The organism is Pedosphaera parvula Ellin514, from assembly GCF_000172555.1.
GTDB lineage: Bacteria > Verrucomicrobiota > Verrucomicrobiia > Limisphaerales > Pedosphaeraceae > Pedosphaera.
Genome location: NZ_ABOX02000038.1, coordinates 1 through 56,929, shown reverse-complemented (window position 1 = coordinate 56,929; position 56,929 = coordinate 1). Strand labels below are relative to the sequence as shown.

Genomic DNA, 56,929 nt, shown 5'->3' with positions numbered 1-56,929 from the left:
TGGAGAGGCTTTGGTATAATCAAGTCTGGGTTTCATTTGATATTAGTCAGCTTGTAATTTAATTGTTCGACAGCATAAAAGTAGATTAATGTGGCTTAACTGGAAGAGCCATTTACAAGATATACACTGGACCACTTTAAGCAACGATTCGCATGGCTAAAAATGAATCATCCGTTGGATTATTACTCGCTTCACCGCCCGCAGACCTTGAATTGAATCAATGGCTGCATCGGGAACTGCGCGCTGCCATCCTGGATCGCCGGCTGAAACCTGGCGCGCGACTGCCTTCTACCCGCCAGCTTGCACGGCAGTATCAAATTTCTCGCGGCACTGTAACCACCGCGTTTGAGCAATTGCGCGACGAGGGATATTTGGAGGGACAAATCGGTTCCGGCACCTACGTGGCCAAGGATATTCCGGACGGCCTGCTCCAGGCGCGGGGGATGGCAGGCATTTCCAAACGCACCGCGCATTCCCGCGCCACGTTGTCCAGCCGGGGTGAGCGCATAAGTTCAACGTCACTTGCCATTAAACCCGTCACCCACGCCGGTCGGGCATTTCGCGCCTATCATCCCGCTCTCGATGTTTTTCCGCTTCATCTCTGGAGCCGGATGGTGGCGCGCAGAAGCCGGCAATCCTCCCGCATTCTGCTGGCCGGCGGTGAACCGGCAGGCTATCGGCCTCTTCGTGAGGCACTGGCTGGTTATCTCGGCTCGATGCGGGGCGTAAAATGTTCGCAAGAACAAGTGGTGATTGTTTCCGGGATTCAACAAGCTCTTGATATCGTTGCGCGGCTGGTTCTGGACCCGGGAGATGCAGTCTGGATGGAAAATCCTGGCTACATTGGTGCGAGTGCTGCACTCCGGGCTGCAGGCGGCGAAATGGTACCAATACCGGTAGACAAAAATGGTTTAAACGTAAGAACAGGGGTAAACTCATGCCCCCAGGCACGGCTGGCTTATGTAACACCAGCACATCAATTTCCTCTGGGCGTGGTCCTGTCTCTGGAACGGCGGTTGGCCTTGCTGAATTGGGCCAATGAGGCTCGAGCCTGGATATTCGAAGATGATTACGACAGTGAATACCGGTATTCCGGGCGGCCTTTTCCGGCGCTGCAAGGATTGGACCAGAGTGGTTCAGTGATTTACGCCGGCAGCTTTAACAAAATGCTTTTTCCTTCGCTTAGGCTTGGATACCTGGTTTTGCCTCCCCGTTTGGTGGAACCATTTGTTGCGGCCAGGTCGATTGTGGATCGTTATCCTCCTGTGCTCGATCAGGCGGTCGTTTGTGATTTCATGGTGGAAGGATATTTTGGACAACACATCCGCCGCATGCGCGAAATTTACGCTGAACGTCGACTCGCCCTGATCGATGCAGCAAGGTCTGAACTTCAAGGACTCCTGCGTGTGGATGATCTGCCGGCGGGATTGCATACCAATGGCTGGTTTGAGTGCGGGATTTCGGATCGTCAGGCAACGGCTGCTGCCTCGGCTGCGGAGATCGAAGTAATGTCATTATCAAGCTTCGGAGTCGGCAGGCGCGTTCCCAATGGCCTGATGCTGGGGTTTGCCACGGTAAATCCAGCCGCCACTAAAGCTGCTGTGACACGATTGGCCAAGGTGTTGGAGAACCTTAAAAGGAATTTATAAGGTATCACCTTGAGGTTGATTCACCTGCTACACCCAAACCCGAACCTGACCCGCTCAAGTCTCCAAAGGAGGAGGGAAAATCACCCGGAAACAGTGAAGCGGAAACTGTCAAATCTGCTTTGCCTTTTTGGAAATAGATTTAACGTTTTTTCCTGGGCGCTTTAAAATTCGCAATCGCCTTGTCGCCATTGGCTGCGGAAATCTGCAATTGCTGCTTTCTCTCGTTGAAAGTGACTTGTTTGGTTCGTGGAACGCTATGAGTCAGGTGTACGTTGGGACGCATATCCAGGATGATGAAGGTGGTATCCGGACTGCTGCCCTTTAGGTCGACGGCAATTCCCTGCAAAGGCAAATCCCGGGCTTCCAGGGCTCCTCTTCTCCCTTTCGATACCACTTCCACCCTGGTCATCCAGCCATCGTGATTTTTGCTGAAGGTATCGAAAAAACGACTCCACTGCGCGCGTGGGATTTCCCGGGCTTCCTCAGAGCCTTGTTCGCTTCCACGTTTCGCGGTTGCCGGTGAGCGACGGGAAGCACCACCACGCACAGACGCAATGCCCTGTCGCTTCGAGCGAGGGCTTTTTAGTTCGGTGCCTGTGCTGCGCGAACGAGTCTTGGTTAATCTTTTCATTTAAATTAGTCTCCTAATGCAACCGTCTATTGCCAGCCGGGAAAGGCAATGGGGGATTTCCCTTATCAATGGTTGCGCGCTATTCACCTTCATTGCGAATGAGGCCGCTGGTCTGCCGTTCCACCAGCTTCGCATAATAGCCGCCAAGGCGCATCAATTCAGGATGGGTTCCCAATTCTGCAACCGATCCATTTTTAAGAACGATAATGCGATGGGCATTTACAACCGTTGAAAGGCGATGGGCGATCACAAAGGTGGTGCGGTTTTTCATCAGCTTTTCCAATGCCTCTTGAACCAGGGCTTCGGATTCCGCATCCAGTGAAGCCGTTGCTTCATCCAGTACCAAAATCGGCGGGTTCTTCAGCAGCGCGCGCGCAATGGTGATTCTTTGTCGCTCGCCTACGGAGAATCGACTGCCGCGCTCTCCAGCCATGGTTTCATAGCCTTCCGGCAGGTGTGAGACAAAGTCGTGCGCGTTGGCTGCGCGGGCAGCGGCTTCAATTTCCGCCACTGTAGCCTCCGGCCGGCCATAGGCGATGTTGTTTCGAACCGTGTCGTTAAAAAGGAGTGGATCCTGCAATACCGTGCCAATGTTTCTGCGGAGGGATCGTTGCTTGAGTTGCCGCAAATCTTTGCCGTCCAGGTAAATGCCACCTTCATCGGGATCATAGAATCGCATCAACAAGGCCATTAAAGTGGTCTTGCCGGAGCCACTTGGGCCGACAATTGCGAGCGTTTCTCCTGGATTGACCCGAAGATCAATTCCCCGCAAAAGGGGTGTGTTCGCTTCTTCATAACGAAACGTCAGATCCTTGAATATGACTTCTCCGTCCACCTGTCGGATTTCATGGGCATCCGGGGCATCGCCCAAATGTTCCTGTTCGTCAAGGATGGAGAAGATTTCGTCGATCGACACGTAGGCCTTTTGGATGGTTTGATAAATGTTCGTCAGGCCTTGTACCGGACCGAAGAGCCCGCCCACGTATCCCAAAAAAGCAACCAACGTGCCCAGGCTTAATTTGCCTTGAACGATGAGCACTCCCCCAAAGGCGATGGCAGCAATGCGCGCGGCCGCGACGACCAGATTGGTGGCAGCTCCAACCCCGGAATCGATACCCACGCCCCGGATCACCACCTGGTTGGCTTCCTGAACATTTGATAGAAAGCGTTTCTTTTCGGCATCCTCCATCGAAAAACTGCGCACGGTGATGATTCCCGATAGAACTTCATTGAAACGGGAATAAATTTGCGACCATTTATCCAGGAGCGTTCGTTCCCGTCGATTTTGTTCCGGGCCGGCCAGGGCTGCGATGGCAGCGGGCAGGGGCAGGAAGGCAATCACTAAAATGGTCAGCTTCCAGTTCAGAAAAAACATGATGGTGATGGCAATAATCATGTAGAGTATGGCCGGAAATACATTGAAAAGAATCTGGCTTATGGCGCCGATCAATCCCTGGATGCTGCGATCGAGTTTGGTCATGATGGCGCCCACACCCTCCTGCCGATGAAAGCTGAGAGGCATCCGGTGCAAACGCTCGACAGTGGACTCCAACAAGGTGTAATGAACTCCCAGCCGGGCATGCCACGTCAGCCAATTTGAAATGCCATTCGCCACCTCACGGACGATTCCCAAACCGATTAACAGGGCTATGCCAACCATTAACGTGCGCATGACCCGATGTGTGGCAAGGTCGTCAAACACGTACTTCAAAATGAGCGGCTCGATGGCGTTTATGGCCGCGAGCAGCAAGGTCAGCAGAAAAATGCCAACAATTGTCCTGCGATAAGGAAATGCCAGCTTCAGCGCTCGGCGCATCCGGCCGCGTTTTCTGGGCTGTTTGGGTTTTTGTTCTTCGGTATTCACAAATGAGCAACAATTCGATACTCCGCACTCGATCCATTTTGGAAGCGGTGTGCCTGCTGCGAAGGTAAGGCTGGAACCAGCCTCGGCGATTTGCCGTCGCAGATTCTGTAAACTCTTCCGATAAATATCAAAAAGCAACCGGGTACATTTCTTTTGAATAACCAATTCATTTGAGAACCCCATGATGATGCTCATGTTGATCAGGGAGTAAGCGACTTATATGATGAACGAATCTGTTAAGCGATATTGACGATGGTAAGGTTTCACAAATGGGAAAAGCATGTAATTACCCCACTGGAGCGGGGGCTATGTGTAATTATATTTGAAGCCTTGTGGATGCGAAGATTTATTGAAATCGCAAGCAGAAGACTTTGGTCACAATCGTTGGAACCATGAATCGTGATTTGTCCCGGTTTGTTGGAGTGGAACTCATTAAAGATGCCCGAGAGGGGAAAGCCAGCTCCGCGTTGATTGAATCAACCGGGTGGCTGGCTACGTAAAGATGTTTCAGTGCTGCTACAGTCGGTTGGTATGGACGGTTTAGGATCGGAGATGACAGTATGATTAAGAATACAAAATGCTGTGAGCTCTTACGCAACCGGCAGCGCAAGCGGGGGACAGCGTGGTTCAAAAGCCAGGTTCCTCATCGTTGCACAAAACTGACTTCCGGTTCATCCTTGGTCGATGACAACGCTGTACCTGATTCGTCACGCAGCTAATGACACCATTGGTGTTTCGATTCCGGGACGAACACCAGGCATCGGTTTAAATGCGGAAGGGCGCAGGCAGGCGGAATCTTTGGCCACACACCTGGCTAAAGAACCGATTCAACTGATCATCAGCAGTCCGCTGGAGCGATCTGTTGAGACCGCGATGCCCCTGGCCCGAAAGCTGAATCTCGACGTGGAAATTTCCGACGCGCTTTTGGAAGTGGATTTTGGCGATTGGAGCCGGCAAACATTGGAGCAATTGAATACCGTGCCAAAATGGGGACTTTGGAATTCCTTTCGCAGCGGACAACGCGTTCCCAACGGGGAAATGATGATTGAAGTGCAGGCCAGAATGGTGGGAGCAGTTCAACTACTGCACGCCGAATATCCAAACGGCACGATCGCCCTGTTCGGCCATGGCGATCCAATTCGCTCCGTCCTGGCCTATTACTTAGGAGTTCCGCTGGATCTGTTTCAAAGGATTGAATTGAGTCCGGCTGCTGTGAGTATCCTCACGCTGGATGATACGGCTCCAAAGATTCTCTGCATGAACCGGTAGTTTGGTTTCGATCTGTCCCTCTTCTCTTTGCCCGCTAAAAAAATTCGGAGCGGAATGATTGGACTTCCGATCCTGCAGCCGACAACCCGCCAGCACTCAGCTCAACTTGTCCGCACCGAACCATGAGCGCGCGGACTTCATCCAGATACAGGGTGTGGGCGAAGGAAACTTGCTTCTCCAGGTGCCCTGTAAAGTCACCGTAACCGGTTTCAAATTGAGGATCGCCATAATCTTACCTATGCAATGAATGCATTCCCTCTTTTCCAGTCTAAATAATATGCTGCTCGGCGACAGAATCCGGTTTTGGGAGGTTTATGACAACTAGGAGTAAACCCCATTTTTCGCAATGGTATGAAACGATAACATAAAAGTTCACTAACTATATGCTTGGAACAAATGTGGGAATTCGAGGAAAGGGTAAAACTCAGTTGGCCTTCATGACACCCGTACAACCGGATGCAAAATTATCCGCCATCATTGGCAGCAAGCCCCTGCCGCGCAGTGAGCTTACCAAACGGCTCTGGAGTTATATCCGAAAACATGGGCTGCAGGATCCGAAGAAGAAAACCCTCATCAATGCGGACGAGAACTTGAAACCAGTGTTCAACGGGAAGCAGCAGGTGACGATGCTGGAAATGTCAAAACTGGTTTTCAGTCACATCGTGCAGGAGTAAAAAAACACTTAAGCCGGGACCTGCGCGCCGATCATTTGCATGACGGTGGGGGCGAGGTCACGCAAAACTTCCACATCATTACTGACGCGCGCCTGCAACAGGCGGCCGAGGACAAAGCAGAAAATGGCCTGAGATTTGGCTGGAAAATCCTGGGATTCGATCAGACCGGCCTTGTGCGCATCCACCAGAGTGCTCTCGATATATTTGCACATTCGATCAAACATCTCCTTGGATTTGACGCGGATTTTTTCGTCCTGAGTGCTTAACTCCGAGCCCGCACAGGCAAACGGACACCCAAGCACACGCCCGGTCTTTTCCAGTTTCTCCTTCTGGCCTGCGTAAACACGTTTGCAATAATTCTCCAGCCGTTCCAGCGGGGGCGTCTGAGGGGAGAACAACGAATCATACCTGGGCCGGCTTTGCTGCCAATGCTCTTCATAGGCAGCCACAGCCAGATCTGATTTGGAGGGAAAGAAATGATAAAAGCTGCCTTTTTTCACCTGAGCGCGATCGCAGATATCATCCACGCTCACTGCTCCGTAGCTCTGTTGCCAAATTAAATCAAAGGCTACATCAAGCAGCTTGCCTTTCGCATCGCTAGTTCGTCCCATAAATCATAAAGGTGGATTCTTGATTACGCTAACACCCGAGCCTAGAGCGTCAAGTGTTAGATGAGGTTACAGATATTTACTCAGCTTTTCGGTAAGGCTGGTTTTGGAAGACGCACCGATCGAAGTATCCACGAGCTTTCCATTTTTGAATATGAGCAGGGTGGGAATGCTTCGGATGCTGAACTGAGAACAGAGTCCGGGATTTTCGTCCACGTTGACTTTGGCAATCTTGGCCTTGCCGGCGAAATCAACCGCCAGGCTTTCAACCAGCGGACTGATCATGCGGCATGGCCCGCACCAGCTTGCCCAGAAATCGACCAGCACGGGAACATTGGATTCGAGGACCTCTTGAGTAAACGAGCCATCAGTTACATCCACGTATTTTTTGTCAGCGACAGTAGTATTATTCATGTGTTTAGCTTTCTTCCCGGCAGACTTTGTATTCTACCACTTGAATGAACATTCCTCTCCAAGAAGTTAACAGCTAGCAGCCGAATGTTCATCCAACGCAACATAGCATAGTTGACTAAGCAGTCAACTATGGCGGTCTTTAGAATATAAGCTGTTTTCCATTAGAAACTTATAGCTTAAATGATTAGTTAAAATACTTTCACTCCAGCCAAGGATAGAAATGGAACTTTAGTAATGAATTGGGTTCAATGCTGCATATGATTCTGGCGGGCGATATTGGTGGTACTAAGGTAAATCTCGGTTTGTTCGAGATTGAGGAGCGGCGTGTGAGGCTTGTTCAAGACGGGACGTTTCCGAGCCAAAAGTATCTGCATCTGGAGGATATTATCCGGGAATTCCTCGCGACAGGAGGAACGCCAAGAATCCATCAATCCTGTTTTGGGGTGGCAGGACCGGTGAGGCACGGACGTGCTCAATTAACAAACCTGCCATGGCGCATCGAAGCAGTCGGGATGGCGATGGAATTAAAGTTCGGCTCAGTATCGCTCATCAATGATCTGGAAGCAAATGCCTATGGATTGGCGCAGCTGGACCCGGACGATTTCGATGTTTTGAACAAAGGTGAACCCGGAACCAATGGGAATGTGGCACTGATTTCTGCCGGGACGGGATTGGGGGAAGCAGGATTATTTTGGGACGGCAGCCAACATCATCCTTTTGCCTGTGAGGGTGGTCATTGCGACTTTGCACCGCAAAATACCTTGGATGGGGAGTTGTTTGCTTTTCTGCACGACCGGTTTGGTCATGTGAGTTGGGAGAAAGTGCTCTCGGGCACTGGGCAGGTTAACATTTACGAGTTTTTAAAGAATCGGCCAGGTGCAAGCGAGCCAGCCTGGTTGGCGGCAGAGCTGAGCAAGGGAGATCCGGCAGCAGTCATTTCACGGGTGGCAATGGCAAACGAAAATGATATGTGCACCCACGCCTTGAATTTGTTTGTGACCTACTACGGAGCGGAAGCGGGAAACCTGGCGCTCAAGTTAATGTCGACGGGAGGAATTTACATTGGGGGTGGAATTGCGCCCAAAATTCTGCCGAGTCTGCAACGGGGACATTTTCTTGAAGCGTTGTTCGGTAAAGGGCGAATGAAATCGTTGCTGGAAGCCATGCCGGTGAAAGTGATTTTGAATTCGAAGACGGCGTTGCTGGGAGCGGCACATTATGCGGCATTTGGGAAGCAAGGGTTCTTGGTGCAGGGTTGAAGCACTCGTTCCGAGAGTTCAGTGTTGGCTGCAAGTTGCATTGACAGAATTCCTTCCCGGTTTCAATTATAAGTACATGAGTGAAATTATTTATCCACGTAGTCCACGGGAAACAATGTCTGGCTGGGTCTACCTGCCACGGTTTGTTGACAAGATTCGCTTGCATCTTGCAGGCAAGTTGCCTCCCGACTATCAACACAATTTTACCAAGGGCTTTGATGGTTCCTGGCTTCAGGCTGCTGGAGTGACTGCCGAACAAATGATCGAAGTCGTCAAGAACTCCGTTACGGATGGTCAGGTCGCTGATTGGGTTGCGAAGAACATAAAGAAATCGGACGCTGAGAAGACAGCCTTCCGCGATTTCGTGTTGAAGCGCGGCACCGAAGGGGGCGAGATCACCGAGCGGTTAAATATGCGCAAAAAGGAATCCGGCCTCGAACACCGCAACGACATCACCACGTTCGTCGATTATATTGACGCCGACGAAAAGCGGATTTAAGCAATGCTAATCCCAAAGCAAAAGCCGCACTGAAAAGTGCGGCTTTTGCTTTGGCAAACGAAAACAATAACTACTCCGAGCGTTTATAAAATTCTGTCTTCTTCTTCTCCATCTTCGGAGCATAGACTTTGATATTATTAATCTTGCCAGTGTCATCAAATGACCCAAAGCCGATATAGCCGAAAGCGAATGCCTTGTCTTCTGCGACCTGCACCGGCTTGGTCAGATCGTCGTAGTAAACCTTGATGGTGCCATCTGCGACCTTTCGTTCGATACGAATTTTGTGCCAATCATTCGTGGTGCCCCAGTTGACTCCCTTCGTGGTCTCAGTCGCGATATTCTGGCGTTCCTTGTTGTTCACGATGAAAATATTATGGGCGTGCGGATCGGCCGCCGTCGCCATGTGCGTGTAATAGAATTCCTTCGGGCTTTTCATTCCAAAGGAAATGCACATATCCCGGTGAGGATATTCACGCGAGGTTGAAAGCAGGTTCACCTCCAAAATGAAATCTCCAAACGCCCGATCCCCAATCACCGCCAGGTTGACAGGGGATCGCACTTCCGGTTGGTATTTGCTCTGTTTCACCAACTCCAGGCACGAGTCACCATTCACCTGCGTGATCTGCCATGCATTTGGATCTGCCATGACAAAATCCTTGAGCGCATCCTTCTTCGAGAAGTCCTGTTGGTATTGCAGCTTATAACCTTTGGGAATTTCATTTGCCGCATCCGCAGCATGCGCCTGGAACAATCCACCGGCAAAGAAGAGTCCGATTGTAGTGAGCCCGACTGTTAGTAATGATTTCATTTTGGGATGCGCGTTGCTAAACGTTTTCGGGCACAACAAAGGGTTTGCGATATTCGCGTTTGAGATATTTATTTGCGGCGCGATTTCCAACAAATTGCTCCTTCTTCGGATCGAACTTTAAAAATGCCCCAAGCGTTGCGGGAGTCTTCGTCAAATCCACCGCATTCACTTTCAAATGTTCCTGCATGCGATTCAGCGTTTCGCACATTTCCTTGTTGTCCTCAACTGCTTCCTTGATCGCTTCCGGTTGCATCTGCTTGCCCATCCTGTACGAAATGTTTCCGGTATGACACAGCGCACTGGAAAGATGGCCTTCCAAAATATCGGCATTTAGGTCGGACGACTTCCGGCTGCGCACCGCCTTGATGAAATTTGCAAAGTGACTCTCACTGCCATCGAACTCCTTGATTTTTTGGTCGTTCTTGTCGTAAGCGATTGCCTTCGTATAGCTGGGCATCACGAGATAACCGTTCTCACAATGTAGAACAACCCCGATGCGGGCTTTTCGATACTCATCCATCTGTTCTGTGCCCGCTTTGCTCGGCAGCCCGCGAACTTCAAAAATCAGCGGCACTGGCTTGTAATCATGGTAAACGATCAATGTATTGGGTGTCTGCCCATCATCTTCATAACCGAGGCGGCCGCCAACGGTGAGTATGTGCGGTGAAAGTTCATTCTGGCCCAGCGCCCAGCGGGCGATGTCCATCTGGTGAATGCCCTGGTTTCCCAGGTCGCCATTGCCAGTGTTCCAAACCCAGTGCCAGTCATAGTGCAGACGTTTGCGATGCAGAGGTTCCATCGCCGCTGGCCCCGTCCAGAGATCATAATCGATGCCCTTGGGAAGCGGCTGGTCTCCGGTTGTCTTGCCGATGCTGCCGCGGCGTTTGTAACAGAGGCCGCGTGCCACCAGCATTTTTCCAAGATTGCCAGCCTGCACCCATTCAATGCCTTCCTTCAGGCCTGAGCTGGAGCGGCACTGTGTTCCTGTCTGAACGATCTGGTTGTAATGGCGTGCAGCCTTTACAACCTGGCGACCTTCCCAGACGTTGTGCGAAACGGGTTTCTCCACGTAAACGTCCTTGCCAGCCTGGATGCCCCAAATGGCGGCCAGCGAATGCCAATGATTCGGTGTGGCAATGCTGATGGCATCAATGTCTGGATTTTCCAGCAGCTTGCGGATGTCTGTATATCCGACAACACTCTCGCCTTTGTCTTTGCGTTTTTGCACTTCTTTACCAAGCACATTTGAATCGACGTCGCATAGAGCCACGAGGCGAACTCCGGGTACCTTGCTAAAGCCCGCAAGATGTTCCTGACCACGACCGTTGAAGCCAACGACGGCAATCCGGATATCTTCATTGGCACCTCTAACCCGGGCGGTGACGGGCAGCGGCCGACTTGCGCTGTTACTTTTGGTGCTTTGGCAACCGGTCAAGGCAGGCAGCATTCCGAGCGATGAAGCAAAGATGGCGGAGGCCTTGATAAAACTGCGACGATCCATTTCTTTCATAAATGTTAAGTTTGTGGTCCTAAAGAGAGACGTCTGAAGTCATGGGTTTATTTAGACTTGTGAATGGATGACTGTGCATAGGCCTCGTATTTTTCTGCGACCTTGGCCTGTCGTTCGTTTCCTTCGTGGACGTAAAACCGGTAGCGGAAGGTTACACTTTTGCCCGCTGGAATCACTAAATTGCCGATCCCTTCAGGCTTTTTCTCAAAATCATGAAGGCCAAATGGATTTGCGGCGAACAATCCGTAGTCCCGCACATGCCACGTGGTCGGGTGACGGGGATTCTCTGGGTGGTCGAAAATGGCTATCCCCAAAGTCTTGCCATCCACCGGACCGTAATAGTCCACCCAGTTGGCGCTCTTGCCCCAGGTCTGATCATCCCGCACACCTTCGCTGTTTACGATGTGGCCCTGGCCTGGTTTGCCTTTGGGCTGCTTCAAACGCATCGTTTCAGCAAGGCGCAAAGCCATGGAGCCTTCTTTGGTGTCGCCGAACGTGACCTCTCCGTTGGAAGCATGGATGGTAATGTCGAAATCGAATAATCTCGCTTTCGGTTCGTTATAGATGCGCATTACGCGTTCATCGGTGCAAACCACCTTGCCGTCATGATCCACCCATTTGTTCTCGGACTTGATTACGCCCACGTCCTTGCCGGATTTGATCTCATCGAATTTGGTGTGAACTATCGTTCCAAAGTTTTTTTGCTCGCTCCAGAAGTCATTGCCGTTTACAGCGCCGTGCGCATACCAAAGGGAACGGTGATGGGGATGATCGTGCTCTTCGTTCGTGGAGTCCTGTTGCATCGGGAAGTTCCGGGTCATGGGGACTTCACCGGGGCCGAGCAGGGGATAGTAATAAGGACGGGGAACATCCTTGAAATGGTAATCCGTAAACGGTTCGCCGTTGATCGAGACGTGCAGAACGTTGCCATCCTCCTTGATTTGTACTCCGGCATCCTCCGCAACAGCTGGACAGACCAGACCAAGCGCAAGCCCAAGAATACCGACCATCGCCCGCGCAGGACTTAAAATGCAGGAGAACATTTGAAAACCTTATCGGTTGGAAATAAAGCAGGTCAATAATCTTTATTGAGCTGCCCTGGGCGAACTGCGGATTCCGTGTCCCCAACTCAAATCACTTCTGGGCCGGGTTATCCAGTTCCTGCAGGCGAATGTTCCGAAAGCGAACTTCAATATTTTTGCCCGCATGCACCTGCAAGGCGATGAGCCCGGTCTTGTCGATGGAATCATGGTAATCCGTGCAGGGAACATTGTTGACCCATGATTTGATGGAATCACCCTGGCAAACAATCCGATACTTGTTCCATTCGCCGACTTTGAAGGCCTTCCGTGCGGGCTCGTTATCCTTCAAATTCTGAAGCCAGCCTCGCCGCCCTTGTTCGTACAACCCTCCGGACCAGGCACGCGCTGAAGGATCCACTTCGATCTGGTAGCCAACCATCTTATCCTTGTCATCAATGTGACTGCGAATTTGCACGCCGGAATTGCCTGTCTTGATGTTCACTTCCAATTCCAGAATGAAATCACCATGGGTTTTGGTCGTGCACAGCCAGCCATGTCCACCTTTGCCGGTTTTGCCGATGATCACGCCGTCCTCGATGGCGAAGTTAGCCTGCCCACGATTGGTCCAGCCGTTAAAGGTGCGACCGTCAAATATTGGCTTGAGCTCCGCACTTTGCGCTTGGCAGGTCTGGCAACCGAAGGCCATGAGCAGAAGAGTGGATAGAGTAAGGAAAGCGAGGGAACGCACATAAAAGAAGAATCGAGTACGCATAAGTGTCTTGAACTGAACACTGCGAAACGAATTTTTACAAGCGGAACTGAATGGATGCCGCAAAGAGCTAATTAAACAACCTTTGACTTTTGCTGGGCTCGTGGACTGAAAATCAGAACTTGATCCTGTCGGAGCCAGCCAACACGTTGTGACTGGTCACTGACCTGATACCAGCCATCCTTTTGATCCAAAACTATTAGTTCCGCGCCATCCCTTACCTTGTAGGCCGCCTGAGATTCATCCAGCGGGCCGTTATGCACGTCTGCTTCACCGGTAATTACGATGGCTGTTTTGGTGAGGTAATCTTCATTGAAGGCCACGGCCAGACAGATTCCAAGCAAAACAAAAGCCAGACCCGAAACGAGCGCCGGGTTGCGAAGTTTGGGCCGGATGTCCGGCCGCCATTGCATCCAGGCAAGCAACAGGAACAAAAACCAGAGGGCGATTACGGTGAGCCAGGTCCATTCATTCAGCGTCAAATAATTGAGGAACAGATGTCGCCGTTCGCCGGATTGAGGCGAACCACCGCGGGCCTGGGCGCGGGCGAATTGGAGATTGGCGCGAAGTTCGGGATCGCGAGGCGCAAGTTGTTCGGCCTGACGATAGGAAGCAATGGCATGTCCGAACTGGTTGAGCTTGAAGTAGGCATTGCCAAGGTTGAAATAAATGGCTTCCGAAGCCTCGCCGCGCTGCAGCAGTTTGTCATAGTGTGAGACTGCTTCTCCATATTTTCCCTGTTCGTAACACTTGTTCGCCTGCTCGAAATCAGCGGAAGATGTATCGGCAGCCTGAGATGAGTTGCTGGAGAAAAGAAACACCAACCCCAGGCTCAGCAACAGCACCGCATATTGGAAAGATCGGAAGGTTGTTTTTACATTCATTGCAGATCTTTGATGGTTAAACAAGGTTCTCATGCAGGAATGTTCCTGAGCTGATTCAAAGTTGTTTCGACTGTGGGAATCAGCGAAATCAATTGCTCATTCGAACTATGCCGGGAATAACGGGCCTGGTTGCAGGCTTGAAATAAATCGTGCACCGAAATTAACGTTTCCTCCGGCACATTCCTGGGACGCAGACGTTCTTCCACGACCGATTCGGTAATCGCTGAGGCGGGAACGTCCAGACGTTCGCCAATCTGCTCCTGCAACAGACGAAACACCGTGGCGTAAAAAGCTTCGGCCTCGTTTGCCTGAGCGGACTGACGTAACTCTCCCAAGCCTATGTTGACTATCTTTTCCACCTGCCGCTGGCGTCGCAGACGCGGATTGTTGGCCAGCTTTTCCTTTTGCTTTCTAACAACAAGGAGTGAAATCCAGGCCAGCACAGGGACACCTTGAAGTCCTATAAACCATGATCGTTGAATCAATGGCGGTTGAATTTGGCTGAGCACACCCAGGCGCGGCTTGATGTGCAGGATATCTTTGGCTGGTGGTTGATTACTCTCTGTTCCTGTGTTGGCGAGGTTTGGCGGTGGCAGTGAGGCGGCACTCGGGCGAACTGTCAGAGGCACTGCCGGTTGTGTAAGCGTGCGATATTGTTTTTGGTCGGGATCAAAATAGCTGAATGAAAACGGCGGCAATTCCTTGATGGCCATGCTCTCGGGCACCACAGTAAGTGCGAAGGTTTTAATTCCACTCATACCGAGTTGGTCCGCGAACTGAACATCGCTCGTGGGTGGATACACCTTGAATTGATTCCAATCCGCCTGCTGCGGCAGCGTCAGGGAATCCAGCGAGCCTCGTCCCGAAATCTGCGCCTTGACAGTTATTGGATCGCCAGTGGCCACATTGGTGGGGCTGACATTTACAGCCATGGAATAGTTTCCCACCGCACCGCTGAAACCCGGTGGCACATTTTCCTTGGGCAAGGGGAGAACCTCCAACATCTGAGGGTCGCTTTCAAGGGTGGCAGGCTCCCAATCCACGAACTCACCGAAAATGGTTCGTCTCGAGTCTGGGCGCGGCACATTGAGAATCACGGATGCAGGGCCGATATCGATTTTACCCGCCTTGGCAGGAACCACAAAATTCTTGAAAGTGATTACCTCGTAACGCCGGTTATTGAAAACAGTCGGTGCTTGTGTCGGTTGCTGCATCTTGCCCAACGTGAAGCCCTCCTCCTTAAAGTGCGGCATTTCGGTAAAACGAGCCTGCTGCTGCAAATAGACTTGAATTTCCAACGGGAGCATTTCACCAAGATAGACCTGTGATTTGGGGACCACCAATTTCACAAATCCAATCCTGGCGGTCGCTGCATTCGTGTTGGCTGACGAAGTGCCCGCTTTCATAACGGTCAATTTCAATGGTTCGCTGCTTAAAGTCTGTCCATCGATTTGAACTGGAATTGCAGGAATTATAATTTCACCGGCCTGAGTAGGGGTAATTAAGAAAGTATAAGCGGTGGAACTGCTGGATTTGCCGTTCGTTAGCGAAAACTGCGTCGAGGTACCTTGGCCGGAAACGCGGCTGTTCGGCAAGGGTGGTGGACTGGGAGGTGTCGCAGGATTGCCATCTTCGCAGGTCAACGTCAAGGTAACGCTTTCGCCAAGTGTGATTGTCTCCCGATCCAATGAGGCGGTAAAATTTGCGGCCTCGGCCAGTATGGGAAGGAGGCAGAGAAATGCAAAAATGACCCACGCCGGTATCTCCGATAAAAGCGGAAAGCACCAGGTCTTTGCATTTTTGATTGGCTTAACGATGTCTGCATGCGCTTCGTATTTCTAGAGTTTTGCCTGCCCGAACAGATCTTCGCAAGCATCCACTTAGGCCCGACCAGGTTTCAGGACGGGTTACTGGCACTCAATTCCACGGTTTATGGACAGGTAAAGTCAAAAAATGTTCGGCCAAACTGGTTGAACGGGCAGGTGAAGCATCGTAACTTCTGGTCATGGTAAAGGAAAAGGGTTTGGAGCAGATCATGACGTTACTCGCCAACAGTGGGATACCAGAGCTGGGGCCTGGACCGCGCAAGAATGTGCTGCCACACCAGGAACTTGAGAAAAGTCTGGCTGAGATACTGTCCCAGTCAGAACTGGATAGCCTTAAAAGCGATTTGATTAGGGCTGTGGTTTTGCTTTGGCATGACCGCCTGGATGCCGCGCATGGCATTGCGCAGGGGATTGAAGATGCCGATGGCAGTTTCATTCACGGGATCGTGCATCGCCGCGAACCTGATTATGGAAATGCCAGATATTGGTTCCGACGGGTTGGTGAACCTGACTTCTTTCCGAATCTTGCCCATCGCATCGGAGCGTTGCTTGACTCAAAAGGTGCTTCGACTCTGAAAACGGAGCTGGTCGTCGATGGCAAATGGGACAGTCTCGCCTTCGTAGACCGTTGTCAGAAAGTTTCCACGCGTCCGCCCGCCGATCCCGAAGTTATGTTGCTTCGGGAGATTCAAGGCTTGGAATCCGAAGTGTTGTTACAACACCTGTTCACTTCTTGAGCTCATCACGCTTCCTTGCGTTTGGCAGCCTGATGCTTCTCCAGAGCCTTTACCAGTCCATCAATGGTATGCGGCTTGGCTTCCACAGTGGGAGTAAGTCCCAGGATCTCCAAAGCCTTGCTGGTTTCAGGTCCGATGGATGCCAACTTTATTTGCGGGTATTTTTGCAATAATGCAGGCAGGTCAAATCGGGTATGAAAGTTTTCCACTGTTGAGCTGCTCGTAAAAGTGATCCAATCAGCCCCACTTTCCAGCAATTTAGCCGCTGCTCCATTCGCATCCTCGGTTTCAGGAACCGTCTTATAGCAGGCAATGTCATCCACAATCGCCCCCATGCCTTCCAGTTCCTTGGGCAATTCCGGATTGGCCGCCTCAGCACGCATCAATAGAATCTTCAAATTCTCGATGCTTTCAAAATCCTGAAATGCCCTCGCAATTTTGGCGGTGACATACTCCTCCGGCATCAACTCCACCTTTAAATGAAGTTCCTTCAGCTTCGCTGCTGTCGCCGGCCCCACTGCTGCGATACGCATGCCGCCAAAGTCGCGCATATCCTCAAAAGCTTTGAAAAAGCTTTCAAAGAACATGGTCACCCCATTAGGACTCGTAAATACAATCCAGTCGTACGCGTTCAGTTCCAGCAGTGCATCTGCAAGCTCGGCTTTGTGATCGGTTGGAACAATCTTAATGGTCGGAATCTCCAGCACCTCTGCACTTAAATCCTTGAGCTGCTGTGACAGTTGGCTGGCCTGATCGCGGGTGCGGGTTACCACGATGCGCTGTCCGAAAAGTGGGCGGTTTTCGTACCAGTTCAGTTTCTTTCTCAGTTTTACCACATCGCCAATTACGGTGACCGCCGGCGCGGTGAATTGATTTCTTGCAACCACATCGGCAATGTTGGCCAATGTTCCTTCAATTGACTTTTGCTGGCCGGTGGTGCCCCAGCGCACCATGGCGATGGGTGTGGTGGCAGGCATGCCATTGGCAACCAGTTGTTTGGTAATCTCGCCGATGCGTTCCACGCCCATCAGTACAACCTTGGTGCCGGGTGCTTTCGCCACCTGAGCCCAATCAATGTTCGACTCTTCCTTCGTCGGATCTTCATGACCGGTGATGACAGTGTAGCTGGAACAATGGTCTCGATGTGTCACCGGAATCCCGGCGTAGTTCGGGGCTGCAACAGTGGAGGAGATGCCCGGCACAACTTCAAATGGAATCTTCGCCGCGGCCAATTCTTCCGCCTCCTCACCGCCCCGTCCGAAAACATAGGGATCGCCGCCCTTGAGGCGCACGACGGTTTTGCCTTCCTTGGCTTTGGCGACGAGCAACGCGTTCAACTCCTCCTGAGGAATGGCGTGGTTTTTCGCACGCTTGCCGGCATAAATCACTTCCGCGCTTTTGGGTGCCATGCGCAGCAAATCCTTATTTACCAAGGCGTCATACACCAGTACGTCCGCGCGCCCGATCAACTCTGCGCCGCGCATGGTGAGCAAACCGACATCTCCCGGACCTGCCCCTACCAGATAAACTGTCCCTTTTGATTTCATCCCAAATTATATCTTATTATTTTAGCTTTGCCGCAAGTTCCTGTCCGAGTGCAACTGCTTCGTTGATCGATTTCCCGCCTACCGCACGACGAGCGGAGGTTTCCCGAAAAGAGGCCGCACGCATCTGCAACTGGTCGCCGGCGATTTCTGCGTAAGCCGCAACTGGACTCTGACAGCCACCGCCCATTCCCGATAAAAATGAACGTTCCGCCAGAACGCACGCATGCGTTTCCGGATGGTTCAAGCGGTCGCAAATTTCCTGGATGCGCGCATCGTTCTCGCGAATCTCCATTCCCAGCGCCGCCTGTCCCACACAGGGAAGCATCACATCGAAATCCAGAATTGTCGCCAGTAAACCCTCCGGAATACCTTCACCAGCCAATTTCCCTTCGGCCGTTATTTTAAAATTGAGTCGCTCCAAGCCAGCAGCCGCCAGCACTGTGGCATCCAACTCCGGTTGATTGGCAAGTTTCTCCAGTCGCGTCGCCACATTTCCCCGAATCTCAACCACATTCAAATCTCCACGCTGCGCTAACAATTGCGCTTTGCGTCGCGTGCTGCTCGTCGCCACGGTCGCGCCCGGAGGAAAATCCTTGATGGCAAGTTTGGGCGTAAATCCGCGCCGGTTCGATTTTCCAGGTTGAGAGCGAAGATACTCAGCATCGCGATAAACCAATACATCCCTGACATCGGCCCGTTTGCTCACCGCCCCCAAAATTAATCCAGTCGGCAGTTCAGTTGGCAAATCCTTCAAACTATGTACAGCGATGTCCGCATCACCATTCAGCAAGGCCACTTCCAGCTCCTTTGTGAAAAGCCCTTTCGGCAGGCTCTCGCCTTCCTTTGCGAGCGAAGCCTTCTGCAACTTGTCGCCCGTGGTCTTGATGATTTTTAACTCAATGTCGAGCTTCGGAAACGCACTGCGACATTGACTCAACACGGCATTGGCTTGTGCGAGGGCAAGTGCACTGCCGCGCGTGGCGATAAAAATCGGTTTATTATTTTCAGAAGACATAATTCGAAGGGCGTTCAAGACCCAAACGCCGGACGAGATATTGAAGAAGGTATTGTGTCCGGCCGACCTGCGCTCAATAACTGTTTCGCCCGCTCACGGATAATGTGTTCACAACGTGCAATCTCGTCCTTGCGCTGCTTCAAATAATCCTCGGCTATGGCCTGGAGATCATCAATGTTGTAAAGATACACGTTCTCGAGAAAGTTTACCTCGGGTTCGATGTCACGCGGAACGGCAATGTCGATCAGCAGCAACGGCCGATTTTTGCGCATTTTCATCAGCGGTTCCAACTTTACACGATCCAAAATATAGTGTGGCGCGGATGTGCTGCTGATGACGATGTCGATGTTGGCGAACTCGGTGGCCCAATGATCAAAGTTGATCGCCCGACCGCCAAGTTGGTTTGCCAATTCAACGGCTCGATCATAGGAGCGATTGGAAACCATGATGCTTTGGGCGCCCCGGCTCAGCAGGGCGCGGGCTGTCTTCTCGCTGGTATCGCCAGCACCGATGACCATGACATGACGATCGCTGAGTTTGGTGAAAATCTTTTCAGCGAGTTCCACTGCAACTGACCCGACTGAAACGCTGCCGCGTTGAATGTTCGTTTCGGTGCGAATATGCTTCGCCACGTTGAACGCCTTCTGAAAAGCCTTGTTCAACCGGCTGCCCGAGTGCCGGTGTTGCAGCGCGAGATCGTACGCCCTTTTGAGTTGTCCCAGAATTTCGGTTTCACCAAGCACCATGGAATCCAACCCACAGGCAACCTTGAAGAGATGTTCCACGCTATGCGGTTCACCCAGCGTGTATAACTCGTCGGTTAGAGGATCTTTGTAGTCGTGACAGTTCGTTAGGAAGTCCTTCAACGCCTGAAACGCATTGCGGGGTTCCATTGGGGTGACCGCATATAATTCGACGCGATTACAGGTGGATAGGATGACCGCCTCACTCACCAGGTTGGAATCGCGCAGCAATTGCAAGGTGGCGGGAATGCGGGCTTCGGTAAAAGCGAACCGTTCGCGCACGGTTACCGGCGCGGAATGATGGCTTAAACCGATTACAACGATTGACATGCGCTTTAGGAGTGATGCGAGGAGGAGAGGAGCATTACTCCCCAAAACGTTAACATGATGAATACGAAACTTCCCAATGCACCCCAGGCAAAGCGACGTCCTCCCTGTCCGCGCCAGCGCATCACGAGTAAACTGAAGTAAACCACCCAGATAAAAATGGACCAAAGCAAAATGACGGGATCGCTCCTAAGATCCACTCCGTGATTCTCGTGAACCAGAAACGGATAGATGGATAATCCGGCGGTAAGCAGGCAAAAGCCGCTCATTACGAGTCCCCCAGCCACGCGTTCCAATCGCTGTATGGGTGGGATCAGCGAGAGAATGGCTCGCAGCTTATGAAACTTCAAATCGTGTTCCTGAGTTAAATACATCAACGCGGCCACTGAACCCAAACCGAAGGCCCCAAAGGAGAGGAGGATTAGAGCGGCATGCAAGCTGATCCAGCCGTTTATAAAGAGCGGCTTGTCGCCGTGCAGTGGGTCCAAAGGCGGCATCAGGGCAAAGACTCCCAATCCGAACAGGATCGGGGAGGCGAATGCCCCAAGGAATCGCAGTCGCGACCAGGTTCCGACCAACAGGTAGGTGGCGACAATCGTCCAGGCTATGAAGATGGTGGCCTCGTAGAGATTGCCCACGGGACAACGCTGGAAGGAAAAACCGCGTTTCGCCATCGCGGTGGTATGGAACGCAAAGGCTGCGAGCAATAAAAAATAGTTCACCCGGTTGTCCTCGCGAAAACCTTTTCGCCACAGGAAAACCGAATACATCATGCTCAAACCGTATAAAACCACGGCGAGCAGAAAAAAGTGCCTATCGGTGAACCAAGCTGCCACGAGGGTAGATTAATGCAGGGTGGCGCGGCTGCAAGCCGCAATTCGTGGATGGGAAAGTGTCGAGTTGACTCATAATTAATGACACCGGAGAGAGGTTGGGAAGCCGGACTGAAGGAATACGTTGCCTCACGGGAAAATGACACCGACAAACTTGGAGAATGAAGATGCCAAAGAGCAGTTGTCGGACGGAAGAGTTGGAACGTTTGCGGAGGCGGTATGCCGGTCGAGGGCGGGAAGGAAAAACGCGGATGCTCGATGAGTTTTGTGAACATCATGGCTATGATCGCAAGCATGCGATCAAGTTGTTGGGGGATCAATTGCCCAAGCCCAAGGGCGGAGTGCGCCCCGGGGCCGAACCGGTCTATGAGCCGGTGCGTGAGGTGGTCGAGCGGATCTGGAAAGCCAGTGAACAGCTTTGTGGCAAGCGGCTGGAACCGGCGCTGGCCCTGTGGTTGCCGCATTATGGCAAGCACTACGGCAGTCTTTTGCCAGCACAGAAGAAGCTCTTGGGAAAGGTCAGTGCCGCGACCCTGGACCGGCTGCTGGCGCCGCTCAAAGCGGAAGTCCCTCGCCGGTTATGTGGCACCCGGCCCGGCACGCTGTTGCGGACCCAGATTCCCATTCAGGGGGAAGTGTGGGATGAGCAACGTCCGGGATTTTTGGAGGCGGACAGCGTGGCGCATTGCGGTTCCAGCCTGGCGGGTGATTTCATTTGGAGCCTGACCTACACGTGTTTGGGGAGTGGGTGGACGGAAGGTCGGGCCGTGTGGAACAAGGGTGCCCAAGGGGTGTTGGAGCAAACCCGGGACGTGGAAAAAAACCTGCCATTTCCTTTGCTGGGGATGGATTTTGACAATGGGAGCGAATGGCTGAACTGGCATCTGGTGCGTTACCTGCAGGAGCGCGTGGTGCCCGTAAAACTCACCCGCTCACGCCCTTATCATAAAGATGACAATGCGCATGTGGAGCAGAAGAACTGGATGTGGCCGCGGCAGGTTCTGGGCTATGCCCGGTTGGAATCTCCGGCAGCGGTGCCCTTGATCAACCAGCTTTACAAGGAAACCTGGGGGCCATTGCAGAACTTTTTTCTGCCCTCAGCCAAGCTGGTGGCCAAGCATCGGGAAGGCAGCCGCTGGGTTCGCCGTCACGACCGTCCGCAGACGGCCTACCAGCGGCTGGTGAGCAGCGGACAACTGGGTAGGAAACAGGCGCAACGGTTGCGCGACTGGTATTACGCCGTCGATCCCTTTGAACTGGCCAGGCAAACGGATAAACAACTCAGACCGATCTTAAAATGAGGACGGGATGGAAGAATGAGAAATTTTTTTGCCCCTGCTGCTGCAGCAGCAGGGGCAAAAGGACCCTCCTGACGGAGGGAAAAACAATAAACACGTCGGTGTCATTTAATGTGAGGCAACGAATACCCAAATCCGGTCCAATCCCCGGTGTCATTTATCCTTGAGGCAACAGGGTGTTGCGATCGAGGTGATTGCTGTTGGCACAGGCATCAGCATTGCCCAGGCGGAATAAAGGAGTGGCTTTCGGCGCGGTTATTTGCTGGTGCTGATGGAGGCAGTGCCGCTGGCAGAACTCTTTAGCAGGGAGAGGGCCTGATCCGCACAGGCATGTGAGCGGTCTGCCAGCGCGGCCGCCATGCTGGTCGCATAGGCAGTTGCCGATGAGGTGCCTTCCACCATGTAGGATTGTCCATTGTACCTGACAACGCTGTCTCCGGGGGCAATCATATCCACAAAACTGCCGCGATTGGCATAATCAGCAAGTTTTCCGGAACTGTCACTCGCAGTAACTGCCACAACCTCCGGGTAGGCGGCAGGGTAGGTGGGAGTCGTGACCGGTTCATTGCCCGCCGCTGCAAAAATGGGTATGCCTTGATTGGAAACTTGGGTAATGACCTTGTGAAGCAGGATGCTATCGCCGGAACTTCCGAGGCTTAGATTGATGAGGTTGGCTCCGCTGTTTGCTGCACTAACGATTCCCTTGGCGACATCGTATGTGGTGGCTTGTTCTGAATTTCCATAAACATCCACTGGCTGGATCCTTACCGACGTGCCTCCCTTATCGATTTTGCTGAGGTTACCTAACATCGTAGAGATCATTGCGGTGCTGTGCGTGACGGTATTCGGATCAACCGAAACATCCCCGGCTACATGAATCGTGGGATTTATAAATTGGTCCAGGTTTTTTCCAAGGGATTGATTGGGAGTGTCGATGGCCGCAATCATTAACTGACAATCGCCCGGGCTGTTTGTCCTTGGTTGCAATTGGAGGTCTGGATCATTTGCCAGGGTGGACACACTCATGTTCACATCCGGCGGACGTTGCACGTAAAAATTGGAGTCGATTCCTTCCACATCCTGATTATCGGCCAGTTGCAAGCGCGCCGCATCGGCAGAGGCTGCGCTATCAAATTGAAGCCGATAGGCATTCTGCCCATCCATTCGGCCAACAATTTTTGCGCCTAAGGCTTTGGCAAGATCTTCGATTTTCGTTTTGCTTCCAGGCTTGAGCATCACAACAAATTCGTTGGGGATGGGCTTGGCAGGCGCTTTTTTAGCCACGGCACGGATGAGCCGAGTGGCAGATTGTTGCGAGGTGCGAAACACGTACAGCCGCGAAACTCCGTTGGAAGCTGGCATGACAACAAAATTCAGGTTTCCGAGCATGGCGCGAAGTGCTTCCCCAGCAGGAAGTTTCTCGAACTTGGCAGACACAGTCCTCGTAACATCCGGTTCCAGGTAAACTTTCCAGCCGGTGGCGTTGGCTACGTTTTGCAAGAGCTGAGACAAATCCCATGAAGTGATATCGGCATCGACTTTGTTTTCCTTCTGGTTCCAGACAAGAGTCTCGTGGGACGCCGCGCTCAATGAAGGTCCGATCAAAAGAGTTATGCTGGTGAACACCAACATCAGCCAGCTCGGAAAATTTATTCTCATACCCGCCATAAAGTTACTCAGCATATGACCTTGAATCGATCAAATTGTTACAACAAACCAGATTCTACATTAGTTTCAGGATTTAGACAGCCACGAACTTACTTTCCACCAGTTATTCGAGGTGATGCACAATATTTGTAACTAGCTATCCTTTATGGGCTTATACGATTAAAATCGCCTGTCATTTCAAGTGCCAATTAAATCGGATTCTCCTTGATGGGCGGGGCGATGGAGGGCGGCTTTTCAGGTGTTCCGGCTTTGCCATATTCCCGCTAAGTCAGTTGGGTTGTGGAATTTCGGCTTGCGAATACAGCTGTCACTTTGTTATTACTGTCTCTAATTATGGCAGCTATCGGCCGGTTTCAAAAAGGCGAAGATATTTTTTACGCCAAAGTTGTGGATGGCGAACTTTACCGTTTGCGCGGTGATGTATTCGGTTCTCCTTCCTTTGATAAAAAGCCCACTCCCTTTAAGGGGCTGAGGACTTTGATCCCGGTAGTTCCTTCCAAAATCATTGCTGTCGGTCTCAATTATGCCGACCACGCCCGTGAAACCGGGAAGCCGCTGCCAAAGGAACCGCTGATTTGGTTTAAAGCCACGACTTCATTGATCCCCGACGGTTCCAAAATTGAAATTCCTTTCCCCAATCATCGCACCGATTTCGAAGCCGAAATGGCCATCGTTATTGGTCGCCGCGTCCGGAACGTCACTCCAGCGGCTGCAGCACGCTACATTTTTGGCTACACGTCCGCGCAGGATGTCAGCGATCGCACAATTCAGAACGCGGAAAGCCAATGGGCTCGGGCCAAGTCCTTCGACACCTTCACCCCGCTTGGACCTTATGTGGAAACCAAGATCGACCCGCATGATTTGACGATACAGCTTTTCCAGAACGGGCAGTTGCGGCAAAACTCGAACACGAGCCAGCTCATTTTTAACTGTTTCCAACTCGTCAGCTTCATTTCGACGAACATCACACTGCTGCCCGGCGATATTATTCTCACCGGAACTCCGAGCGGGGTGGGGCCGATTGAATCAGGCGACCGCCTGGAAGTGCGCATTCAAGGACTTGCGCCTCTCGTTAATACAGTCAAGTAAATTTCGAATTTCGAGTTTCGAATTGCAAATTTAGAAGGGCGTAATTTCAAGCCATGAACGATCTGAAAGATCGAACAAAAAAATTCGCTCTTGATGTTATCAGGCTTTGTGCTCAGTTTCCGAAGTCGCCGGAGTTTCAGATCATAACCCGCCAGTTGATGCGCTCAGCCACTTCGGTTGCTGCAAATTACCGGGCGGCGTGTCGAGGCAAATCCAAAGCGGATTTTATCAGCAAACTTTCTACTGTTGAAGAAGAGGCTGATGAGTCACTGCTTTGGCTGGAGATGTTGATTGAGCTCAGTCAGAAAGCAATTCCAGAACTGAGGCGATTGGAAAATGAAGCCCAACAATTGGTTGCAATCATGGTAAGTTCAAAGAAGACCGCCCGAGGCGGTGATAAAGGCAGACCCTAGGATTTGTCATTCGAAATTCGAAACTTGAAATTTGTAATATGCGCTGGACTCAAACGCTCATCCCAACTTTAAAAGAAACACCCGCGGAAGCGGAAATTACGTCGCACAAATTGCTGCTCCGAGCCGGACTGGTCCGCAAGTTGAGCGGCGGTCTCTATACCTTCATGCCGCTGGGATTGCGCGCATTACGCAAGGTGGAGCAGATTGTCCGCGAAGAGATGAATCGCGCTGGCGCCCTCGAACTGCTTATGCCCGCGATGCAACCGCCCGAGATTTGGGAAAAGAGCGGGCGCTATGTCACGGCCAGCGAAGTGTTTTTCAAGGTGCGCGACCGCGCCAAGAAGGAATGGATTCTCGGGCCAACACACGAGGAAGTGATCACCACTCTCGTGGCTGGCGAAATCAGTTCCTATCGCCAACTACCCAAAAATTTCTACCAGATCCAAACCAAGTTTCGCGATGAAATCCGTCCTCGCTTCGGCCTGATGCGGGCGAAGGAATTCATCATGAAGGACGCCTACAGCTTTGATGTGACTGATGAGTTGGCGCAGATCAGTTATCAGAAGATGTATGATGCATATACGCGGATTTTTCAACGTTGCGGCCTGAAAGCTGTTGCGGTTGAGGCTGACACCGGTGTCATGGGCGGCAAGTTTTCACACGAATTCATGGTGCCGGCTGAAACCGGGGAAAATGAAGTCGTCTATTGCGAGGCTTGCAATTATTCAGCCAATATTGAAAAAGCCGTAAGCGGGGGGCCAAGCCTGGCCACTCACACTCACAAGCTCTCTCCTCCTGACAGCGCCCCGCATGCGCTGGAAAAGTTTGCGACACCAGGGGTGGTCACGATCGAAGCGCTGACCAAGGCACCGCACAGTGTTCCTGCTCATCGCCAGATCAAGACGCTGGTTTACATGGTGGATAGCAAGCTGGTGATTTTGTTGATGCGCGGCGACGATCAGTTGAATGAAGCGAAATTGGTTGCGGCGGTTGGTTCCGGCAATTTCCGCCCAGCCACAGCCGACGAAATTTTTGCGGCAATGGGAGCACATCCGGGGAGTTTGGGGGCGGTGAATTTCACGAAGGCTCCGGTTTATGCGGATACTCAACTGCGCGACGCTGCTGAGATGACGACTGGCGCGAATGAAGATGGATTCCATTACCGAAATGTTTCCGTAGAACGTGATATCAAGGTGAATCATTGGGTGGATTTGCGTTCCGTGCAGGTATCCGAGGCGTGCTCGTCCTGTGGCAAACCACTGAAGATTCAGCGCGCCATCGAGGTTGGCCATGTGTTTAAACTCGGCACCAAGTATAGCGAGAAGCTGGGGGCCTTGTTCCTGGATGAAGACGGCAAGCAAAAACCCGCGGTGATGGGTTGTTACGGCATAGGCGTCACCCGTACGCTGCAAGCCATCATTGAGCAATCCAATGACAAGGATGGCATCATCTGGCCCGTTAGTGTGGCCCCGTATACCGTATGTATTACCCCTTTGGGTGTGGCAGCTGGGAGTGCTACGATGGTTCTTGCTGAAAAGATTTACAGCGAGCTTGTTGCCCAAGGTATTGATGTCATTCTGGATGACCGGGATGAGCGGCCGGGAGTAAAATTCAAGGATTCTGAACTGGTTGGCTTTCCCATACGCTTGGGCATCGGCGAAAAATCCCTTGCCAAGGGAGAAGTCGAACTGAAGCTTCGGGGTGGCGTGCTGACACCGGTTAAAACCGAGGAGGCGGTGGCCAAAATTCTGGAAACCATCAAGGGATAAGCGCTGATTTATGAACAGGTGCCCACTTCAATCAGTGCGGTACTTTCTGGGTCAGGAGTCGAGGCTTTCGCGGACGGCTTTGGCTAGCGTAGTGCGGCTGTAGGGTTTTTGGAGAAAGCGCGGACCTTCCTTCAGGTTGGGTTCGATGCCGATATCATCGACGCTGTAGCCACTGGAAAAGATCACCTTGAGCTGAGGTTTGTGTAATAGGAGGGATTTCGCGAGGTCTTTGCCCGATAAGCCATCCGGCATGATCATGTCCGTGAGCAAGAGATCGATGTTGCCCTGGTGCTGTTGCCAGATGGTGAGCGCTTCAACTCCGGAGGATGCCTCGATGACTTTATAGCCACAATCCTGGAGAATCAATTGGGCCAGGTCGCGCAGCACTGGCTCATCTTCCACCACGAGGATTGTCTCATAACCGCCTCTTAATTCACCATCGGTGACGACCGTGGTTGCGGCAGGAGTTTCGACCACTTTTTGGGTGGCCGGAAAAAATATCTTAAATGTAGTGCCCTTGCCGAGATGGCTGTTAACCTCAATCCAGCCTGAGTGTTGCTTCACAATCCCGTAAACTGTCGCCAGACCCAACCCGGTTCCTTTGCCCGCTTCCTTCGTTGTAAAGAACGGTTCAAAAATTCTTTTCATCGTGGGGGCATCCATGCCGCAACCGGTGTCTTGAACCTGCAGGCAAACGAATAACCCTGTCCGGGCATCAGGATGTACCTTCACGTAATCCAGGGAAACGGAGATTGGACCAGTGCTGACACTCAACGTGCCGCCTTTGGTCATGGCATCGCGGGCATTCACTGCCAGATTCATCAAAATCTGTTCCATCATCCCTGTGTCTCCCAGCACGGTCGGCAGGTTGGGGGATGAAGTGCATTTAAAAGCGATCGTTTCACCGAGCAAACGTTGCAGCATCTTACTCATGTTATCGACCACGCTCTTCAAATCCAACTGCTTGGGTTGGATGACCTCCTTACGACTAAACATGAGCAATTGCCGCGTCAAGCTGGTGGCTCGTTCCGAAGCGAAGGAAATGGCTTGAATGGAGGTAATCATCGCTGGCGCAAGGTTTGCGCGCGACATGAGCAACCCGGAATGCCCCTGGATAATGGTCAAAATATTATTGAAGTCATGGGCTACTCCCGCGGCAAGTTGGCCCACCGATTCCATCTTCTGTGCCTGACGGAATTGTTCCTCAAGAGTTAACCGGTCAGTAATGTCCTCTACATAACAATGGACAACCTGGCTGGGCATGATGGGATAGAATGACCAGGATAGCACACGGTTGGCTGGACGGGTTTCAAGTTGGAGCCGGGCTTGGCCAGTTGCCAGGCAGGTTTGAACAATGCCAGCCACGTTGGGTGGCAGAATTGTTTCAGGATGCTCTTGACCAAGAAGCTTGGAGATCTTCTCAGCTGCCTTGTTATGAAAGGTCAGCATACCCTCGGAGGAAAACTCGAGCACCGGGTTGGGATTGTGCTTGGCGAAAGCTGCCAGTTTTTGAATCTCGGGTTCAGTCCTCTGCCGCTCAATGGCCATTCCGAGCAGGTTTGCAACCGAGAGAAGGAAATGCACTTCATCCTCGTCAAAAACACGTTCGTAACTGGTATGTACTCCCAGAACACCGAAAGGCTTGCTATGGCCTTGAATCGCCACGGTTACACCGCTGACAACCCCATGGTCCAGCAGATGTTGGTGGGCGTAGAACCGCGTTTCGCTGCTCAAATTGCGGACCACAACTGGTTCACCGGAAATTAACGTGAACCCGGATTGGGAGGCGTGACCGGTGTCCTCGGTCGTTACGTTGACATAACCCTCCTTCCAACCACCACCCGCCCGCAAAAGGAAGGTATTGCTCTCCGGACGCAATTCCAAAATGCTGCAAAATTCAATCTCCAAGGTCTGGCTGATGAGGAGGACAATCTGGTTCAGCAGGGAGGTCAGGTCCGAGGCTACGATGGCGAATTGTCCGAGGGCCGCAACGACGGTTTGTTGGTGGGCGCGACTTAGCAAAGACTTTTCATTACGCTCCCGGTCAACGGTTTGTTGTTCCAGATTTTCCGCCAGCAGGTTGAAGTTGCGGGCCAGTTCTCCCAGTTCGGTGGGTTCTGTTGCCAGCCCGCTGCGTGTGTTTAGTTTGCCTGAAGCCAGGGACTTAATCGCTTCGCGAAGAGCCTTAATCTGGCGAAGGATAAATAATTCACCTCCGACCCAGGCAGCAGCAAGAGCGAGCAGACCGACGATAAAACCTATCGAGGAAAGACCAGTGCACAGCAGTAGCACCAGAGCCGGTGCTACGGCCAGGAAAACGATGCCTACCAGACGCACTCTAAGGCTCGAGAGTCGCTTCATGCCATATCTATCAGTCAGGGGGCAGGCTAGCGGGTCGAGGCCATTGAGGCAAAGCTATTTATCTGGCGACGGTGCAAAGACTTTCTATATTATGCAGCTAAATGGAAAATAAAGCGCTTTTGTTTTGAACCTTCCCGGTCGTTATCAATCCAAGTTGAGGGCGAATTCTTATGGTTTTATGAGGCAGATTGCTTGATTCCTTGTGTTTTGAGGTGGAAATTAGCATCGTGGATATAATAAGCCGCTTATAACGCTTGCCAAAAACGTTCGCATCCTTAGATTTAACGGCTCACTTTATTAGAAGTTATGTATATCAACAGCATTATGGTCATGTTAGGGGCGGCGGACACGCCGGCGGCGACGCAACCGAATCCGACGGGACAAATGGTCCAGACGATTGGGTTGTTTGTGATCATGGGCGCCATGTTCTATTTCGCCATGATCCGGCCCCAATCGAAACGTGCCAAGGAGCACGCGACCATGCTGAAATCCGTTAAACAAAATGACCAGGTCACGACCAGCGGTGGAATCGTTGGAGTGGTGGTCACTGTCAAGGAAAATACCCTCGTAATCCGGTCGACGGACACCAAGATTGAGGTTCTCAAATCAGCCGTCTCGGCAGTCGATCGCTCTAAAAATTCTACAGAATCGTAAGCGTTTAGCCATCATGAATCGAAATAATCTAGGGAAGTTCATCGTCGTCATTCTAGTAATTGCCTGGGCATTTTATGAAATGTACCCGCCTACCTCGCGCAACCTTGCGACTGAGTTTGAAACCAAGGCGGTGGCTCAAAGGCGTGATGCAGAATTTACCAACATCGTAACGCACCTGCAGAAACTTCAGCAGGCCAATCCCGAACGCGCCTATGCCAATCTGATTGACGCCATTGGCACCAACGACATCGCTCGTTATTTCCCAATGTACGATGTAAAGGCCGAGGCTAATCCCAATCGCGCCGTGCTGAATCGCCTGCAGCGCGATGCTGCTGGAAAAATCAGACTTGGTTTGGACCTGCAAGGCGGCACTTCATTCCTCGTCGGGGTGGATTACAGCAAGACATTGTCTGGAACCAATGCGGCAGCCACGAACAACGCTGCCTTGGATACCCAGAAAGCTGGCATGCTCTCCCAGGCGGTCGAGGTTCTGCGCAAGCGCGTGGATAAATTTGGCGTGTCCGAGCCGGTCATCCAACCGGAAGGTGAGGATCGCATCCTGATCCAACTGCCTGGTCTTTCTGAGTCCGACAAGGAAGATGCTCGCCGGCAGCTCAGCAAGCCGGCCTATCTCGAATTTCGGTTGGTTCACGAACACAGTGACGAATTCATCCGACAAGGTTTAACCGAGCCAGGATATGAGGTCCTTACTGAAAGAGATGAGGATGCCAATGGCAAAGTTCAGACCAGATCCTATTTGGTGAAAAAGAAACCTGAACTCACTGGTAAATACATTAGCGGAGCGATGGTCGGACGTAACAATGTTGGCCAGCCTGAAATTGATTTCACCCTTACCTCTGATGGTGCTGATATCTTTGCCACCGTGACGCGCGAAAACGTTGGGCGTCAGCTGGCCGTGGTTTTGGATGGTGAATTACAAACCGCACCGGTGATCCACGGTGAGATTCCTGGTGGCCATGGCCAGATCACTGGCACTTACACAGATAAGCGAGCACAGGAAATCGCCAATGTTTTGGAAAATCCTCTGCAAGTTCCGGTTCACATTTTGTCTGAAAGCAGTGTCGATCCTACGTTGGGTAAAGACACAGTTAAAAGCGGTGTAAAGGCGGCCATTATCGGGACGATCGCCGTCGCTGGCTTCATGGTGATCTATTACATGTTCGCGGGTGCCATTGCTGATGTCGCGCTCATTTCCAACATCATTATTCTCATTGGCGTAATGGCCTCGATTGGCACCACCCTGACCTTGCCTGGCATTGCGGGTATCGTGCTCACCATCGGTATGGCGGTGGATGCCAACGTCCTTATCTTCGAACGTATCCGTGAAGAATCTGCCAAGGGTAAGTCATTGCGTGGCGCTTTGTCTGCGGGCTATGACCGTGCCTTCGGAACGATTTTCGACTCACACGTTACCACCCTGATTTCCTCAATCATCCTGATTTTCATGGGCAGTGGTCCAATCAAAGGTTTCGGTGTCACCCTAACGATCGGTGTGGCTGCAAGTTTGTTCACCGCGCTGGTGGTAACCAGAATTATTTTCGACTTCCTCATCTCCAGAGAAATCGTGAAGTCACTTCCGATGCTTCATATCATTCGAGTCACGAAGATCGATTTCATGAAGGTTGCGACCCCGGCCTTTATCTGCACCTGGCTGTTGATCGTTGTTGGATTGGGATTTGGTGTTTATCGCGGCACGGTTAAGCACGACTTGTTCGGCGTCGATTTTGCCGGTGGCGATAATCTGATGGTCGGCTTTAGTCAAAAGGTGGATGCCGACAAGATTCGGGAAGCCGTTGCCAGGGATGCAGGTGAGAAGGAAGCAATCATTCAGTATCAAAAAGATATCAGTTCTTCTGTAGAAACGCTGTCCATCAAGTCGCCTTATGGAACCTCGGATAAGATTCTGCAGGTTCTGCAGAAGGATTTTCCAGCGGCCCAGTTCGTATCAAAGGGAGCTGAAAAAGTCGGCCCCATCATCGGCAAGGAAATCCAGCAAACAGCGATTGTGGCCAGTTTGCTGTCGTTGTTGGGCATTCTCGTTTACGTCGCCTTCCGGTATGAGTTCTCATTCGCTGTCGGCGCTGTCGCAGCCGTCATTCATGATGTGCTGATGACCATAGGCATTTACTGTCTCTTTGGCCGGCAATTTAATGCCACCATGGTAGCTGCCGTGCTAACTATCATTGGCTTCTCCATCAACGATACCATCGTGATCTTCGATCGTATTCGCGAAGATCTGAAGTTGGGCGTTCGTGGCAGCTTTAAGGATCTGATTAACCAGGCCCTGAATCAAACTTTGAGCCGAACCATCATCACTTCCGGCACAGTGTTTCTGGCAACTCTCTCGCTCTACCTGTTCGGCGGAGGTGCGATCAATGACTTCGCCTTTACGTTCCTGGTGGGTATTATCACGGGAACCTACTCGAGTATCTACATTGCCAGCTATCTCGTCTTGAAGTGGCACAAGGGTGCTCGTCCCCAGACCAGCAGCCAGGTAACTGTGCAGAACGCTGCCACATCCCGGACTTAAGAGAACCTCAATGAATCATGCTGGCCCTGGTTGAAATCACCCCATGGTATTGGGTTGGTTTCATCCTCTGCGTGCTGATTTTTCTGGCGCTTGACCTGGGCTTGTTTCATAAGCAAGCCCACGTCGTCTCGGTCAAGGAAGCCCTTGGTTGGACGGCTGTTTGGGTCACTCTGGCGCTCCTTTTTGCCTTCTCGCTTATTTTCCTCAGGGGTAGGAAGGAGGCATTGGAGTTCTTTACCGGTTACTTCATCGAAGTCTCGTTGTCCATGGACAACGTCTTCGTCATTGCCCTGATTTTCGGTTACTTCAAAGTTGCTCCGCAGTTCCAGCACCGCGTTCTGTTCTGGGGCATTCTCGGGGCATTGATCATGCGTGGATTGATGATTTGGGCCGGAGTGGAGTTGATTACCCGTTTCGACTGGTTGCTCTATATCTTTGGCGCTTTCCTGGTCTTGACCGGCATCAAAATGCTCCTCTCCAAAGAGGAGAGTGTCCACCCCGAAAAAAGTTGGATTGTGCGTGGCGCCAAAAAACTCCTCCCGGTATCGTCTGACTTTGACGGCCAAAATTTTCTAACCCGGGTGAATGGAAGACGAATGCTGACGCCATTATTCCTGGTGCTGCTGATGGTGGAGACAACGGACCTGATTTTTGCTGTGGATTCCATCCCGGCCATATTCGGCGTCACGCGAAAACCGTTCATCGTATTCACCTCGAATGTGTTTGCGATTCTTGGACTGCGTTCCATGTATTTTGTGCTCGCCGGAGCAATCGGACTATTCCGATATCTGAAGGTCGGTCTGTCAGTGGTCCTGGTTTTTATCGGGGTTAAGATGCTGATTGACCCACACGATAAGCCGCCGCATTGGTATCAATTTGACATTCCCGACTCCACCTCACTTCTCATGGTGGTTACAATTATTATCATCTCGATCCTTTTTTCCATTATCGCCACGCGTCGGGAAAGAGAGCGGGTCAACGCAGCGCAGCGGAACAAGGATCACTCATGAAATTCCGCTGGTCTCTGTCACCTTCCCAACCACTTTTGATCAAGCAGCTGGCTTCAGTGCTCAAGGTCTCGCCCTTGCTGGCTCAGTGTCTGGTCAATCGTGGGATGAGCAATGCCGAAGCGCTGGCCACGTTTTTGCAGCCGCGGCTCAAGGAGTTGGCCGATCCGTTCCTGCTGCCCAACATGGCCGCGGCCGTCGAGCGCCTTTTCCAGGCACGCCAGCGAAAGGAATCGCTGGTCGTTTTTGGCGATTACGATGTAGATGGAGTCACATCGACAGCACTGCTTGCTGAATCTCTGCGTGCTCTGGGTTGGACGGTAAATTTCTATCTTCCCCATCGGATGGAAGAAGGCTATGGGCTCAGCCAGGAGGGCGTGGAGAATTGCCTTCGCAAGTTTCCCACAACCTTGCTGCTGGCGGTCGATTGTGGATCGACTGCGGTGACAACGATCGATTACCTGCGTCAAAAGGGAATTGATGTCCTGGTTTTGGACCATCATCAGGTTTCATCACCTGCACCGGCTGCGATTGCCTTGGTCAATCCTCAACTTGGACCGACAAGGGAGGAAGATGGCAAGTCCTCCTTTCGCGAGCTATGCTCCGTGGGGCTGGCATTCAAACTTGTGCACGCTCTGGTAAAGCGCGGCCGCGAGGTTGGCCTGGCAGAAGCTGAAAAGTATGATCTGCGTCCTTTGCTGGATCTGGTCGCATTGGGAACTATTGCCGATTTGGTGCCGCTTACGGGGGAAAATCGCATTTTAGTTTATATGGGACTGCAGCGGCTAAGCTCCACGGTGCGCCCGGGTCTGGTGGCACTGAAGAAAGTGGCGCAGGTGACGGCTTCGATGGGCGCGTACGAAGTCGGTTTTCAATTGGCGCCACGATTAAATGCTGCCGGCCGATTGGAGAATGCCGCGGAAGCCCTGGACCTTTTGATGGCCCCGGATATGCAGACTGCCGTGCCTATCGCGGAGAGTCTGGATCTGCGCAACCGCGAAAGGCAGAAAATCGAGAAGGGGATTGTTGAAGAAGTAATCGGCTCTGTCCGCGCGAAATTTAATCCTGAAAGAGACTACGTGATCGTGGAAGGCCAACTCCTTTGGCACGTCGGCGTGGTGGGCATTGTAGCTTCGCGAGTGCTGCAACAGTTTTACCGTCCCACCATCATTGTAGGTGGAGAAGGTGATGAATGGCGCGGCTCCGGACGAAGCATCGCCGGTTTCGACCTCGCGGCCGCTTTGCGCGACTGCGATGACCTCCTGGTGCGCCATGGTGGTCACGCCATGGCTGCCGGACTCACAATTGAGGCCGGAAAACTGGATTTATTGCGTGTGCGCATGAATGAGTTGGCCCAACGCCTTATAAAGCGGGAGGAGTTACAGCCTCTTTTGCGACTCGATGCGGAAGTGACGCTCAAAGAGATTAATTTTGACAGCCTGTTTGAATTGGACCTTCTGAAGCCGACCGGCCAGGGCAATCCTGTGGTGCAGTTCATGGTCAGAAATGTGACTCAGGCGCGTCCGCTGCAGCGCATGGGTGCGGAGAAACAACACGTAAAACTGTGGCTTACTGATGGCACCGCCACACATGAGGCGGTGTGGTGGGGAGCTGGTAAGGATACCGCTCTGCCGGTTGGCCGCTTTGATCTGGCCTTTGCACCGCAAATCAATGAATTTGCCGGACGACGAACAGTCCAGTTAAAGGTGCTCGATTGGAAGCCGATGATGTGAGTCCTTGACGCGAAGTATTGGACCACCATCGTTTTTACTATCCGCAATTCCGAGGCAGCGCTGAAAATCTTCAGTCTGCAGATTAGCGCTCAGGAGTTGACTTTACTTCTGCTGTTCCACAGGATTTTTCTTCAGACCAGAAATAATTGCTATGACACGAACCCTTCAAACGGCGGCTTTTTTATTCTTAACTTTATCCCAACTTCATGCCCAGGTCGGATCGCTTGATCCTGAAACGCTGCCTGCCACGATTCGCAGTGACACAAAAGTTCATTTCATCAGCATTGATGGTTCATTTAAAGCTGCAAATACCAATTGGCAACCAACGTTGCATATTTTAACAGGTGGAGATCATGCGACTGAGCCTGTTACCATCGGTGGTCACACGGGGGTCAAAGTCAACGGCATCAAATTCAACACCGCCGATGACTCGTACCAGCTTTGGGCCAGTCAGCACACCATTGATATATTGATGCAGGTGTATGGAGATGAAGCCTTGGTGGATGAGCATGGCAAGCCCCGTTATTTTAATTTCCTGACCGGCACCCTCCCTGAACCGATCGCGGTCGATGGGGGAACGGTGACGAAGGAACTCGTGAACAAGAAATGGAACTGGGTGCTGTTCCGGATTCCAAACGGATTGCGCCACATGGATGGCGGTCGCTTGGTGGGCACCATTCATCCCAAAGCAAAAGGAGATTCGAACATCGCAGGTGTTTCACGTTTAAGTGGCCAGAATGGTGGAACGATTCGCATGGATGGATTACATGATTTAAAAGTTCGCTTTGTTGCGTTTGGTGAAAAGGGGGCATTTGGCGAACTCGAACAGATCAATGGCTCTGTTCAAAAATAATCCACGCGCAAATTGGTGCCCGTAAAAATCCTGTTTGTTCTTCACTGATGCAGGCTGGAAGCTTGGAATTGAAAGAATAGGCTTCTGAGCCCGGTTAACAGGTTTCCCTAGCTTGCCGGGGAAAGCAGAATAGTTTCGCCAAAATCCAGGGTTCTGAATTTTTCGGCATCAACAGCTTTCGATTTCAATGCACTTCTCAAAGCTACCAAAGGTTCGTCAATGCCTTCATCCGTGAGTTGAAAGGTTCCGAAGTGCATGCCGATACTTTGTCGCGCACCTAAATCAAGATGAGCCTGGACGGCCTCATCAGGATTCATATGGACACTTTGCATGAACCAGCGCGGTTCATAAGCTCCGATGGGGAGCAGTGCCACATCGATTTTTCCGAGCCTTTCCGCGATCTCCTTGAAGTGCCGCTCGTAACCACTGTCACCGGCGAAATGGACGGTCATGTTGTGGTTTTGTATGGCAAATCCGCTCCACAGCGCGCGGTTGCGATCGAAAGCTGTGCGACTGGAAAAATGTTGGGTTGGTGTGGAAATAATTCTGGCCGCACTGCCAAAATGATGAGATTGCCACCAATCCAGCTCGATAAAATTGTGAATACCATTTCTCTTGAGAATACGGCCGTTTCCCAGTGGAGTAATAAACATCGGGTTAAAGGTTTTGGCCAGCTTCCTCAGGGTGAGAACATCCATATGGTCGTAATGATTGTGGCTTACGAGGACGAGGTGAATCTGCGGGAGGGCGAGAAAGTTTATCCCTGGCGCACGAACCCGCTTCGGTCCCGCCCAACGCACAGGACTTGCCCGCTCAGAAAAGATCGGGTCAGTAAGGATGTTCAGACCCGAAAACTGAATAAGAAAAGTGGAATGATTAATAAATGTGAGGGCAGATTCATCCGGGGCCAAAGACGCAGGCAAGCGGGGCTGAAAAGTATTCTCGATGTGAAGCGGCCATTTTTTTCGCTGACCGGAGGTCATCCACCTGAACAGATCCCCCAAGGTCTTGTCCCCGGAAACGCGAGGATTAAAAAATTTCTTACCGTCAAAATGGTCTGAGTTCATGATGGAGGTTGGCACATGTATTTCTCACTACAAAAATCTTAAGCAGGATGAAGTTTCCCCTGTCTGGGCAAAAATGCAAATCAAGTGCCGCCGGTTACCGTATAACCCTGCCTGCGTAAGTCCGCGGCCAGGTCCTTTTCCATTTCTGCTGCGGCTTCGAAGGGCATCGGATTTAAATACTCGAAGAATTCAGGTAAGAGTCGGATTCCGTGTTTTCGCACAACCCACGCAGCTTTGCAGCCTTTCTTGTGATTCGCAAATCGCTCCTTGGGATCAAGCCCGGTCATACCGACATAGATGCATGGCTTGGCTGGATCACGGTTCGGATTAGCCTTCCGTACCGCAAGATATTTGGCAGCTTTAGAGTCGAGTAAAATCACGTAAACGTTGTGATGATGCTCCTTGGGCTTGGGAAACCTGCGCGCTTTCATCATCTGTCAAAAACAAGGGGACTCGGTTCTTTGGTCAACAAAAGCCAATTTCTGCGCGCATCCACCGTGAGAATGTACGATTGCAGCAGGTCCATGCCCAGAACGCTGTGGTCCCAAATCATTATGGGAAAATTCCTGCGCTCAATGAATCCAAATTTGAATTGGTCCAAACTCACGACTGTGTGTTCTTGATTCAAAGCTTTTTCTATATCGATTTCAGGAGCCTCAACCACACTCTGCTTCCCGGCTTCAATCGCCAATCGCGCCATTTCCTTTTGTGAAAGGAGGCAGCGATAAGAGCCGGTATCCAATGCAAACTCCAGCTTCCTTCCATTTACGCTGACTGGACAGTACACACGGTTCGTCCGGATCGAGATGGCAATGGCATTGGGTGGCGGCTTGATGAGACGGGTCGTGAGAGTGAGCGCATTCCTTTTCCAGTCAATCGTGTAAGCTGTTTGATTCAACAGGTTGTTTCCAATGATGCCAGCGATTTGGGAGTGGAGAGCCTGGTTGATATGGTTAAGGTTTATAATCGCGGCATAAAAGTTGAAATACTCCAGACCACCAAGCCTGAAGGAACTGATGGGAACATTTTGGATTTTTTGCCCGGTTGATGAAATTTTGGTGAACCGGGCGCTTGAATCGGGCTCGCTTAATCCTAATTTCCCGGCGAATTCCGGTGTGATGCTCGTAAACTCTGCTCCCGTATCCAGGATGAAAACTCCCGGTTGTCCGTTCACCACTGCGTTTACCAGCCACTGCAGGTTGCTCCCATTGGTCAGTGGAACCGTGACCGATTCCCGGTTCATCAACAGATAAGGCTCATACGGCTCCATCTGAGGAGTGGCTTGTGGAGCACGGCAACTGGTCAGAAGCAGGCACAATCCAAGCCACATGCTGATTTTCACGCTTATCATCAATCTGAATCCCAAACTATTGATTTTCGCAAGTCCGCTCAACAGCTTTTCTTCTGTTCAGCGAGACATTGGGGTTATTGAGAGGAAGCTATCGGATAAAATAACTGGTTTCATCTGATATCCGAAGGTTTTGGAACAGTCCATGCTGTAACTCGACAAACCGTAATGCGCCTGGCCACCGCTGGCTTATTGCTTCGCAACACCGCAAGCGGCTGTTCAAATTGTGACCTTTGTTTGAGATGGGTATGGGCAGAAAGCGCGACGACGATATGAAAGATCAGAGATGGAATAAAGTCACTACCTCAATGCTGGCTGCATTCGCGATGGGGATGGGAGCTTTTTTGCTTTTGGTGTTCCTATCTGAACCAGGCTTTGTCTTCATTGTCGACCATGCCAATTTACTGTTTCATGAAGCCGGTCATCCCATCATAGGAATATTCAGCACCCGGTTGGAAACTTATGGAGGAACCATTGGACAATTGGTGTTTCCAATAGCGCTGGCAGTTTCCTTTTGGCGCAAAGGTCAGACGCTTTCTTTTGCAGGCGCTATAATTTGGTTTTTTGAGAATTGGCTAAACATCGCGCGTTACATGGCGGATGCTCGTGAGCAAGTATTGCCCTTGGTCGGTGGCGGGGACCATGATTGGGCAAACATTTTCGGGCGATGGCGAATACTCGCGCACGATACGCAAATCGCTCAAGCAGTCAGAATATTGGGGTGGACTGGGATGATCATCCCCTGCACCTGGGTCGTGTGGCTATGGTGGCGCCAAAGAGGAGAGCCCGAAGTTACCCCCGATTTTGATTTAATCACTAAGTGATTCGCCAAAAACAATTTGGGTATTCAGGACCAGAGGATTATAATGGTAAATGGTTGGTGCTTTCATGTTTGCCACCGGGATTGAGAATAGTTCTCCTACAATCGAAAACGGTCGCGTGCGAGTGGATCAAATGGAGCGTTGCGGGCATTACGACCAGTGGCATTTGGACTTCGACCTGGTGCAGGAACTGGGCATCTCGTTTCTTCGTTATGGGGTTCCTCTCTATCGTACTTTTCCGGGACCGGAAAAGTTTGATTGGTCATTTGCCGATGTGACCTTCGAACAATTGCGGGCTCGAGATATCATTCCCATTGCAGATTTATGCCACTTCGGTGTGCCGGACTGGATTGGGAATTTCCAAAATCCTGAATTTCCGGCGTTGTTCGCCAAATACGCATTCGCCTTTGCCAATCGATATCCATGGGTGCAGCTCTACACACCGGTGAATGAGATGTATATCTGCGCCCAGTTCTCAGCAGCCTACGGCTGGTGGAATGAACGGTTGCGAAGCGAGCGGAGTTTCGTCACCGCATTGAAGCACATCGTTAAAGCCAATGTGCTGGCCATGCACGAAATTTTAAAGATCCGGCCGGACGCCATTTTCATCCAAAGTGAAGCCTCCGAATATTTTCACGCGGAGAATCCCAGGGCCATCAAGCCGGCCGAGATCATGAACGCAAAGCGGTTTTTATCGCTGGACTTGAATTATGGACGGCGGGTGAGTTCAGAGATGTATGAGTTTCTTTTGGATAACGGAATGACCCGTAACGAGTATCATTTTTTTCTGCATCATCAACTCAAGCATCATTGCATCATGGGGAATGATTACTATGTGACGAACGAGCATCGTGTGGCGGCTGATGGCAAAACGTATCCTTCAGGCGAAGTATTTGGATATAACGAAATTACCAGGCAGTATCACGAACGTTACAAGTTGCCGGTGATGCATACTGAAACCAACCTGAACCAGGGGCCAAAGGGTGATGAAGCGGTTTACTGGCTTTGGAAGGAATGGGCCAATGTGTTGCGGGTTCGGAATAGCGGCGTGCCCATCGTGGGATTTACGTGGTATTCCCTAACGGATCAAATGGACTGGGACTCGGCTTTGCGGGAGGAGAATCATCATGTGAATCCTCTCGGACTCTATGACCTCAACCGTAAGATTCGTCCTGTGGGCCGGGCTTATAAGCAATTAATAGAGGATTGGCGTACCGTATTGCCTACCCAAAGTCTTTGTTTGCAGGTTCCCGTGGAGCTACCCAGCCAGCAACCCTCACTGCGATCAAAGAAACTGCGCGACGAGATCAGGCGTGCAGATCAAGCTACGGGGCAGGGGATGGAGCAGGACAACTGGCAAAATCAGACGACATCGGAGTGATAAGCTGCTCTTCATTTTCCAATGAGTTGCTGCCAGCCAATTCGTATTTCTTAAATACCAGCAAGTCATCGAGCTCTTCCTGCGGGATGATCGGACCAGAAACACCATATTTTTGACGCAGATAATAATTGCGTCTGGTCCCTCGCTCGAAAAAGCCACTCAGCACCTCCAGATCACTCAGCTGCAGATTCCGCTGGAATGAACAGAGGGTTTCATTTTGTGGCAAGGCATTGGAGAGCAATGGAATTAACTCGTCAGATACCCCTTCCAAGTAGTTTGTAATGGCTTTGGCGAGGGCATCAGGCTCCAGCAATCCCGGATTTTGGTCAATGTGGAGAGTATAAGTGCGGGGCGGTGTCAGCGCGGTTAATGGTGCCGGGAGTTCATGGGGAGATTGTGGTTGCTTCAGAGCAGACCAGATCAATCGCAGCATCGTTGCATAACCACGCATACAGCCCGTTTTAAAAGCACCATAAACCATTCCCTCAGGCCTCGGCTCAAAGCCAATCCAAAAATCCATCTGGTTTCCGATTCGCTTCAACCCGATAAATCCATATGCCTTTGGATAGGTGTTTAGCTTGTTAAACTTCGGCCTTAGCGTGCGAAGGAGTTCATTTTCCTTCAAGAGAGCGGCTTCCGGAGAGTCACATTCCTGCCAGGTGATGGCTCTTACCGAGTGAACCAAACGAATAATTTTCCGGGGCACACGATCTGGCTTCGCATTCTTGTATGAAGAGAGGCGCTGACGAAGATTCTTCGATTGACCGACATACAGCACCCGATCCTTTTCCCCGCTCATAATATAAACTCCTGGTTTTTTGGGGACTGCACGAAAGAAATCCACCCCGAAGCGCTCGAGGAGCGGCTTGGTCGGATCGAACAAGTGCAGTTGCTGTTCTGCCATCCTTCCAGTTAAACGCATAAGAGCATGTTCTTCAATTCCCTTCGACCGTTTTTCCCGTCCAAAAGTCCTCGGACAAACACCTACAAAATTATCGGAGCGCTCCTACAGACACGTTTAAGCGATCCGGTCTAATCTGCACAGCATCAGAGCAAGGGCTCTGGACAAGATTGGCTTTCCGGGCGGAGCGGAGCACGGAAAAAGCGCCAAATCAGAAAGAACAATTTAAGACCGAAAGGCCGAAGTATAAACCCGATATTGCCGACCCATTCAGCCGACCCGTGGATGATTCAACACGAAGGTGTTTACTACTACTGCGAAAGTAAGAACCACCACCGAAGCATCCGAATTCGGAAGTCGAGGACCCTTGCCGGCATCGGTCAGGATCCCGGGGTTTGTGTTTGGAATGCTCCCGCGACTGGCAGAAACAGCCATGCAATTTGGGCGCCTGAACTTCATCGGCTTGGCAATAAATGGTTCATCTATTATGCGGCCGACGATGGGAAGAATGAAAACCATCGCATGTGGGTTCTCGAGTCTGAAAGCGATGATCCGATGGGCAAATATCGCTGCTGTGGCGAATTGAAGACCGATGGTTGGGCTATTGACGGGACTGTCCTGAGCCTGGACGACGGGCGGATGTATTTCATCTGGTCCGGTTGGCCAGGGCATAAGGATGGCCAACAGAACCTTTACATCTCGCAGATGAAAAATCCGGTGGCCCTGACCGGTCATCGCAGCGTGATTTGCGTGCCGGACCAGCCATGGGAACAGAAAGCAATGCCCATTTGTGAAGGCCCGCAGGTCCTCAAGCGCAATAACGAAATTTTTGTCGTTTATTCCGCAAGCGGCAGTTGGACAGAACACTACTGCCTGGGCCTGCTGCGTTACTCAGGTGACGATCTGCTCAGCCCCTCTGCCTGGACAAAGCACGGTCCGGTGCTTGAAAGCACCGAAGAGGTCTGGGGTGTGGGACACTGTTCCTTCGTGAAATCCCTCTGTGGAACGGAAGACTGGATTCTCTATCATTCCAAGTCCTCGAAAACCCATGGTTGGGATGATCGCGATGTGCATGCGAAGCGATTCACCTGGTTCGCGAATGGATTGCCAGACTTTGGCAAGCCAGCACCTCGCAGCCAATCACTAACACAATCGGTGCCCGTATTTACCCCGGCGGCTGTCACCACGTCAGCGCCGATTGCGGCCTAGAATTCAAATTTGCCCCACCGACCTGCTGGTCGGTGGGGAGTTAAACAGAAAGAAAAAATAACGAGACAATGACATTCGATTTAATCAACAAGCAACGGAACTGCAATGTTCGGACCACCCGGTGGATCACTCTTCTTGGAAGTTTTTGGGGACCACTCCTGACGGTATTGCTATGCAGCTTCGGCGGCGGTGTGAGCCATGCCGAACCCATGCCTGGCAAGATGCTGAAGATTTTCACTAAGGAAGAAGGTGGTTTGACCCGTTTCTACGTGCAAAATCTGGAAGCAGCGGAAGTGACGGCCACGTTCGACATGAAAATGCTGAATATGAAGGCGAGCACGAATTTTCCCTTCACTGCTGTTTTTCCGGGAAACCAAACGGTTGAGGCTTTTACCATGACTCCCGGTGAGAAGGGTGCGCCATGGAACTATAGCTATTCAGACTGCTTCACCATCGGCAGCACCACTGCTGTCCATGATGACTCCTATATGTACACTCTGCCTTACGCTGCCGGCAGCTCATTCCCTGTCTCTCAAGGGTATCATGGCAGCTTCAGCCATAGCGGTCCTGATGAATATGCTGTCGATTTCAAAATGCCCATTGGTACGCCGATCCACGCCGCGCGCGGTGGAATTGTAGTCAAAGCACGAGGCGACTCCAATGTTGGTGGGCCTGATCGGAAATATGAGAATTCAGCGAATTGCGTTCTGATCCAGCACTCCGATGGCACCATCGGCATCTATGCTCACTTAATGAAGGGCGGAGTTACCGTCAACGTTGGCGACAAGGTGAATGCCGGTGATTTGATTGCCCATTCCGGTAATACTGGTTTTACCAGCGGTCCACACCTTCATTTCTCCGTATTCAAAACCCGGAGCGGCCGGGAGCGTTTGAGTCTGCCAGTGCGCTTTCGCACTGCGAAGGAATCAGGATTAACCCTGGCAGCCGGACAAAGCTACAAGGCTGCGGCTCCTGAAATCCAGGAAGTTAAGGCAAACATTCCTGTCGGCGGCGAAGATAAAAAGAAACTCGGTAGCTAACTGCTGTTTATAAAGAGTCGTGAGGCCAGACACAACCCGTGTCTGGCCTCGTCCTTTTTAAGCTATTCGCAGATAAGCAGCTGACAATTTATTTTGGATTGTTACCCGAGCTGCTATTGGTGCTGCTGGCCGCCCCGCTGCTCGAACTGGAATCAGTGCCCAGACCACCACTGCTGTTGGTGCCCGAACTGCTCCCTGCGCCCGCATTGGTGCTGTAGCTGCTGCCTGCGGCACCGGTATTGGTGCTACTCATAGCGTTAGTGCCGCGGTAATTCCCACTATGGGGTAAGCTTGAGGAGGATGAGCCAGTGTCCGTTTCCGAGCCAGTGCCTGTGCCGCCCGTGCCGCCACCCCGGTTACAACCCACGAGGGCGAGACTGGCCACTGCACACATAACAAGTATTTGCTTTTTCATTTTTCGTTTCCTTTTGTTGATTGGTTTTCTCCGATTACCCTAACTCTAAATACTTTATACGCGGCGACGCAGGTCACAAACCCGGTAAAACCCTGATTTCAGCGGGGTAATTTCCCCATCTTCCGGGAGATACCCTGCGAGGAGGTTTGTTAATTAGGCCTTGCTGCTGTAGCGCGAGGAACCGCGCCGGCGCTTTAAGTAACATTCAAGCCCTCCAGCATCTGAGCGTGTATTGCGGGATGGAAGGTGAGAAACGAGGTGCCATTTTCAGCTTCGATGGCAATGGAATTGAAGGTTCCGCTATCATCCACTTGACGGAGGCGGATATGGATGGGCTCGATGATTTCGTGTTTTACCTCGCGAATACCTTTAGCGCGCACACTAATAGTATCATTGCAACCAACACCACCAATAAACTCCACGCGATCAAAGGTTAGATCCCGGCCAACTTCGATTTGGCGTCCATCCAACTGAATTATTTCAATCGTAACGGTGGCGCCGCCAAGTTGATCATTAATCCGTTGGCAGAATTCCTTCCATTTTTTACTGCTCACTTCAATCATATATACAAGGGGATGCAGGTTAACGTTGGATAAGCCTGTGAATATAGGGGTGCCAGACTGCTGGCACCCGCCGCGAGAGTGTTGGTTGTTGTCATCTGGGTGCGGGCTGGCCAATAACAGCTCCAGTAGGGCCACTTGTGTAAATCGTTGTCGATGGCGTCATGTCAGGAGAGGTGGTGATGGGAGCCGTTGGGCCCGGCGGAACAGCGTTAGGATGCGGCACGGTCGGATAAGTCGAAATTGGGTGTGTTGCGCCCGGATTCGTATTGGTGTAACCCGGAGCCGCGCCCAAGTTGCTTTGGCTGCTGAGGATTTGCTGGCGCTTATCAAGGTTGATGTTTTCCATTTGGCTGATGACGGTTTGGTCCACTCCGTGATCGCGCAGATACTGTTGCTGTTGGGCGGTTAACTCAAATACCTGATCGGTCGCCCGCAATCTCTGCAACATCTGGTCGTCTGACAGTCCGGCGGCTTTCATGGCCGCGACTTCATCCATGGTGACGAAGCCATCGTGATTCAAATCGGCAGTGTTGCTGTTGCGAACATCCTGTGGTGTGGCCGGATTGGTCTCGGCCTTTTGTGTGGCTTGAGTTGCTGCCGCATGATCACGACCGAGAATCATATCACTGTTGGCTCCCACAACATAACCCGCTCCCGCTCCCAGCGAACCGCCCAGAAGTACTCCGAGCACGCGATTGTGCGCGCCTCGATTGTGTTCGCTTCCAATGGCAGCACCTGATGTAGTCCCACCCAATCCTCCAGCTATTGTGCCCTGGTTGCCGCTCGTGGCTGGCACATTGTGACATCCGGTGCAATTGAGAAGCGCAACAACCGCCAATGAGGCGCATAGCATTTTGCACATAAAGTTTCGTTACTCCTTCTAATTTGGTACGATGTTTTCTGCGGACACGCAGGTAGACGCATCGCTAAAATATAATCGCGAGAAGGATATTCAAATTGGGGTGTACTAAGTAGTAGCAATGGCCGCTGCGCTCACTTTTCCGACCGAAGTCTCATTCCACAGCCGGCGTAGAACATCCCGGCTGTAACTCAAATAATGTTTATCCGGCGTGAAGACCTCCAGCGTGATCGTGCCATCATAACCGTGTTTCTGAAGCATTCGAACATAGCGTCGAAAATCAATGTTGCCTGTTCCCAGGGGCAGATGCAGATCCTTTTCATCTCCCTTGTTGTCATGAAAGTGTACGTGGCGCAGACGCGAACCATAGGTGGCTATTAATTCGTCTGCCGAATTGTGCTGCACCTGAAGATTGGCGTGCCCAAGATCCAAATGAAAACCCAGATCTGGCATAGCATCCAGCATCGGAGCAAGTTGCTGGACAGTATTATAGTAACCGGGAAGATTTTCGATCATCAAGCCCACTCCGACATCCTGTGCTGTCTGGTTTATTTCCCGCAAACTTTGCAGATTTCGCTCAATGATGAAACCCTTCTCGTGCATCGGCGCATTTCGATCAGGATGGATGTTCATCCAACTGGCTCCGATCTTTGCGAATGCTTCTGCACAGTGCTTTAACTCTTCCACTGCCGCACGACGAACGGATTCAAAAGGACTGGCTATTGGCAAATAGTAGGCTGTATGTCCAACCACCGGAAGGGCATGTGCTTTGAGGACCGCCCGGGTTTCCTCCACGTCTACATTCCAGAGCGCGGCAGCAGGAGGCTCCAAAGTCAGGTCGACGAACTCGAGTCCCATCCCGGCAATCCATTCTATCTCCTTGATGACGTCCTTCGCCGGATGGTTCATGGTGCCGATTAACATAAGGGTCTCCTTTGGTAAATTACGGTGAGTACAATAATTGGGTTAGACCTCCAAATGTTGGCTTATGGGATGCATGCCTGAAAACCAGGCGCGGTTGTCGAGCAAGCGTATGCGACGTTGCTGTTCGGCTTCCGGAAGTTTCTTAGGCTTGGGCAATTCCAACCTCCTCCTCAATTTCAAAGGAAGTTCAATTGCCTTGTTGGGGCAGAGCCAATCATAAACCATCAGCACTGAACGGAGCAGGGGGATGTCGGCTCCGACTCTTTCGACGAGGTGGTTCCAGTCCAGTTTTGGACCACAACAGAACAAAATGTTGAATATATCTGTCCAGTCACAATGATCTCTTTGCAAGATATACAGTTTGCACCAAAGCAGTTCTTCGACCGGCGCCACAGATAACGCTTCTTCTCGCACGACAATGGGATGTGCCCTCGTGAACCACTGTTCGTCCACTTCAGCACGGCGATTTGCCATGGACCATATGATGTCGACAATGATTCCCTCACGAGTACTTCGATAAATCCAGCCCGGGTCATAAGGACGGATATCATAATAATCCACGAAACCGACACTGCTAAGCGCGGTAATCATGGCTTCGCGATCTCTGGGCTCTATGTAGAAATCAATGTCCTTGGTGTTCCGCCAATAACCTGTGTAAGTAGCCAGTGCGAACCCTCCACCCAGCAGAAAATTCAGTCCGGCAGTTTTTGCGGCTTCGATTGCGGCTCGATAGTTAGCCCACTGGCCCATGGGAATGATGTCGGGCCAGGGCAAGATCTTGGTATGTAATTCAGATTTGGCTTGGGTTGAACCCGGTCTTCTCGATTTAAAATCGCCGCGGCTTTCATCTTCCAATCTGTCTTCTTTAGGTATATGGTGACGCGATTTAAGGGTTACGGACTTCACAACGGTTACAGCTTTTTGCTAGGCATTCACAACCTCTCCTCCATTTGGATGAAGCACCTGGCCCGTCATGTAGGAGGAATCACCTGAGGCCAGGAAAACATAACTGGGAGCGACTTCCATTGGCTGTCCGGGCCGCCCCAAAGGAACATCCGTGCCAAATTTCTTCACCTTTTCCGCAGGAAAGGTTGACGGTATGAGCGGCGTCCATATGGGGCCGGGGGCAACCCCGTTCACTCGAATTTTCTTCGCCGCCAGATTCTCAGAAAGAGAACGCGTAAAAGCCACTATCGCTCCTTTCGTCGATGAGTAGTCCAGCAATTGAGAACTGCCCCGGTAGGCTGTAACTGACGTGGTGTTGATGATCGCCGAACCTTCCTTCAAATATTTGAGCGTGGCTTTTACCATGAAGAAGTGGGAGAAAATGTTTGTCCTGAAAGTGCGCTCAAGCTGTTTGCTGGAAATTCGAGTGATGTCGGGTTGTGGATGCTGCTCGGCTGCATTGTTTACCAATATATTCAGCTTTCCGAATTGTTTGACTGCGGTTTGCACGACTTTCTGGCAATGCTTCTCATTTCCAACATCATCCGCAATGGCAATGCACTTTCGGCCTTCTTTCTCTACCAATCGAACGGTTTCCCTGGCGTCCTTATGTTCGTTGAGATAGGCAATTGCGACGTCGGCGCCTTCGCGGGCAAAAAGAACTGCTGTAGCCCGGCCGATTCCGCTGTCTCCGCCCGTGATAAGCGCTATCTTTCCTTGTAATTTGCCGCTGCCTCGATATTCAGGAGATGCGTCCCGAGGTTTGGGGCTCATTTTATTTTCCCGCCCGGGGCGTTCTGCTTGAAGCCGGGGAGCACGTGGATTTCGAAATCTTGGTCGCACCATAAGTTCTGTAAATCAAGCCTGAGCATTCTTTTATGCTGATTTTCTCCGGGCTAAACTGAGTCAACCTCTTTCAAACGTGATCATGCGCACCGACAACCCCTTTCTCAGCTGCGCAATGAGCGCAACAAAAGAAAATGCCTGCCGCCTCAATGCCATGGCCTATGATCTTGCACCCGCAATGATCGCAGAGCGGGGCCAGAGCATGTATCGCACATTCAAAACAATCAAAATAATGGGAAATGCCATTCACCACTATCTCGAGGTTTTTGTCATATTCATTTCCACAAGTTTCACACTGGGGCATAAAGTTCCTTTGGTCGAATGTTGGTACAGAATTCATGGACAAATCTTTCCGCCAGTAGGTTTCCAAAAGACGGCCATGCCGAACTTCAATTCCTGCTGCCAGATAAATTAAGCCTGGTCACGCCGAAAACCTTCCTTCGCACCTTCTAACATCTGGTCATGCTCTGCGTCCTCCACTCCCTCTTGCACCAGTTTTTCATTGTCTGTTTGTTCATCGTGCGCAGGCACCTGCTCGGCTTTGCTCCCGGTGGAACCAGGCACTGGATCCCAGCGTTCCGATTCCGGTACGGATTCCAACAAGCTTTCCTTGGGAGAGGCTTCATCTTCGCCCAAAAGCTCGCGCCGCGCCTGTTCGAAATCTCCTTCGATGACTTCATGCGGAGAGCGGCCATTGATTACGGCCAGCTGTCGGGCCCTTTCCAGAACCATTTCACGTGTGACAGTTCCGAGCGGGCGAGAGTGGCTGGCGATCCTTCCTTCTTCGAGTTGATCGTGTTTCATGAATAAAAGTACACTTCTAAATTGGGTGAAGCAAATGGCAACTGAAGAAACTGTTAACGCACAGAACAGAAAAAAATCTAATGCTCATTGCCAACTGCTTCATCCGTTAAGTCAGTGATCAACGGGAGCGGGAGGGAAAGCGGGATCAACGGGAACCCGCGGAGCGATACGGTCTGGATCTCCCCCATAACGCCAATTTTCCCAGGGACCTCTTGGATCCCGGGTTTCCACACTGTTTTCCCACCCGTAATTCCTGCCCACAGTGGTTTCAGCCCCTTCACCAACACCCCCACGACCACCACGGTCATCGCAAGTTGAGCAGCCGATAATGCCGAGTGCCAGGCAGGCGAGTAGTAATGAAGTTTTCATTTCGTCAGTTTTTTAATTTCCTATAATACTATCTCTATTTTGAGGCCGCTTACAAATGGGGGAAAGACCTCCACGAAGGGGACGAAAACCTCAGGCAGAGTATGATTCCTATTGCCCGCTCCACCAAGCGCTGGCAACGGAATTAAGATTTCGGAAAACCGGAGTGTTTGGCGGAGAGTGCCAGTTGTCGCCACCGGTTTGAGCTCGAGATTGCCGAAGGTGTTGAACCTGAGGCGATGGAGGAGGCATTGGGAACATTGAAACGGGGGGCAATCATGCTTGCCCGGCTGAAATCAAGAACCTCGGCTATGTTGTTTGCCGTGGCATCTCGAGCCGTGAGCGGGGCCAGATGCCATCGCCATTCAATCATTTTCAGAATTGAAGTATGGTCGTAAACACCGTGAGCAATCCCTCCCCGTCTTGACCACGGCGCAATGACCAGGGCGGGGACGCGAAAGCCTCTTAGTCCGTCCTGATTGCCCGCCGTTTTATCGGCTTCCGGAATCGGGGCGGGAGGAGGGGAGACGTGGTCAAAAAATCCGCCGCCCTCGTCAAAATTCACGATGAGCACTGTACTTGCCCAGTTGGGACTGGTCGTGACTGCATTGTAAACTGTATTCAAAAAAACTTCGCCACTGTGGACGTCCGTATGCGGATTGCCTCGACCGGATACATCAAGGCTCTCACCCAGAAGTCGTGGGTCAACCAGGGAAACCTGAGGCAGTGCGCCCCCTGCACAATCTTCGAGAAACCGGTTAAACGTCCGGGTGATCGAAAGGTATTTGGATCCCCAGAGCGCAAGAAACGGCACATCGCTGAAATAATAACGTCCCTTCAAATCGTGCTCTGCGAGTCGGTCCCAAATAGTGGGCAGGGAACAAGGCTCCGGGGTGTCTGAAAGCCGATCCGTCTGCGCAGCGTGTTGATAAATACGGTTGGGATAAGTCTCGGCCATGATCGGAGCGAAATAACGATCGCAAACCGTCCAGGCAGGTGCCGCCTGGCCCAGAAACGCCAGGTCTCTCTGCCTGTAGTAGCCAAGAGCATAGGCATCATTGTTGCCCGTAAGAAGCCAGCCGTTGCAAGCGCCGTGTTCATGCTTGATGCGGCCGCCCCGATAGCTTTGGTCCAGGGTGGGATGGTTGCATCCGTGATCGTCCGGAGACAGAGCGTGTGTCGGTTGCAAATTTCCATCCCGATCGGGATAAGACAAACCTGCCTGTCGTCCATCGGCATCTGGGAGCCAGCCAAGGTAATGATCAAAGGAACGATTCTCCATCATAACCACCACGATATGCTCGATGCCGGAAAATCCTGGCGGCGGCAATCGGAAAGGGCTCGCTGATGAGCCCGCGCAGGCAAGGCCTTGCAGGGCGGTTGCACCAGCGGCAAGGAGAGCAGAGGTTTTGAGAAACTGACGCCGGGAAATGACTGATGGATGGGGGCATCCATTCGTTAACCGGTTCTGGGCCATAGAATTTGACTGAAAAAAACGTAATCCTACTGTTGGTGAGAACGATGTGAACTGAATTCAGCATATAGAAGGCTTCGTTCTGTGGTATGGGGTGAATTACCCAAAACCGAAGCTTGTGATTTGATTCCTCGAGCCAGTGATGTTTTCAATCCACCCGCGTGATTTTGTTCGACATGTGCGAAGGGAGAATCAAAATGAGGGCCGCATGGAAAAACGAATGCTGACATTGGGACACTCGCCGGATCCGGATGATGCTTTTATGTTTTACGGATTGGCAAAAGAACTTATTCCGACGAACGGTTTTGGGTTTGAACATATTCTGCAGGATATCCAGACCTTGAACGAACGTGCCACACGAGGCGAGTTAGACATATCGGCCATCAGCATTCATGCTTATGCCTATGTGAGCGATAAATACGCATTGTTGCCCAGCGGCGCGAGCATGGGGGATGGATATGGGCCGATGCTCGTTTCCAAACAGAAATTCAGCAAGGATGAGATTGCCAGGAAGAAAATCGCCGTGCCGGGCACCATGACCAGTGCTTTTCTGGCGCTGCAGCTTTGGTTGGGCAAATCCGCCAAAGAGTTCGATTATGTAGTGGTACCATTCGACCAGATTTTCAGCGCCGTTCGCTCTGGAGCAGCGGAGATCGGATTAATTATTCACGAAGGGCAGCTGACTTATAAGAACGAAGGATTGCTGGTTTCTGAGGATCTCGGAGTCTGGTGGGGGCGCGAGAATGGGGGGTTGCCTCTTCCGCTGGGAGGAAATGTCATTCACAAGCGATTCGAACCGGCAGTCCGGAAAAGAATTTCCGGGATTTTGACCGACAGCATTCAGTACAGCCTTGATCATCGCCCGGAGGCAGTACAGCACGCTTTGCAGTATGCCCGCGACATGGGGCACGACCTCGCGGATAAATTTGTCGGAATGTATGTGAACCACTGGACGCTTGATTACGGTGAAAAGGGCAGGGAATCCATTCGCCGTTTCCTGGGCCGCGCGTTCGAACGGGGACTCATTCCGCATAGGCAGGAACTTGAGTTTGTGGTTTAGGACGGAAGTAATAAACAAGGTTATTCCTTTAGATCCTGTCGAGCGGGATTTAATCCGGTTCCTTGGATGGCGTGATTACATGTAATTTGCTCGAGAAGTGCCGGTTACTTTTTTAGAGCCTGTTTTAAAATTATGGAGGGTGCTGCGGTTGGAGATTTTGGCTGTGGCCAAGGCGGCGAGGCCGGAGCATCCCCGCAGCGGGCTGTGAGGGCCGAGCCAACGCCGGCCGCGGCCAAAAGCACTGCCGCCCGGAGGGTTTTCGCGCCAAAGGCCGTCTGGCGGCGTTGCTCCTCAGTCGAAGATCCACCAGGGATATTCTCCTTCGTCGCGCCTTGCCATACAGCCTTTGGCGCGAAAACAGCACCCTCCAGAATTTTAAAACAGGCTCTTACGGAGAGTTTGCCGAAGACGCATTATCCTGTATTTTAAACGTGGGTAATGTGGTTGGCTTTGGTTACGTGCTAATCAGTCCGCTCTTTTCGCCTGCCTCGGCAATTTCCTGATAAACCAGAGAAGTTGAGTTCTCAGCCAATACTTCTTTGTTGTTGCGTTTTCCAACATGGCCTGCTTACGTATTTGAATCAGCCCATTAATTTGCAACGCCAAAGTTGTCGTCGCATGTACGAGGTTAACCGTTTAAGCAAACTAAAGACCATGAAAGCTTTCAGCAAAGTTGCTCTGGCACTCACCATTCTAATCACAGTCACCACGTCTTTCGCCAGTGATTTGCGACTTGGGCTTATTTCTTATTGGCCGTTGGAAGCAGACAATGGAGGAACCACACCGGACCTGTCTTCAGGAAACAACATGACGGTTGTGGGTGGTTCCACGATAGGGGCCGGAAAGGTTGGGAGTGGGTTTGTATTTAATGGGACTTCGCAATATTTGAACATTGTCCATGATACGAACAACGTAGCGACGGGATTGACCATTTTCAGCGCCGGCACCTTTACTCTTGCGATGTGGGTGAAAGGTTCATCGAACCAAACCGACAGGATGCTCTTCACGATGAGCAATACCACCAATAACAATCCCCTGGTACTCTTTCAGACCAAAAATAGTGCCATTGGTAATACGACCAGTTCCAACAAGCTGGACGTGCTGATTCGAAATAATAGTGGCGGGGCTGGCACGCAGCTAAATCACCGTCAGTCCAGTCAGGTGGTTTTTGACAATACGTGGCACCATATCGCCTGGGTCGATGATCGGGGAACGGTTAAACTCTATGTGGACGGCAGTCTGGATCAAACGAACTTCAACTACACGGTTACTCAGCCTTACACTTTCAATACCACGAGTATTGGTGCACTGGTAAGGCCAGGCATAAGTGGATTTTTTAATGGTTCCATCGATGAGGTGGCAGTCTGGGAACGTGCACTGTCACAGGCTGAGGTGCAGTCACTGATCACGAATGGGATGCCTCAGCCGGTTACGAATTCGCCCCCCACATTTGTTCAGCAGCCGTTGAGCAGCACCAACAACATGGGTGACCGGCTCAACTTCTCGGTGCAAGTTTACGGGCAACATCCTTATTCGTACCAATGGTATAAGAATGGAGTATCCATTCCGAATGCCATCAACAAAACATACAGTGATACTTCAACGACCGAGCCGGCGACGAACACATACTATGTTGTAGCTGCCAATCCGGCGGGAAGCACCCAGAGCGATACCGCGACGGTGGTGATCGTTCCCGATGTTGTGCCCAATGTGACAGCAGGTTTGCTGTCGTACTGGCCGCTGGATTCCGTAACGAATTCCACGACCCTCAACACGCCGGACCTTTATAGCCATAATGACCTACAGCTGATAGCAATGGATGGCTCCAGCCTGGTGCCAGGCCAGTTTGGCAGTGCACTGAATTTTGATGCCAATTTGCAGCAATATGCCGTGCGTAGCAGCGGATTTCCGATTTATAACAACACGAATTATACCGTTTCCTTCTGGGTCAATGCCCAGGGATTGTCCCAACAAAGCAAGGTTGTCTTTGCTGAAGCGAATCCAACCAATATTAACACCTACTTTTTGATGGGAACTGATACGAGCAGCTCAAGTTCCATGCACGTAAAGATCGCACCGGGCGTGGATAAAATTTCAACCCGTCAAGTGTTTGACGCCACCTGGCATCATGTAGTCTGGGTGGATGAAAACGGCAAAGGCCGATTGTATGTTGACGGCGTGCTGGACGAAACGGATTTCGGTTATACGCGGAGTTCCATTGGTGCCAGCAATACCACTGCGGCTGCATTGGCACAGGCAAGTGCCACCAATTTCTTTAGCGGTGCCATGGACGAGCTCGCAGTTTGGGGACGCCGTTTGAGCTACACGGAGATTCAGGCAATTCGCACCAATGGCATACCAGCACCCGTGACGGCAATTCCTCCCGCCATCACGATCCAACCAGTGGACAGAACCAACGCGGTGTTTCAAGGAGACACAGTCTTGTTTGGAGTGGCAGCGAGCGGCACCAGTCCGCTCAGCTATCAGTGGAATAAAAATGGGACAGCCATTTCAGGTGCAACCAGCAACGTGCTGGATTTGGTGAACGTGCAATCTGCCGATGCGGCAAATTATAATGTCGTGATTACCAATTCGGCGGGCTCGGTGACGAGCGTGGTGGCTCACTTGACTATGATACCATACACACCTGCAACTGCGGGTGAGGTGTTGAAGGTCGATTTTGATCTGGCAAGCGCACCGACTACTTTCCCGGGATTTGATTCGCTGACCTTGACCAAAAATGGAACCAATTTTAATGGGGTGAATGTAACCGTGACGGGAATTGGAGCCTCTTTGCAGGATCGCGATCGCGGGGCTTTGGCAGGACTTCCGGCAAGCATTACGCAAATTCCAATCTACAGGGATTTTATTTATGCAAACAGCGGCGGGGATGCAAATGGTCTTCGTATCCTTATCGAGCGCCTTGCGCCTAATGTTCAGTACGGGCTTACCGTCTGGTCCTGGGATCAGGGGAGTACGGGAGTGCGAATTTCTGATTGGGTTGAAGCCGCCACCGGGGTGCCGATCGCCATCACGAACGGTTACACATTTGACGGAGGTGTCAATCCGCCAGGCCACGATTTTGATTATACCTTCGGAGGACTATTAACCGCGTCTGCGAGTGGAAAGCTCCAAATTGAAGGGCGCAAGGATGGCGGAACGGCAGGTCAGCCGGGAGTTTTCGTGAATGCAATCCGGCTCGTGGCGCAGCCGATAATCAAGATTTCAAAGGTGGAACTTAATAATAATGGCAATATTCGGTTGACGGTCGAGAGACAATACCCCTATCAGCCTGTTCACTTCGAAAACAGCGCTGCGGTTTCCGGTGCGAGTTGGGGCACGACTGCGACCGGTGGAATTATTGAGGAACATGGTCCCATTGCGATTGCGGAATTCCCCATCACGGATAGCAAAATGTTTTACCGTGTTGTAGCGCCATAGCGATGACTTTCGGGGAAATCAAAGTTTTCTGTGTATGAAAAAGAGTACTGATCATCCGCCTTCGAAGAGGGGGTTGCCACATCCACTGCGGGCTGGAGCCAGGCGCGCCTTTACCTTGATTGAACTGCTGGTAGTAATTGCCATTATTGCCATCCTGGCCGGGTTGCTTTTACCTGCGCTTGCCAAGGCGAAGGAAAAGGCCAAGCGAGCCTCGTGTATGAACAATCTCAAGCAGATCGGGATTGGGATGCAGATATATGCTGGAGATAACGCAGACTTTGTCATTCGCGCACGCGGAAGCAATGTGCAAGTCGCGTTGGACCTGGATGCGGCAGCAGGCAAATTTGTAGGTTTGACAGTGGAGAACACGAATTCCACGGCTATTTGGAACTGTCCCGGCCGGCCCCCGAATTTTCCAATTTACGAGGCAAGCTTTACACAATGGGTGATTGGCTATCAATATTTCGGGGGCATTTCAACCTGGTCAGGTCCAGGCTACACCGGACCGGGCTTTAGTCCTATTAAGCTGACCACGGCCAAGCCACATTGGGCGCTAGCTGCTGACTTGGTCATCAGAACGGGGTCCGATGCCTGGGGCGTGTTCAGTGATCCTCGCGACTCTGATATTTTCAAAAGCTGCCCGCCTCATCGTAATGGGAATTCGCCCCGGCCCGCAGGGGCCAATGAGGTATTCGCGGATGGATCGGCCAGGTGGATCAAGGGAGATCAATTGCGATTTTTGCATAGTTGGTCAGCCGATCGGAAGTGCTATTTCTACCAGGATCGGGACGATCTCCCCACCTCACTTACCATGAATTGGGATGCTGCCACTCTGAAGCCGTGACATCGAGTTCGAGAATAGGCATAAAGAGCCCATCCTCTCAGGAGTTATCCAATGCTATGTGGAGAGTGTGAGTTTGAGGAGCGTTGGGTGTTGGTGGAATGTTTTGACTATCAGGCTCTTGCGTGGGTAATCTCCCGAGAGGATAAACGCCTGGTTGTTTTTTTAACCAGGTGGAATTCCAAAGAAATTGTAAAAAAGAAGCGATTGAAAGTCCTTTACAGCCCTTTCTATTGAAACTAAGCTTATCTCTCTATTAATTTAAGAAAAGTTGACAGTATTTATGGAATTAAAGACAAAGACAATTGCAGACTTTAAGCTGCACGAGCGTGATACCGGT

General features: G+C 51.5%; 54 protein-coding genes (1 of these 54 cut by a window edge). 22 read left to right on the top strand and 32 right to left on the bottom strand.

The window, feature by feature from the left end:
- A protein-coding gene (locus CFLAV_RS23120) for a carboxymuconolactone decarboxylase family protein (protein WP_007417269.1) crosses the window boundary here: on the bottom strand, positions 1–36 show its 5' portion. Its footprint begins 441 nt before the window's first position; only the first 36 of its 477 coding nucleotides appear in the window; the start codon lies at positions 34–36; its stop codon lies off the left edge, out of view.
- A gap of 116 nt (positions 37–152) precedes the next feature.
- Between CFLAV_RS23120 and pdxR the strand changes: the two genes are divergently transcribed.
- Positions 153–1,649: a MocR-like pyridoxine biosynthesis transcription factor PdxR gene (gene pdxR, locus CFLAV_RS23115; protein WP_007417268.1), complete on the top strand. Its 1,497-nt coding sequence runs from the start codon at positions 153–155 to the stop codon at positions 1,647–1,649.
- Between the two features lie 139 nt (positions 1,650–1,788).
- Here the strand turns inward: pdxR and CFLAV_RS23110 are convergent, their stop codons facing one another.
- Together CFLAV_RS23110 and CFLAV_RS23105 are read right to left on the bottom strand one after the other, a co-directional pair.
- On the bottom strand, positions 1,789–2,280 hold the full coding sequence (locus tag CFLAV_RS23110) for a DUF5335 family protein (protein ID WP_007417267.1): 492 nt from the start codon (positions 2,278–2,280) through the stop codon (positions 1,789–1,791).
- Positions 2,281–2,359: 79 nt separating this feature from the next.
- A complete protein-coding gene (locus CFLAV_RS23105) occupies positions 2,360–4,339 on the bottom strand; it encodes an ABC transporter ATP-binding protein (protein WP_007417266.1) in 1,980 nt (659 codons plus the stop codon).
- Positions 4,340–4,828: 489 nt separating this feature from the next.
- Here CFLAV_RS23105 and CFLAV_RS23100 point away from each other — a divergent pair, with 489 nt between their 5' ends.
- Entirely contained in the window at positions 4,829–5,413 is a 585-nt protein-coding gene (locus tag CFLAV_RS23100) for a histidine phosphatase family protein (RefSeq protein WP_007417265.1), read from the top strand.
- A gap of 96 nt (positions 5,414–5,509) precedes the next feature.
- On the opposite strand, the gene CFLAV_RS37010 is transcribed toward CFLAV_RS23100, so the two are convergent.
- A complete protein-coding gene (locus CFLAV_RS37010; RefSeq protein ID WP_272941492.1) occupies positions 5,510–5,641 on the bottom strand; it encodes a hypothetical protein in 132 nt (43 codons plus the stop codon).
- 155 nt (positions 5,642–5,796) lie between these two features.
- Here CFLAV_RS37010 and CFLAV_RS23095 point away from each other — a divergent pair, with 155 nt between their 5' ends.
- Positions 5,797–6,087 (top strand): SWIB/MDM2 domain-containing protein, encoded by a 291-nt coding sequence (locus CFLAV_RS23095; RefSeq protein WP_007417264.1) that lies wholly within the window; start codon positions 5,797–5,799, stop codon positions 6,085–6,087.
- A gap of 8 nt (positions 6,088–6,095) precedes the next feature.
- On the opposite strand, the gene CFLAV_RS23090 is transcribed toward CFLAV_RS23095, so the two are convergent.
- Together CFLAV_RS23090 and trxA are read right to left on the bottom strand one after the other, a co-directional pair.
- A complete protein-coding gene (locus CFLAV_RS23090; protein ID WP_007417263.1) occupies positions 6,096–6,698 on the bottom strand; it encodes a TetR/AcrR family transcriptional regulator in 603 nt (200 codons plus the stop codon).
- A 66-nt stretch (positions 6,699–6,764) separates the two neighbouring features.
- On the bottom strand, positions 6,765–7,109 hold the full coding sequence (gene trxA, locus CFLAV_RS23085; RefSeq protein ID WP_007417262.1) for a thioredoxin: 345 nt from the start codon (positions 7,107–7,109) through the stop codon (positions 6,765–6,767).
- 248 nt (positions 7,110–7,357) lie between these two features.
- Here trxA and glk point away from each other — a divergent pair, with 248 nt between their 5' ends.
- Together glk and CFLAV_RS23075 are read left to right on the top strand one after the other, a co-directional pair.
- Entirely contained in the window at positions 7,358–8,368 is a 1,011-nt protein-coding gene (gene glk / locus CFLAV_RS23080; RefSeq protein ID WP_007417261.1) for a glucokinase, read from the top strand.
- A 76-nt stretch (positions 8,369–8,444) separates the two neighbouring features.
- Positions 8,445–8,867: a DUF5069 domain-containing protein gene (locus CFLAV_RS23075; protein ID WP_160164643.1), complete on the top strand. Its 423-nt coding sequence runs from the start codon at positions 8,445–8,447 to the stop codon at positions 8,865–8,867.
- A gap of 70 nt (positions 8,868–8,937) precedes the next feature.
- Here the strand turns inward: CFLAV_RS23075 and CFLAV_RS23070 are convergent, their stop codons facing one another.
- The 6 genes from CFLAV_RS23070 to CFLAV_RS23045 all read right to left on the bottom strand — a co-directional run bounded on the left by CFLAV_RS23070 (position 8,938) and on the right by CFLAV_RS23045 (position 15,503).
- Positions 8,938–9,675 carry a hypothetical protein gene (locus CFLAV_RS23070; RefSeq protein WP_007417259.1) on the bottom strand — a complete coding sequence of 246 codons (738 nt, stop codon included), beginning with the start codon at positions 9,673–9,675 and terminating at the stop codon, positions 8,938–8,940.
- A gap of 16 nt (positions 9,676–9,691) precedes the next feature.
- Positions 9,692–11,185, bottom strand: a complete 1,494-nt coding sequence (locus CFLAV_RS23065; RefSeq protein ID WP_007417258.1) for a Gfo/Idh/MocA family protein — start codon at positions 11,183–11,185, stop codon at positions 9,692–9,694.
- A gap of 47 nt (positions 11,186–11,232) precedes the next feature.
- Entirely contained in the window at positions 11,233–12,228 is a 996-nt protein-coding gene (locus CFLAV_RS23060; RefSeq protein ID WP_007417257.1) for a DUF6807 domain-containing protein, read from the bottom strand.
- A 91-nt stretch (positions 12,229–12,319) separates the two neighbouring features.
- Positions 12,320–12,979: a 3-keto-disaccharide hydrolase gene (locus CFLAV_RS23055; protein ID WP_007417256.1), complete on the bottom strand. Its 660-nt coding sequence runs from the start codon at positions 12,977–12,979 to the stop codon at positions 12,320–12,322.
- 71 nt (positions 12,980–13,050) lie between these two features.
- On the bottom strand, positions 13,051–13,860 hold the full coding sequence (locus tag CFLAV_RS32920) for a tetratricopeptide repeat protein (RefSeq protein ID WP_050785922.1): 810 nt from the start codon (positions 13,858–13,860) through the stop codon (positions 13,051–13,053).
- A 29-nt stretch (positions 13,861–13,889) separates the two neighbouring features.
- Positions 13,890–15,503, bottom strand: a complete 1,614-nt coding sequence (locus CFLAV_RS23045; RefSeq protein ID WP_425500544.1) for a BatD family protein — start codon at positions 15,501–15,503, stop codon at positions 13,890–13,892.
- Positions 15,504–15,865: 362 nt separating this feature from the next.
- On the opposite strand from CFLAV_RS23045, the gene CFLAV_RS23040 reads away from it, so the two are divergent.
- Complete coding sequence (locus CFLAV_RS23040; RefSeq protein ID WP_007417252.1) at positions 15,866–16,423, top strand: hypothetical protein; 558 nt, start codon at positions 15,866–15,868, stop codon at positions 16,421–16,423.
- Positions 16,424–16,428: 5 nt separating this feature from the next.
- Here CFLAV_RS23040 and cobA read toward each other — a convergent pair whose 3' ends face one another.
- The 4 genes from cobA to CFLAV_RS23020 are packed head-to-tail and all read right to left on the bottom strand — an operon-like array spanning position 16,429 to position 20,891.
- The gene (gene cobA / locus CFLAV_RS23035; protein WP_007417251.1) at positions 16,429–17,970 is read right to left on the bottom strand and encodes a uroporphyrinogen-III C-methyltransferase; all 1,542 of its coding nucleotides are present in this window, start codon (positions 17,968–17,970) and stop codon (positions 16,429–16,431) included.
- A gap of 16 nt (positions 17,971–17,986) precedes the next feature.
- Complete coding sequence (locus CFLAV_RS23030; protein WP_007417250.1) at positions 17,987–18,985, bottom strand: hydroxymethylbilane synthase; 999 nt, start codon at positions 18,983–18,985, stop codon at positions 17,987–17,989.
- Between the two features lie 14 nt (positions 18,986–18,999).
- The gene (hemA, locus tag CFLAV_RS23025; RefSeq protein WP_007417249.1) at positions 19,000–20,058 is read right to left on the bottom strand and encodes a glutamyl-tRNA reductase; all 1,059 of its coding nucleotides are present in this window, start codon (positions 20,056–20,058) and stop codon (positions 19,000–19,002) included.
- A 5-nt stretch (positions 20,059–20,063) separates the two neighbouring features.
- Positions 20,064–20,891, bottom strand: coding sequence for a cytochrome C assembly family protein (locus CFLAV_RS23020; protein ID WP_040549840.1), 828 nt, complete (start codon positions 20,889–20,891; stop codon positions 20,064–20,066).
- Positions 20,892–21,049: 158 nt separating this feature from the next.
- Here CFLAV_RS23020 and CFLAV_RS23015 point away from each other — a divergent pair, with 158 nt between their 5' ends.
- A complete protein-coding gene (locus CFLAV_RS23015; RefSeq protein WP_083808748.1) occupies positions 21,050–22,189 on the top strand; it encodes a hypothetical protein in 1,140 nt (379 codons plus the stop codon).
- Between the two features lie 252 nt (positions 22,190–22,441).
- Here the strand turns inward: CFLAV_RS23015 and CFLAV_RS32915 are convergent, their stop codons facing one another.
- Positions 22,442–23,845: a S8 family serine peptidase gene (locus CFLAV_RS32915; protein WP_050785921.1), complete on the bottom strand. Its 1,404-nt coding sequence runs from the start codon at positions 23,843–23,845 to the stop codon at positions 22,442–22,444.
- Between the two features lie 342 nt (positions 23,846–24,187).
- Between CFLAV_RS32915 and CFLAV_RS23005 the strand changes: the two genes are divergently transcribed.
- Genes CFLAV_RS23005 through CFLAV_RS22995 form a run of 3 tightly spaced genes read left to right on the top strand, consistent with a single transcriptional unit; the run spans position 24,188 to position 27,125 of the window.
- A complete protein-coding gene (locus CFLAV_RS23005) occupies positions 24,188–24,943 on the top strand; it encodes a fumarylacetoacetate hydrolase family protein (protein WP_007417246.1) in 756 nt (251 codons plus the stop codon).
- A gap of 53 nt (positions 24,944–24,996) precedes the next feature.
- Positions 24,997–25,356: a four helix bundle protein gene (locus CFLAV_RS23000; RefSeq protein ID WP_007417245.1), complete on the top strand. Its 360-nt coding sequence runs from the start codon at positions 24,997–24,999 to the stop codon at positions 25,354–25,356.
- Positions 25,357–25,394: 38 nt separating this feature from the next.
- Positions 25,395–27,125, top strand: coding sequence for a proline--tRNA ligase (locus CFLAV_RS22995; protein ID WP_007417244.1), 1,731 nt, complete (start codon positions 25,395–25,397; stop codon positions 27,123–27,125).
- A 51-nt stretch (positions 27,126–27,176) separates the two neighbouring features.
- Here the strand turns inward: CFLAV_RS22995 and CFLAV_RS32910 are convergent, their stop codons facing one another.
- Complete coding sequence (locus tag CFLAV_RS32910) at positions 27,177–29,486, bottom strand: ATP-binding protein (RefSeq protein WP_007417243.1); 2,310 nt, start codon at positions 29,484–29,486, stop codon at positions 27,177–27,179.
- Between the two features lie 306 nt (positions 29,487–29,792).
- On the opposite strand from CFLAV_RS32910, the gene yajC reads away from it, so the two are divergent.
- The 5 genes from yajC (at position 29,793) to CFLAV_RS22965 (ending at position 36,284) form a co-directional block, all read left to right on the top strand.
- A complete protein-coding gene (gene yajC / locus CFLAV_RS22985; RefSeq protein ID WP_007417242.1) occupies positions 29,793–30,140 on the top strand; it encodes a preprotein translocase subunit YajC in 348 nt (115 codons plus the stop codon).
- 13 nt (positions 30,141–30,153) lie between these two features.
- Positions 30,154–32,691, top strand: coding sequence for a protein translocase subunit SecDF (locus CFLAV_RS22980; protein WP_007417241.1), 2,538 nt, complete (start codon positions 30,154–30,156; stop codon positions 32,689–32,691).
- A gap of 17 nt (positions 32,692–32,708) precedes the next feature.
- Entirely contained in the window at positions 32,709–33,701 is a 993-nt protein-coding gene (locus CFLAV_RS22975) for a TerC family protein (RefSeq protein ID WP_007417240.1), read from the top strand.
- Positions 33,698–35,431: a single-stranded-DNA-specific exonuclease RecJ gene (gene recJ / locus CFLAV_RS22970; RefSeq protein WP_007417239.1), complete on the top strand. Its 1,734-nt coding sequence runs from the start codon at positions 33,698–33,700 to the stop codon at positions 35,429–35,431. The genes CFLAV_RS22975 and recJ overlap by 4 nt, the downstream gene beginning before the upstream one ends.
- A gap of 151 nt (positions 35,432–35,582) precedes the next feature.
- The gene (locus CFLAV_RS22965; protein WP_007417238.1) at positions 35,583–36,284 is read left to right on the top strand and encodes a hypothetical protein; all 702 of its coding nucleotides are present in this window, start codon (positions 35,583–35,585) and stop codon (positions 36,282–36,284) included.
- 107 nt (positions 36,285–36,391) lie between these two features.
- Here CFLAV_RS22965 and CFLAV_RS22960 read toward each other — a convergent pair whose 3' ends face one another.
- From CFLAV_RS22960 to CFLAV_RS22950, 3 genes are all read right to left on the bottom strand, one after another.
- A complete protein-coding gene (locus CFLAV_RS22960) occupies positions 36,392–37,351 on the bottom strand; it encodes an MBL fold metallo-hydrolase (protein ID WP_007417237.1) in 960 nt (319 codons plus the stop codon).
- Positions 37,352–37,431: 80 nt separating this feature from the next.
- Positions 37,432–37,785 carry a GIY-YIG nuclease family protein gene (locus tag CFLAV_RS22955; RefSeq protein WP_007417236.1) on the bottom strand — a complete coding sequence of 118 codons (354 nt, stop codon included), beginning with the start codon at positions 37,783–37,785 and terminating at the stop codon, positions 37,432–37,434.
- Positions 37,782–38,693 (bottom strand): aspartyl protease family protein, encoded by a 912-nt coding sequence (locus CFLAV_RS22950; RefSeq protein WP_160164642.1) that lies wholly within the window; start codon positions 38,691–38,693, stop codon positions 37,782–37,784. The genes CFLAV_RS22955 and CFLAV_RS22950 overlap by 4 nt, the downstream gene beginning before the upstream one ends.
- A gap of 278 nt (positions 38,694–38,971) precedes the next feature.
- On the opposite strand from CFLAV_RS22950, the gene CFLAV_RS32905 reads away from it, so the two are divergent.
- Together CFLAV_RS32905 and CFLAV_RS22940 are read left to right on the top strand one after the other, a co-directional pair.
- On the top strand, positions 38,972–39,523 hold the full coding sequence (locus tag CFLAV_RS32905) for a hypothetical protein (protein ID WP_063816456.1): 552 nt from the start codon (positions 38,972–38,974) through the stop codon (positions 39,521–39,523).
- A 49-nt stretch (positions 39,524–39,572) separates the two neighbouring features.
- Positions 39,573–40,901, top strand: coding sequence for a family 1 glycosylhydrolase (locus CFLAV_RS22940; RefSeq protein ID WP_007417233.1), 1,329 nt, complete (start codon positions 39,573–39,575; stop codon positions 40,899–40,901).
- Here the strand turns inward: CFLAV_RS22940 and CFLAV_RS22935 are convergent.
- The gene (locus tag CFLAV_RS22935) at positions 40,846–41,823 is read right to left on the bottom strand and encodes a GIY-YIG nuclease family protein (protein WP_083809101.1); all 978 of its coding nucleotides are present in this window, start codon (positions 41,821–41,823) and stop codon (positions 40,846–40,848) included. The two genes, CFLAV_RS22940 and CFLAV_RS22935, sit on opposite strands and share 56 nt — an antisense overlap.
- A gap of 237 nt (positions 41,824–42,060) precedes the next feature.
- Here CFLAV_RS22935 and CFLAV_RS22930 point away from each other — a divergent pair, with 237 nt between their 5' ends.
- Together CFLAV_RS22930 and CFLAV_RS32895 are read left to right on the top strand one after the other, a co-directional pair.
- Entirely contained in the window at positions 42,061–43,011 is a 951-nt protein-coding gene (locus tag CFLAV_RS22930) for a glycoside hydrolase family 43 protein (RefSeq protein ID WP_272941491.1), read from the top strand.
- 68 nt (positions 43,012–43,079) lie between these two features.
- Positions 43,080–44,051: a M23 family metallopeptidase gene (locus CFLAV_RS32895; protein WP_007417230.1), complete on the top strand. Its 972-nt coding sequence runs from the start codon at positions 43,080–43,082 to the stop codon at positions 44,049–44,051.
- An 88-nt stretch (positions 44,052–44,139) separates the two neighbouring features.
- On the opposite strand, the gene CFLAV_RS22920 is transcribed toward CFLAV_RS32895, so the two are convergent.
- From CFLAV_RS22920 to CFLAV_RS22875, 10 genes are all read right to left on the bottom strand, one after another.
- Positions 44,140–44,466: a hypothetical protein gene (locus CFLAV_RS22920; RefSeq protein ID WP_007417229.1), complete on the bottom strand. Its 327-nt coding sequence runs from the start codon at positions 44,464–44,466 to the stop codon at positions 44,140–44,142.
- Positions 44,467–44,660: 194 nt separating this feature from the next.
- Positions 44,661–45,164, bottom strand: a complete 504-nt coding sequence (locus CFLAV_RS22915; protein WP_150107552.1) for a DUF5335 family protein — start codon at positions 45,162–45,164, stop codon at positions 44,661–44,663.
- Positions 45,121–45,891, bottom strand: coding sequence for a YMGG-like glycine zipper-containing protein (locus CFLAV_RS22910; protein WP_007417227.1), 771 nt, complete (start codon positions 45,889–45,891; stop codon positions 45,121–45,123). Before CFLAV_RS22910 ends, CFLAV_RS22915 begins: the two co-directional genes overlap by 44 nt.
- 105 nt (positions 45,892–45,996) lie before the next feature.
- On the bottom strand, positions 45,997–46,812 hold the full coding sequence (locus CFLAV_RS22905) for a sugar phosphate isomerase/epimerase family protein (RefSeq protein ID WP_007417226.1): 816 nt from the start codon (positions 46,810–46,812) through the stop codon (positions 45,997–45,999).
- 42 nt (positions 46,813–46,854) lie between these two features.
- Positions 46,855–47,586 (bottom strand): nucleotidyltransferase family protein, encoded by a 732-nt coding sequence (locus CFLAV_RS22900; RefSeq protein ID WP_150107551.1) that lies wholly within the window; start codon positions 47,584–47,586, stop codon positions 46,855–46,857.
- 150 nt (positions 47,587–47,736) lie between these two features.
- Positions 47,737–48,603, bottom strand: a complete 867-nt coding sequence (locus CFLAV_RS22895) for an SDR family oxidoreductase (protein WP_040549836.1) — start codon at positions 48,601–48,603, stop codon at positions 47,737–47,739.
- Positions 48,604–48,673: 70 nt separating this feature from the next.
- Complete coding sequence (locus tag CFLAV_RS37700; RefSeq protein WP_083809099.1) at positions 48,674–48,907, bottom strand: hypothetical protein; 234 nt, start codon at positions 48,905–48,907, stop codon at positions 48,674–48,676.
- Between the two features lie 107 nt (positions 48,908–49,014).
- A complete protein-coding gene (locus CFLAV_RS22885; protein WP_007417222.1) occupies positions 49,015–49,407 on the bottom strand; it encodes a hypothetical protein in 393 nt (130 codons plus the stop codon).
- A 111-nt stretch (positions 49,408–49,518) separates the two neighbouring features.
- On the bottom strand, positions 49,519–49,776 hold the full coding sequence (locus CFLAV_RS22880) for a hypothetical protein (RefSeq protein WP_150107550.1): 258 nt from the start codon (positions 49,774–49,776) through the stop codon (positions 49,519–49,521).
- 142 nt (positions 49,777–49,918) lie between these two features.
- On the bottom strand, positions 49,919–51,250 hold the full coding sequence (locus tag CFLAV_RS22875) for an alkaline phosphatase family protein (protein WP_007417220.1): 1,332 nt from the start codon (positions 51,248–51,250) through the stop codon (positions 49,919–49,921).
- Between the two features lie 205 nt (positions 51,251–51,455).
- On the opposite strand from CFLAV_RS22875, the gene CFLAV_RS22870 reads away from it, so the two are divergent.
- From CFLAV_RS22870 to CFLAV_RS22855, 3 genes are all read left to right on the top strand, one after another.
- Complete coding sequence (locus CFLAV_RS22870) at positions 51,456–52,307, top strand: MqnA/MqnD/SBP family protein (RefSeq protein ID WP_040549835.1); 852 nt, start codon at positions 51,456–51,458, stop codon at positions 52,305–52,307.
- A 654-nt stretch (positions 52,308–52,961) separates the two neighbouring features.
- Complete coding sequence (locus CFLAV_RS22860) at positions 52,962–55,748, top strand: LamG-like jellyroll fold domain-containing protein (protein ID WP_160164641.1); 2,787 nt, start codon at positions 52,962–52,964, stop codon at positions 55,746–55,748.
- A gap of 34 nt (positions 55,749–55,782) precedes the next feature.
- On the top strand, positions 55,783–56,592 hold the full coding sequence (locus CFLAV_RS22855) for a type II secretion system protein (RefSeq protein WP_007417217.1): 810 nt from the start codon (positions 55,783–55,785) through the stop codon (positions 56,590–56,592).
- Positions 56,593–56,929 lie beyond the last annotated feature (337 nt).

Excerpts from the sequence above, each read along its gene's own strand:
- CFLAV_RS23110 (WP_007417267.1), bottom strand. The coding sequence starts at position 2,280 with ATGAAAAGATTAACCAAGACTCGTTCGCGCAGCACAGGCACCGAACTA.
- CFLAV_RS22995 (WP_007417244.1), top strand. The coding sequence starts at position 25,395 with ATGCGCTGGACTCAAACGCTCATCCCAACTTTAAAAGAAACACCCGCG.
- CFLAV_RS32920 (WP_050785922.1), bottom strand. The coding sequence starts at position 13,860 with ATGAATGTAAAAACAACCTTCCGATCTTTCCAATATGCGGTGCTGTTG.
- glk (WP_007417261.1), top strand. The coding sequence starts at position 7,358 with ATGCTGCATATGATTCTGGCGGGCGATATTGGTGGTACTAAGGTAAAT.
- CFLAV_RS22880 (WP_150107550.1), bottom strand. The coding sequence starts at position 49,776 with ATGAAAACTTCATTACTACTCGCCTGCCTGGCACTCGGCATTATCGGC.
- CFLAV_RS23090 (WP_007417263.1), bottom strand. The coding sequence starts at position 6,698 with ATGGGACGAACTAGCGATGCGAAAGGCAAGCTGCTTGATGTAGCCTTT.
- CFLAV_RS32910 (WP_007417243.1), bottom strand. The coding sequence starts at position 29,486 with ATGAAGCGACTCTCGAGCCTTAGAGTGCGTCTGGTAGGCATCGTTTTC.
- CFLAV_RS22980 (WP_007417241.1), top strand. The coding sequence starts at position 30,154 with ATGAATCGAAATAATCTAGGGAAGTTCATCGTCGTCATTCTAGTAATT.
- CFLAV_RS22940 (WP_007417233.1), top strand. The coding sequence starts at position 39,573 with ATGGTTGGTGCTTTCATGTTTGCCACCGGGATTGAGAATAGTTCTCCT.
- CFLAV_RS22895 (WP_040549836.1), bottom strand. The coding sequence starts at position 48,603 with ATGGTGCGACCAAGATTTCGAAATCCACGTGCTCCCCGGCTTCAAGCA.
- CFLAV_RS22920 (WP_007417229.1), bottom strand. The coding sequence starts at position 44,466 with ATGAAAAAGCAAATACTTGTTATGTGTGCAGTGGCCAGTCTCGCCCTC.
- CFLAV_RS23040 (WP_007417252.1), top strand. The coding sequence starts at position 15,866 with ATGGTAAAGGAAAAGGGTTTGGAGCAGATCATGACGTTACTCGCCAAC.
- CFLAV_RS23015 (WP_083808748.1), top strand. The coding sequence starts at position 21,050 with ATGAAGATGCCAAAGAGCAGTTGTCGGACGGAAGAGTTGGAACGTTTG.
- CFLAV_RS22855 (WP_007417217.1), top strand. The coding sequence starts at position 55,783 with ATGAAAAAGAGTACTGATCATCCGCCTTCGAAGAGGGGGTTGCCACAT.
- CFLAV_RS22860 (WP_160164641.1), top strand. The coding sequence starts at position 52,962 with ATGAAAGCTTTCAGCAAAGTTGCTCTGGCACTCACCATTCTAATCACA.
- CFLAV_RS22870 (WP_040549835.1), top strand. The coding sequence starts at position 51,456 with ATGGAAAAACGAATGCTGACATTGGGACACTCGCCGGATCCGGATGAT.
- recJ (WP_007417239.1), top strand. The coding sequence starts at position 33,698 with ATGAAATTCCGCTGGTCTCTGTCACCTTCCCAACCACTTTTGATCAAG.
- CFLAV_RS22910 (WP_007417227.1), bottom strand. The coding sequence starts at position 45,891 with ATGTGCAAAATGCTATGCGCCTCATTGGCGGTTGTTGCGCTTCTCAAT.
- hemA (WP_007417249.1), bottom strand. The coding sequence starts at position 20,058 with ATGTCAATCGTTGTAATCGGTTTAAGCCATCATTCCGCGCCGGTAACC.
- CFLAV_RS23105 (WP_007417266.1), bottom strand. The coding sequence starts at position 4,339 with ATGAGCATCATCATGGGGTTCTCAAATGAATTGGTTATTCAAAAGAAA.
- CFLAV_RS23030 (WP_007417250.1), bottom strand. The coding sequence starts at position 18,985 with ATGTCTTCTGAAAATAATAAACCGATTTTTATCGCCACGCGCGGCAGT.
- CFLAV_RS32915 (WP_050785921.1), bottom strand. The coding sequence starts at position 23,845 with ATGAGAATAAATTTTCCGAGCTGGCTGATGTTGGTGTTCACCAGCATA.
- CFLAV_RS22960 (WP_007417237.1), bottom strand. The coding sequence starts at position 37,351 with ATGAACTCAGACCATTTTGACGGTAAGAAATTTTTTAATCCTCGCGTT.
- CFLAV_RS23005 (WP_007417246.1), top strand. The coding sequence starts at position 24,188 with ATGGCAGCTATCGGCCGGTTTCAAAAAGGCGAAGATATTTTTTACGCC.
- CFLAV_RS37010 (WP_272941492.1), bottom strand. The coding sequence starts at position 5,641 with ATGGCGATCCTCAATTTGAAACCGGTTACGGTGACTTTACAGGGCACC.
- CFLAV_RS22885 (WP_007417222.1), bottom strand. The coding sequence starts at position 49,407 with ATGAAACACGATCAACTCGAAGAAGGAAGGATCGCCAGCCACTCTCGC.
- CFLAV_RS23000 (WP_007417245.1), top strand. The coding sequence starts at position 24,997 with ATGAACGATCTGAAAGATCGAACAAAAAAATTCGCTCTTGATGTTATC.
- trxA (WP_007417262.1), bottom strand. The coding sequence starts at position 7,109 with ATGAATAATACTACTGTCGCTGACAAAAAATACGTGGATGTAACTGAT.
- CFLAV_RS22935 (WP_083809101.1), bottom strand. The coding sequence starts at position 41,823 with ATGCGTTTAACTGGAAGGATGGCAGAACAGCAACTGCACTTGTTCGAT.
- CFLAV_RS23100 (WP_007417265.1), top strand. The coding sequence starts at position 4,829 with ATGACAACGCTGTACCTGATTCGTCACGCAGCTAATGACACCATTGGT.
- CFLAV_RS22875 (WP_007417220.1), bottom strand. The coding sequence starts at position 51,250 with ATGGCCCAGAACCGGTTAACGAATGGATGCCCCCATCCATCAGTCATT.
- CFLAV_RS22955 (WP_007417236.1), bottom strand. The coding sequence starts at position 37,785 with ATGATGAAAGCGCGCAGGTTTCCCAAGCCCAAGGAGCATCATCACAAC.
- CFLAV_RS23075 (WP_160164643.1), top strand. The coding sequence starts at position 8,445 with ATGAGTGAAATTATTTATCCACGTAGTCCACGGGAAACAATGTCTGGC.
- CFLAV_RS23065 (WP_007417258.1), bottom strand. The coding sequence starts at position 11,185 with ATGAAAGAAATGGATCGTCGCAGTTTTATCAAGGCCTCCGCCATCTTT.
- CFLAV_RS32895 (WP_007417230.1), top strand. The coding sequence starts at position 43,080 with ATGACATTCGATTTAATCAACAAGCAACGGAACTGCAATGTTCGGACC.
- CFLAV_RS32905 (WP_063816456.1), top strand. The coding sequence starts at position 38,972 with ATGAAAGATCAGAGATGGAATAAAGTCACTACCTCAATGCTGGCTGCA.
- pdxR (WP_007417268.1), top strand. The coding sequence starts at position 153 with ATGGCTAAAAATGAATCATCCGTTGGATTATTACTCGCTTCACCGCCC.
- CFLAV_RS22965 (WP_007417238.1), top strand. The coding sequence starts at position 35,583 with ATGACACGAACCCTTCAAACGGCGGCTTTTTTATTCTTAACTTTATCC.
- CFLAV_RS23095 (WP_007417264.1), top strand. The coding sequence starts at position 5,797 with ATGCTTGGAACAAATGTGGGAATTCGAGGAAAGGGTAAAACTCAGTTG.
- CFLAV_RS37700 (WP_083809099.1), bottom strand. The coding sequence starts at position 48,907 with ATGCCCCAGTGTGAAACTTGTGGAAATGAATATGACAAAAACCTCGAG.
- CFLAV_RS22905 (WP_007417226.1), bottom strand. The coding sequence starts at position 46,812 with ATGTTAATCGGCACCATGAACCATCCGGCGAAGGACGTCATCAAGGAG.
- CFLAV_RS23055 (WP_007417256.1), bottom strand. The coding sequence starts at position 12,979 with ATGCGTACTCGATTCTTCTTTTATGTGCGTTCCCTCGCTTTCCTTACT.
- CFLAV_RS23060 (WP_007417257.1), bottom strand. The coding sequence starts at position 12,228 with ATGTTCTCCTGCATTTTAAGTCCTGCGCGGGCGATGGTCGGTATTCTT.
- CFLAV_RS22975 (WP_007417240.1), top strand. The coding sequence starts at position 32,709 with ATGCTGGCCCTGGTTGAAATCACCCCATGGTATTGGGTTGGTTTCATC.
- CFLAV_RS23070 (WP_007417259.1), bottom strand. The coding sequence starts at position 9,675 with ATGAAATCATTACTAACAGTCGGGCTCACTACAATCGGACTCTTCTTT.
- cobA (WP_007417251.1), bottom strand. The coding sequence starts at position 17,970 with ATGAAATCAAAAGGGACAGTTTATCTGGTAGGGGCAGGTCCGGGAGAT.
- yajC (WP_007417242.1), top strand. The coding sequence starts at position 29,793 with ATGTATATCAACAGCATTATGGTCATGTTAGGGGCGGCGGACACGCCG.